The following is a 56736-nucleotide window of genomic DNA, read 5'->3' as shown; positions in this document are numbered from 1 at the left end:
AGGTATACGCCGAGATCGCGAGCGCGGTCTGCCAATCGGTCACGCATGACGATCTCCACCACCTTGCGTCCGACCGCCGCCGGCAGCGGATCGGCAGCGTGAGTCGTGTAGAAGAGGAAGCCCTTATCATGGCAGTCCTGCTCGATCGCCGTCGAGGTAATCGTTGCCGAGAGGGCCAAACCGGCGCCCAGGGTCTTCGAGAGGGTGAGGATATCTGGAACGACGCCTTCGCGTTCGAAGGCGAAACTGTTGCCGGTCCGCCCCATGCCGGTTTGGGCTTCGTCAAGGATCAACAGCATCCCCCGCTCGCGTGCTTTTTCTTGCAGCGCGGTCAAGTAGCCGTCCGGGAGTTCGATGATGCCGCCCGCACTCAGGATCGGCTCGACGATAATCGCCGCCAACTGGCCGGTGCTCTGGCGGTCGATCATGTCCCAGCCGAATTCGAACTCCGTGCGCCAGTCGTAGTCGCCATCGCGATTGAAAGGCGAGCGGTATGCGTGGGGTGTCGGCAGGGTCAAAACCCCCGGAAGGGTTGGGCCATGGCCGCGGCGGCCACCGGAATAGGTCGTGGCTGCCGCACCACCCGTGACGCCGTGCCACGAACGGTCGAAGGCGACGATCTCGAAGCCACCGGTGTAGGTCTTGGCAATCCGGAGCGCCGCCTCGTTGGACTCACCGCCCGTCGAAAGCGGAAGCACCCGGTCGAGCCCTTCGGGAAGCATCTCAGCGAGCGCATCGGCAAACTCGACCACCGGATCGGACAGAAAGCCGCTGTGAAGGTGATCGAGGTTGGCGACCATGTCCTGCACGACGGCGACGATCTCGGGATGGCCATGACCGAGAATTCCGCTCATCTGGCCCGAGGTGAAATCGAGGATCTCGTGGCCATCGCGATCGTAGATGTAGGAGCCCTTGGCCCGCACAATGCACTGATCAGCAAAGTCACCGCCGTACCGGAAGACCCGGCTACGCTCGCTGTTGCTCATCGCACGTTGTCCGTCTTGATCAATCCGCGCCTAGCACTCTCCAGCCGATATTGTCTGGATATCTCCTGGTGCCTGCCACGATGATAGGTGAATGACCAAGACCGGCAACCCATTCGGCCCGGCTCTTGGCATCCAGACGGTCCTTCAGTGCTGATGGACCACGATAACCGGCGCCACCACATCCCGGTGCAAGACAACTAGGGTATCGTCCCCCAGCTTCTTCCGTAGATCAGCCTTTCACCAGGTTTTCCTGAAGGGCCGCTTGTGGCTACACCTTGCCCTCGAAGCTTAGTCCGTGGCAGGTCCGGCTTATCTCCAACTTCAGACAACAGATCCGGGGAGCACCGCATTGGCGCTGATTCCAGATGTTCGTGACCGGACGCAGCGACGAGGAAGTCTATCCATTCGCGATATCCGGAGCTGCTGGACAACCGGGCTGGGCCGTTTGAAAGATATGGGCGATCCCATCCTCGTCGAGTTCGCAAGCGTAATGGATGCGGCTCGGTCCGCCTCAAAAAGCCCAGGATGGAGTGAGATGCCACAACAAGCATGCCCTAGAAGCTCTGCGCATCGTCTATCGCGTCGGAGTCAATCTAGGCGACACCATCATCGAGGGCTAAGGCGTGAACATCGCAACGTCAGCCGGCATAAAAAGGTGCCCAAGAAACGATGCCCAAAGCCATACATTTCTGTCACCTGCACGAGCCACCGTCTTTGCTGCACGTCTTGTCTAGTCGGCGTCCAAAGTCGCAGAGCGCGTCGCATGTCTTGCAGATCGCGCGTTTCGTCTGAAAGTCCAGATAGTTACCGGCAGACTGCGTCCTGGAATTTCGGTCGCGTCGGGCTGACGTTCAAAGCCCATCAAGTGTCCTTGAGCTTCAGGACTCGATGCTCGGGCCGCCTTGATAAGGTTGTCACTGATGGCGACAACGGCATCGAGCTCCCTCGTCAATCGCTCCAAACGGCTCGCAACGTTCACGGTGTCGCCGATCACCGTGTATTCGAGACGCCGTTCGTCGCCAATATTGCCGACGACGACCTCGCCGTAGTGCACCCCGATCCCTATCTCGATTGGACCGTCGCCGCGACTCTGGCGCTTTTCGTTCCAGCGATCGATCTGCGCCACCATCTCAAGCGCGCAAGCGATCGCTCGGCTTGCGTCCGAATCGTCAGCGTGTGGCGTTCCGAACGTGGCCATGACGCTGTCGCCGGAATACTTGTCGATTGTGCCGTTATGGGCGAAGACCGCATTCGCCATGCGCCGATGGAACCCTCGAAGAAACTTAACGACACGCATTGGTGTCAGACCTTCCGAAAGCGTCGTGAACCCTACGATGTCGGCGAACAAGACGGCCACCTTCTGCTGGCGGACGGAGTCGAGATCGAGGCCCCGATTCGATGCCACGATTTCGTCAACCAGGTTAGGTGAGAAATAGCGTGCCAGGTTGGTTCGCGCACGCTCGGCCGTCGCCTGGATCGCGACCAGCTGACGTGACCGCCACACGGCCGCCGCCAGCACAATCGCGACCAGCACCAAGACGACGACCTGCTGCTCCCACTTGTTCACATCGATAAAGGCAGGGTCCAATATTGCCTCCAGACGGGCCGAAACGTCGAAATCGGGCCCGGCTGTGAGCGGGGCGAAGGGCCGTGTGCCGGGCAAAGAGACAAGAAACCAAACGCCAAGGCTCCAGGCGGCTGCGCCGGAGATGCCGCTCAGCAGCACGAGCGACGGTGAATAGCTCAGAGCATAAAATGCCAGAAGGACGAAAAAATAGACGAACCAATCGAAGCGAAGATAGATCGCCAGAGGAAAGTGTTCCTGCACCAGCGGGTTTGGCACAAACAACGCGAGTGCCAGGAAGGCCGAATCCAGGAACACCAGCGCATGGGGCAACCAGGCCCGTTCGAAGCCGGCGCGGCGCAGCAAGAGCGGCAGGAGCCCAAGGAGAATCAGCAGGACCGTCAGGACTAGGGGATAGAGGATTTCGACACTTGGCGCGAACAAGGCAAGCCACAGGGCCAACAGGGACAAGGCCGAGGTTCGAACCTTGAGCGCAAGGAGTTGGCCTTCTCGCTCGGCAGCCTTGATCGCGGTTTGGATTGCCGGGTCGGTCGATCCAGGACGCAACGGCGAATACTTGGATTGCATCCCTTTGAGGACCGAGGCAATCGAGCGCATCGCGACCACTCCCGAATTGTAAGACTTTCACGGATTTGGAGCAGCTATGAGCTACCCGGCGGGCTCGAACCGCGAAGCCTTAGAGGTCTAACGTCCTAGTCGACCATACCTCCTGCTGTCTAGTGCACACTGGACAGTTCGAGCCGGCACAGCTGGCCTGATAGCCCTGACGCCTAGCCATCCGACGTGGCAGCTCGTCTTGTGCGGGTCCAGAAGGGACTGGCGTTCGAGGTTCGATGGCAGCCGGCCCGACCGTGCCGTCCATTCGGATGCTTCGGTCGTAACGGCAGACATCAGGGCCTTGGAGGGCCGCTCTGCCTCGTTTCCGGAAGTCTGTGCTAGCAGTCGGTGCCGGGGGACCGTGCTCAGCGCCCGGGGAGCGCCACCGCTCATCGAACTGTTGACACGAATCCGGGCGGGTCGCTAGGGACGTTGCGTTGCTGGACGCGAAGAATCCTGCCTGACGGGTTGGCCCGGTGCTTTGACGGCGGAAACGCCCAGTGCCGGGCCATACCGCCACCGCAGGACCACAGCTCGATCTTTACCTCCCACAATAAAAGAGACGCCAGTTGCTTGGACGCGAATCCTTGCTCCTGACGTCTCCCGGATCAATCGGCCCGAAGGCTCCTCGATCCACAAATAGTCTAGTGAATCGTTGGCTCAGATCACAAGAATTGACTGCCATGAATCTGCAATATCTTGGGGACAAAATACGGACTTATCCACCGAATCTGGGTGATATCCACAACCTCAGGAAAGGCACGCTCATAAGTCCGCCTGTAGTTGAACAACGACATCCTGCCGAGATCCGCAGCGCAACCGCCATGCCGCCAAAGAACGGACTTCAGAGCGCGGCTGTCCGGAAATCTCTTCGCCTGTCGGGTCTGCTTCCGGGGTCGGATGTGACCTTGGCCGCCGCTTGGTTCAGCCTTAAGGACCGGGGCCTGCTGCGCGCGGGCGCCTTCGCCGACCTGGTGCTCTTCGATCCCGAGACGGTGATCGACAGCGCGACCTTCTAGGAGCCGAAGCGGCCGGCCGCCGGGATCGAGCTGGTGATGGTCAACGGCCGGACGGTCTGGGACGGCAGCGCCCACAGCGGCGTGCGCCCGGGCCGCGCCCTGCGCCGGCAGGACCAGGACCCGCCGCGGGCGGCGGCGGAACAGGACCTCGCCCGCGCGCGATCCGCTCTCGCCGGGCCATGATGGCGGTCGAGGGCGATCCCGGCTCTGACCCAGCGAGGTGCCAAGATAGCGACAGAGCGGCCGCATCGCAGGGCTTTCGCAGCGGTCTCGGTCAAGGCGTCGCGTTGGGCGTGCTGCCAACAAGGCATAAGGCTCTGCTGCAACACGGGTGCCGCCTCTCGACGAAACCTATCGATCACGGTCCTTTCCGCGGCAGGTTCGGCTGACCCCCAGCTCCAGACATCAGAGACAGGGAGGACCGCTCAGCACCCGTTTTCGGACGTGCGCGGCGACAGTCCCTGACGGGAACAAGTGAGCCAAACCAATCCTCGGCATATCAACACAGCTTTGCAGCGAGACACCGAAGAAAGCTCACTTGGCCCCGAGAGTGTCAGCTGCAGTCGCTCTCAAGAATGGCACGAATCCTCGCAAGAAGCTCGCCGCGCCGATAGGGCTTCCTCACCAGATTCACCTCGGTCTGCAACTGCCCTTCATGGACAACCGGGTTCTCGGCGTAGCCCGTGGTATAGAGAACTCGAATGCCTGGCTGTATTCGTTTGGCCTTTTCCGAGATTTCCACACCGTTCATGCCCCCAGGTAGCACAACGTCAGTGAATAAGAGAGCAAAACCTTTGCCATTCCGAAGTCGTCTTATCGCTTCGGTACCGTTTCTTGCCTCCACAACTTCGTAACCGTGACTACGGAGGATGTCTGCTGAAATTCGTCGGACGCTTGGATTGTCTTCGACAACTAGAATACGTTCTGATCCACGTGCAAGCTCCACCGTATCGCGGTCAGCGCTTCCCTGAGTGGCGGCTTCATACGAGCGAGGCAGGTAGAGCCTTACCGTAGTGCCGCGACCAACTCTGCTTTCGATCGTTATATGCCCTCCTGACTGCTTTAGGAGGCCGTAGACAACGCTTAGACCAAGACCGTTGCCTCTTCCCACTTCCTTTGTCGTGAAAAAGGGCTCAAATGCCTTTTCCAGAGTCTCACTCGGTATACCTGTGCCAGTGTCACTCACCACGATCTCCACGTAGTCCCCAGGGGTCACCTCTTCGTGTTTATCAGCATAGGAGTCATCGAGAGTGACGTTGGTGGACTCGATCATCAGCGTCCCGCCATTCGGCATGGCGTCCCGTGCATTCACCGCCAAATTGATGAGAGCGTTTTCCAGCTGGCGCGGATCGATCATCGCCGGCCACAGGTCTGAAGCGCAGGCTATTCTCAGCTCTACGGTCTCGCCAAGCGTACGGCGCAGGATATCACTTAGACTACCGACGAGCCCGGTTACGTCCGTCGACGCCGGTTCCAGCGGCTGTTGGCGCGAGAACGCCAACAGCCGGTTGGTGAGGGACGAGCCCCGGTCTATCGCCCACTTGATCTCTTCTATGTGATACTTCGCTTCCTGGTCCCAGCCGACCTTATCTTCCAGGGCCTCTGCGTTTCCGATCATGACAGCGAGGAGATTGTTGAAGTCATGGGAAACGCCCCCTGTCATTTGCCCGATCGCCTGCATTCGCTGAGAGCGCAGAAGCTGTTCTTCCAGAGATCTGCGTTGGGTAATGTTTTGATGCTGTACGACGAACTTGCGAGGGCCATCCATCTCAAGTGGCTTGATCCACATCATGAACCATCGCTTTTCTTGGGGACTGTGGCAGGGGTATTCGAAATGGAATAGGGGCCGCCGTTTCTCTATAACGTCCCGGATACCAGCATAGGCTTCTTGAGCTTCCGTCTCGCCACTCTCGGCAGACTGACGACAAACTTGCAAGTAATTGACGCCCGGACAGGTCTTCTCCAGTGCGCCGCCATTTTCCTTCGAGAAGGCGATCCAGGCTTCGTTGACCCACTCTATCTTGCCGCCTTCGTCGATAACGGCGATCTGTTCTGTCAAGGAGTCGAGAACGGACCTCAGGAAACTGGAGGAGGTCCCGAGATCATCATTGCCTTTGAAACACATCCTCTATGGCCTTCACCCTCAGCATGCCGTGTACTCGCTTCGCTCCGACTCAGGATCACCCGCCGTCCTCGGCACCTCATCCATCGGTCCAGCAAAATCCACGTCGCCATTGGAAGCTGGAGAACCTCGCTCGCGGCTATCCTCTTCGTTGCCAGCGATTGGCGCCGTCAATTTGCAAAGTCGCTCAAGAAACGAGTTCGAGCAGAGCCCGACAGCTGGTGCAGGAAAGAGACCCCTGCGGGGCCGGCTTTCGACACCCAAAACAAATCCGAATCGGACGTTCAACCTTCAACGTCCGGCTATTGCGTGACCTAGCGCACTCAAGTCGGCTTCGCTGAGCCACCGACGGGCAAGGGGCAAGACGCTGCGGTTTTCCCAGAAGAGGTGACGTCTCCATCTCTCGACGAGCATGAGAGCGTTGATAGCGAAGTCGTTTGGCAGACCCAGTGGCACCTCTGCGCAGATGGCCCCCAGGTCGTCGACGAGCGTTTCCACAAGCCTTCTGTCCTGGTCATGTTCTCGTCGGAGCCGCGACAGGACCAAACCGATTTCGTCGTCCCGGCAGCGCGATTGCAGCAGGGGAAGCAGAACCCTCTCTTCGTCTGTTTCGTGGTCAGGAAGATCTTCCAACAGGTACGCCTTTATGGCTGCTGCCTCTCCGGAGGCGTCGGGCTTCGTGAGGTCGTCCACGAGCTTCTCCAGCCGGGCGCAAATCTCTTCCTGCTCTCGGTGTTCCAAGAGGATAAAGCCCAGAGGATCGGCAATCACCTCGGCTGCGGTAGCGCATTGGCTGAAGGTCGGTGGTTGCAGAAACACTGGTGCGGTCGCAAGCAGGCTTATCGTTGATTTTCAGTTTCGATTAATGCCGAATTCGCGGATGAGACTTTGATCCACATCAAGCTTGCCGATGTCGAGCCAAGCCTGCCCGATGGCAAACGCCGCGTTTGACTGGAACGGAATTATGTCAGCTTGTGGCTTGACGACGACATCCTGCCGAGATCCGCAGGGCGCCCGCTATCCCGCCAAGAACGGACATCAGCGCGCGGCCGGCCGGAATTCCTTCCCCTGTCGGGTCCGCTCCCGGAGTCGGATGTGACGGTGGCCGCCGCTCAGGTCAGCCTCAGGGACCGGGGCCTGCTGCTGATCCTCGATTGACCGCGGTGGCCGGTCAGGCCTCGGCGGCGGTCTCCAAGGTCCAGGCCACGACGTCCTGCATGACGTCGCCCAGGCTCGTATCGAAGCCGGTTACGATGTTGTCGAGGGTGATGTTCTCGATCTCGTAGGCGGAATCGAAGGAGGCGGTGGCCAGGGGGTCCCGGCGGGGCGGCTTCATCAGGCTGGTGTCCAGGCGCACGCGCACGGTGCCCCGCTGCGCAGTCGCTGCCGTCGTCTCGATATGGAACTGGATGAGCTGCAGGTTCAGGACGAAGTCCGGGCGGATCCGACCGCGCCGGTCGACCACCTTCGAGATCCTGTTGGAATTACCGAAGGACTTGACCAGCAGCTCCATGACCATCTCGGGCGCGCGGCTCGCCCACTGGCCGCCGGAGACGTACTTGATGTCGTCCCGCGTGCCGATCGCGATCCGCGCCGTGTTCAGCGACAAGGTGGCGGTCGGCTCGTTGACCTGCAGCGTCCAGGCTGCGGTCCGAGGGCCCGGCGGAAAGTCCTCCAGGGGCGCCAGCCGGATCCGGCGCGGGGCTGCGCCGCTTCCGGGAAGCTGGCATCCGACCAGCCCGAGGCCGGCCAGGCAACTCGCGGAGAGAACGAACCTTCGACGCGGCAGGCGATCGCTTTCGGGCCTGCTGGCGCGGGTCATCGGATTCGCCACCTCGGTCGTTTCAAGACGCCGACCCTGGATCCTCTCGCGTCTCCGCGCTGAACCTTCCGGTCGCGGCGCCCGGCGCCCAGGACGACGTCGCGGCAAGCCTAGCCTCTGAGGCGCGGTCGGGGAAGTCCTCCTGGCGCCGCCGCGCCCCGGCGGCCAAGCCCGGGCGACAGGCTCGATCCTGCGGCTCGTCGGCTTCCGGCCGGAGATGGAAACTCCGGAAAATCCTTGGCGGATCCACCGGCTAGCCCGGCGTATGGCGAAAGCGGTGCCACCGGCCGAGGTCCGGATGGAACGGGCGGCTTGGGTCCGAGGGGCGGGTCTTTCCCTAGGTCATCGTCTTCGTCGGGTTCGAGGCGGTCTCCTCGAGCTCGGCACCCATTTCCCGCCCGAGGCGACGAACTTCTGGGACGGCCTCCTGTCCGTGCTGAGCGTCCTGATCGCGGTCGCAGGCACGGTCTACGCCTATCGCGCGAACCGCGGCGGCGAAGGGCAGGACTTCGCCGCGAAGTACTTCGGCATCGGCTTCGTCGTCGCGGTGCGGTTCCTGGTCTTCGGCATCCCGATCCTGGTGGCCTTGATCCTGTATTGGTCCTACGCCTTCGGCGACCTCGAGACCATGCCGACGACGCCCCTCGAGGTGACGGTGATCGCCGCCTGGTCCGCGGCGATCTATCTGCGCACGGCGAAGCACATGCGGGACACGGCCGAGGCCCAGAGAGCCGCGGCCTGAAGCTCTTCGGCGAAGATCCCGATCTCGGACGGGCGTTACGGCATCAGCTGGCCGCCGTTGACCTCGACGACCTGGCCGGTGACGTAGCCCGACATCGCGTCCGAGGCGAGGTAGAGGTAGGTGCCGACGCAGTCCTCAGGCGTGCCCAGGCGCTTCATCGGGATCGTCGACTTGATCGCCTCCAAGACCTCCGGCGGGGTGTGCACCTGGTGGAACAGGGTGTAGATGGTGCCCGGGGCGACCGCGTTGAAGCGCACGCCCTGCTCGCCGAACTCCCGCGCATAGTTGCGCACCATGTTCTCGACCGCCGCCTTGGCGCCGGCATAGAGGCTGGCGCCGGCGCCGCCGCCCATGCGCGCCGCCAGCGAGCCGGTGACGATGACGTTGCCCTTGGCCGCGATCAAGTGCGGGATGGCGGCGGAACAGCACTCCATCACCGAGCGCACGTTCAGGGTCATGACCTCGTCGTAGAACTCGGTGGTCAGCTCCTGAAGGTTCACGCGGCCGACCAGGCCGCCCGCGTTGCAGACCAGGACGTCCAGGCCGCCGAAGTCCGCGGCCACGGCCTCGACCAGGCCCCGCACCGCCTCGGTCGAGCGCACGTCGGCCTGGAAGACCTTGGCGGTGCCGCCGGCCTCGGCGATCCCGGCCCGGACCGCCTCGGCTTCAGCTCGGCTGGAGCCGTAGTGGACCGCGACCTTGGCGCCGCAGCCCGCAAAACCCTTGGCCACCGCCGCGCCGATTCCCGTGCTTGCACCGGTCACCAGGACCGACTTGCCTGCTAGATCCTGAGTCATTCCTCGCTTTCCACTTCGTTTGCTGACAGCTGGGCACGGCCCGGAGGGACCGCGCGACTCCCCGCGCCGATCACCGGTCGCGCAGGTGGTCGGTGACGCGCTTGCGCGCGCAGTGAATGTGGTAGCGCATCGCCAGGTCGGCCCCGACCGCGTCTCCAGTCGAGATTGCGTCGGCGATCGCCCGGTGCTCGTCGAGGATCTTCCGGATGCGCTCCGGCGAGCCCCGCCTGCTGATCTTGAGGGCGACCCGCATGCCGGCGATCATCGCCGCGTTGAGCGAAGACAGGATGCCGACGAAGACGTCGTTCCCGGTGGCCTTGGCGACCGCCATGTGGAAGGCGAAGTCGGCCTCGTCCGCCAGGTCGTCACCCTTCAGGGCGGCCTGCAGCTTCCCGAAGCTGGCCTCGATGTTCTTGATGTCCTCGGCCGTCGCCCGTTGCGCCGCCAGGCTTGCGGCCGCGCCTTCGAGGGGCAGCCGCGCCTCGAAGCAGCGCAGCAGCCCGGCGACGTCGGACGGCGAGGCGAAGTGAATCAGGCCCTCGGGCGGCCGGGCCTTGACGAAGGTCCCGGCGCCCTGGCGGGTGTAGACCAGGCCGTCGGCCTGCAGGCGCAGCAGGGCTTCGCGGATCACCGGCCGCGAGACCTTGAAGGCGCGCGATATCTGGTTCTCGGAGGGCAGCTTGTCGCCCTCCTTCAGCTCGGCGGAGACGATCTTCTCCAGCAGCTGGCCGTAGAGCTGGTCGGCCAGCCGCTCGCGTTTCTCGATCCTGAGCTTCAGATCGACCATCCCGCTAGCCCGCAAACCAGGTCGGCAGGGCCAGCGAGATCGCCGGCACGAAGGTGGTCAGCATCAGGGCCACCAGGATCGCCGCATAGAAGGGCCAGATGGTCTTGACGGCGCGCTCGATCGGCACCTTTCCGACGGCGCAGCCGACGAAGAGGCAGGCGCCGACCGGCGGCGTGCAGAGCCCCAGGCCCAGGTTCATCATCATGATCATCGCGAACTGCAGGGGGTCCATGCCCAGCGACTGCGCGACCGGCAGGAAGATCGGCGTGCAGATCAGGATCAGCGCCGCCATGTCCATGATCATGCCGAGCACCAGCAGCATCAGGTTGATCATCAGCAGGACCGCCACCGGGTTCTCGGAGATGCCGAACATGAAGCCGGTCATCCGCGAGGGCACCTGGTAGAAGGTCAGCATGTAGGCGAAGGCGGCGGCGCAGGCGACCAGGATCATGACCATCGAGGTGGTCCGCACCGAGTTGACGACCGCGATCTTGAAGTTCTCCCAGGTCAGCGCGCGGTAGACGACGATGGTCGCGAGAAAGGCGTAGATCGTCCCGAAGGCGCCGGACTCGGTGACCGTGAAGATGCCGCTGAGGACGCCGCCGACGATGATGACCGCGGTGAAGAGGCCCGGCAGCGCGGCGATGAAGCTCACCAGGAGCACCGGGACGCCGGGGAAGGCCTCGGCGCGGTAGCCCCGCCGCACGGCGATCAGGTAGGCGGCGGCCGCCAGGCAGACGCACATCACCATGCCGGGCACGACGCCCGAGAGGAACAGGCTGGAGATCGACACGCCGCCGCCGGCGGCCACGGCGAAGAGGATCATGTTGTGGCTCGGCGGGATCAGGATCCCGGCGATCGACGAGGTCACGGTCACGTTGACCGCGTAGTCGTCGTCGTAGCCCTTCTCCTTCATCACCGGGATCAGGATCGAGCCCAGCGCCGAGATGTCGGCGACGGCCGAGCCGGAGATCCCGCCGAAGAGCATCGAGGAGAAGACGTTGACGATGCCGAGGCCGCCCCGCAGGGCGCCGACCGCCGCCGAGGCCAAGCGGACCAGGCGGATGGCGATGCCGCCGTGGAACATCAGCTCGCCGGCGAAGATGAAGAAGGGGATCGCCATCAGCGAGAAGACGTTGATGCCCGAGATGATCCGCTGAAAGGCGATGATCAGAGGCAGGCCCTCGTAGAAGAAGGCCGAGACCGCGGCGATGCCCAGGGCGAAGGCGACCGGTATGCCGACCACGACGCAGGCCGCGAAGATCCCCAGCAGGACGACCAGGCCCATGGTCTAGCCCTCAGCCGTCCGACCCGTCGTCTCCGGCCCCTTTGAAGAGCCGGATCAGATGGCCGATGGAGAACAGCGAGGTGAAGGCCCCGCAGAGCATGATCGGGATGGCCCGGAGCCCCTCCGGGAGGTGGATCAGCGGGATCTCGGTGCCCCACTTGAAGACGGCGAGCTCGTAGCTCTTGACCATCATCACCGCGCCGAAGCCGAGCAGGGCGAGGTGCGAGATCACGACGAAGGCGAGCCGCAGCGGCCGGGGGCTGACCTCGCGGAAGTAGGAGATGCTGAGATGGGTGTTCCTGTGGATGCCGACGGCGGCGCCCAGGAAGCCGATCAGCATCACCAGGAGCAGCGCGGCCTGCTCGACCCAGGTCGGGGTCGAGTTCAGGACGTAACGGCCGAAGACCAGCCAGCCGAACATCGCCGTCAGGGCGACCAACGCGATGCCGCCGATCAGCATGCTGACGGAGCTGATCAGGTCCAGCAGCTGGTCGTAGCGGGATTTCCTATCCGGGTGCGTCCGGTCGGGCATGAGTCGTCACCGCTCCGAGCAATACCGCAGCCGCGCGCCAAGTCGGGCGCGGCCACCGGTTCTCCCGGTGCTCGCCGAGAGCCGGTGGCCTTTGCCGAAGGGACCTACTTCGTGTTCTGGATCAGCTCGACCAGCGGTTTCAGGTCGGGGTTCGCGCTCAGATACTTGTCGTAGACCGGCTGCATGGCCTCCTGGAAGGCGGCCTTGTCCGGGATGTCGTTGAACTTGACCCCGGCCTGGATCACCTTCTCGCGGCTGGACTCGGCGCGCTTGGCCCAGAGCTCGCGCTGCAGGGTCGCGGACTCCCGCGCGGCCTCCTTCACCAGCGCCTTGTCGGCGTCGGACAGGCCGTCGTAGACCGAGGCGTTGATGCAGACGCACTCCGGGATGATCAGGTGCTGGGACAGGGAGTAGTAGCCGGCGACCTCGAAGTGCCCGGTCGACTCGTAGGACGGCCAGTTGTTCTCGGCGCCGTCGACGACGCCGGTCTTGAGCGACTGGTAGACCTCGGAGAAGGCCATCGGCGAGGGGTTGCCGCCGAGCGCGGAAATCATGCCGGAGTAGAGGTCGTTGTTCATGACCCGGACCTTCATGCCGGAGACGTCGGCCGGGGTCTCGATCGGCTTCTTGGAGTTGTAGAAGGAGCGCGCGCCCGAATCGTACCAGGCCAGCGCGATCAGTCCCTTCTTGGCCATGCCGGCGCTGATCTGGTCGCCCGCTTCGCCGTCAAGGGCGCGGTGCATGTGCTCCATGTCCCTGAAGATGAAGGGCAGGGAGACCACGTTCGCTTCCGGCGCCACCGGGCCGATCGGACCCAGGTTGAAGTTGCCGATCTCCAGGCCGCCGATGCGGACCTGCTCGATGGCGTCGGGCTGGGTGCCCAGGGTGCCGGAATGGAACATCTTCAGCGTGATCTTGCCGCCGGACTTCTCCTCGAGAAGCTCGGCGAACTTGTCCATCGCCACGGTGTTGGGATAGTCCGGCTTGTGGATGTTCCAGCCACGCCATTCCGCGGCCTGGGCCGCCGAGGTGACGCCCGCCAGCAAGGCGGTCGCCGCCAGATAGGGGATGGCCTGTCTGAAGCTGATCATGGATAACCTCCCTCGGAACTTCTGAGTTTGCGTTCTTATGGCGCCGGGGGGGACGAGGGGGTGGATCGCCTTCCCCGTCCCGCCCGGGCATCGCTTGTCTGACAAGTTTCCCAGATACGGACGACTTATCAAGTGTCGTTACAAGCACGGCGCCTTGCCGGCGTCGCCGTCCTGGCTCGGGCGCGCGAAAAGCGCACAGCGAGGTGTTCTCGGCCGCACACTTGATCTATAGTTGCGCGGGAATCGGACCGGGGGGCCGACGGCGCGCCGGTTCGCACAGTTGATGGGAGTCGTATATGGAAGATCGGCTGACCAAGTCGGCGGCGCGAAACATCTTCTACGGCGGGTCGCTCATCTTTCTTCTGATCTTCCTGGGCCTCACGGCTCACAGTCACCTCTACATCGTGAACGAATCGACCGACTCGGAAGGCCTGACCGAGGCCGTCGCGCGCGGCAAGCACGTCTGGGAGAAGCACTCCTGCATCAACTGTCACACGCTGCTCGGCGAAGGCGCCTACTTCGCGCCGGAGCTGGGCAACGTCTGGCTGCGCTACGGCGGCGCCGACGACCCGGAGGGCGCGCGGGAGTCCCTGAAGCTCTGGATCGAGTCGCAGCCGACCGGGATCGAGGGCCGCCGCCAGATGCCCAACTTCGGGCTCGACGACCAGGAGCTCGACGACCTGGTCGACTTTTTCGAATGGGTCAGCCGGATCGATACCCAGGGCTGGCCGCCGGAGGAATCGGGCTGACCGCCCGCCAGGTCTGAGGGAGGCCGATGCAGTACCAGTCGCAAAAGGTCGCGCTCGTCTTTTTCGCCGGCGCGATGATCCTCTTCGCCGCGCAGGTCGTCTTCGGCCTGCTCGCCGGCTACGTCTACGTCAACCCGAACTTCCTCGCCGAGCTCCTTCCCTTCAACATCCTGCGGATGATCCACACCAGCGCGCTGATCGTCTGGCTGCTGCTCGGCTTCTTCGGTGCGGCCTACTACCTGATTCCCGAAGAGAGCGAGACCGAGCTCTACAGCACCAAGCTCGCCTACATCCAGTTCGCCATCCTCTTCTTCGCCGCCTTGGCGACCGTGGTCGGCTACCTCTTCCGCATCCACGAAGGGCGCGAGTTCCTCGAGCACCCGCTGTGGGTCAAGGTCGTGATCGTGATCGGGGTCCTGATCTTCCTCTACAACATCACGCTCACCGTGCTGAAGGGCCGCAAGACCGTCGTCACCAACGTCCTGCTGCTCGGCCTCTGGGGCCTCGCGGTCTTCTTCCTCTTCGCCTTCTACAACCCCTCCAACCTGGCCCTGGACAAGATGTACTGGTGGTACGTCGTCCACCTCTGGGTCGAGGCGGTCTGGGAGCTGATCATGGCCGCGATCCTGGCCTTCCTCATGATCAAGCTGACCGGGGTCGACCGCGAGGTGGTCGAGAAGTGGCTCTACGTGATCGTCGCCCTGGCGCTCTTCTCGGGCCTGCTCGGCACCGGGCACCACTACTACTGGATCGGCACGCCGGGGTACTGGCAGTGGATCGGCAACGTCTTCTCGACCCTGGAGGTCGCGCCGCTCTTCGCCATGGTGGTCTTCACCTTCATGATGGTCTGGAAGGGCGGCCGAACCCATCCCAACAAGGCGGCCCTGCTGTGGAGCCTCGGCACCTCGGTCGTGGCCTTCTTCGGCGCCGGCGTCTGGGGCTTCATGCACACGCTCTCGACGGTGAACTACTACACCCACGGGACCCAGATCACCGCGGCCCACGGCCACCTGGCCTTCTTCGGCGCCTACGTCTCCCTCAACCTCGCGATCATCACCTACGCCATGCCCTATCTGCGCGGGCGGCAGCCCTTCAACCAGGTGCTCAACATGTGGAGCTTCTGGCTGATGAACGGCGGCATGGCCTTCATGACCTTCACCCTGACCTTCGCCGGGGTGGTGCAGACCCATCTGCAGCGGGTGCGCGGCGAGTACTACATGGACGTTCAGGACGAGCTGGGGATCTTCTTCCTGATGCGCCTCGGTGCCGGGATCGTCGTGGTGATCGGCGCCCTGCTGTTCATCTGGGCCGTCTTCGTGCCGCGCGGCGAGACGGAGCCCGCGGCCGCCGCGCCGCAGCCAGCCGAGTAGCCGGGCATGGCGCAGCCCGCCGCGCCGGTCGCCGGCGCGCCGCAGCCGGGTTCGCTGCCCTACTACCTGCCGATCGGCGACGAGTGCGAGATCTTCGAGACCGCCTATCGGAACTGCGTGCCGCTGCTCCTCAAGGGGCCGACCGGCTGCGGCAAGAGCCGCCTGGTCGCGCACATGGCGGCGCGCCTGGGGCGCGAGCTCTTCACCGTGGCCTGCCACGACGACCTAGCGGCGGCCGACCTGACCGGCCGCTACCTCCTGCACGGCGGCGAGACCGTGTGGACCGACGGGCCGCTGACCCGCGCCGTGCGCCTCGGCGGCATCTGCTACCTCGACGAGATCGTCGAGGCGCGCAAGGACGTCACCGTCGTGCTCCACCCGCTGAGCGACGACCGGCGGATCCTGCCCCTCGAGCGGACCGGCGAGCTGCTGGAGGCGCCCGCCGAATTCATGCTCGTGCTGTCCTACAACCCCGGCTACCAGAACATCCTGAAGTCCCTGAAGACCAGCACGCGCCAGCGCTTCATCGCCATCGACTTCGATTTCCCGCCGCAGGAGCAGGAGATCGAGATCGTGAGCACCGAGAGCGGGCTGCCGGCGGAGCGCTGCCGCCCCCTGGTCCTGCTGGCGCAGCGCCTGCGCGAGCTCAAGGGCCGGGACCTGGACGAGGGCGTGTCTACGCGCCTGGTGGTGCACTGCGCGACCCTGATCCGCGCCGGCACCAAGCCCATGACCGCGATCCAGGCCGCCATGATCGAGCCCCTGACCGACGACGCCGACGTCAAGCAAGGCCTGGCCGAGGTGGTGCGCGCGGTCCTGGGCTAGAGCACGATGGCATGAGGTCGAAACGACCTCATGTCTGAATCGTGCTCTAAACTTTTGAAAGAGAGCGGGATGACATGAAGCCGGATTGGCTTCATGTCATCCCGCTCTAGGGCGGCGCGTCCATGGCGGGGTTCCTGGAGGCCGAGGAAGGGGTCGGGCGCTGGTGGCACCGCCGCGTCGGCGAGAAGTCCAGCTATCCGAGCTATCCCGAGGCGGCGGTGGCCTTCGAAGACCTTGCCGGGATGCTCGGCGTGGTCTTCCGAGGGCTGGGCGGCGACCCGGGCATCCAGGTGTCGTCCCAGGCGCCGCAGCGCTCCGGGCATCGCCTGACCCTGCGGCAGCGCCTCGGGCGGACCGAGGAGAGCCTCGAGCGGGCCTGCCTGCGCGGCGACAAGCTGCTGCTGCCGCGCGCCATCGCCGCCTTTCCCGATCGCGAGCTGAACCGCGCGCTCTATCTCTGGAACGCCGCCTTCCTGGCCGCCTCGCCGCCGCCGGAGCCGCGCAGGCCGGCGGATCCGCTGCAGGCGGACCTGGCCTTCCTGCGCCGCGCCCTGCAAACCACGGAAGCGCTGCTGTCGTCCTATCCGGGACTGCGGCCGTCGCATGAGCGGCTCTGCCGGGCCCTGCTGAAGGAGCGCCCGCGCCGGCGGCTGCCCGAGACCGAGCGCCGGGTCGAGGACCTGGTCCTGGCCCTGCTCGGCGATCCGGCCGCGCAGGCCGCCGCCGCGTCGTCGGTGGAGGTGCTGCGCGACTCCGAGGACTCCCTGGCCGGGCTGCGCGCGCCCGCCGGCTACCGCCGCTTCCTGCCGCTGCCGCTCTGGGGCGAGGTCGCGGCCGAGACGCTCGACGGGGCCAACTCGGAGGCCTCGGAGGACGGGACGGCCGGCGCCGTCGAGGAGCTCGGCCGCGGCCAGCTCCGCAAAGCCAGGCGGAAGCGCCAGGAGCGGAGCGAGCGCGGCGATCCCCTGATTCTCAACCGCTTCGAGACGATCCTGTCCTGGGCGGAGATGTTGAACCTCAGCCGCAAGGTCGAGGACGACGACAGCGCGGCGGCGAAGAAGGCCCTGGACGACGCCGACGAGGTCACGCTGACGCGGCACCACAAGCGCGCCGCGACGCGGCTGCGCTTCGACCTCGACCTGAGCCCCCTGGACCCCGACGCCGGCCCGATCGAGGAGGGCCTCCTCTATCCGGAATGGGACTTCCGGCGCGGCGCCTACCATCCGGACCATTGCCGCGTCTTCGTCGATGCCAGCCGGCCGGACCCGGCGCCCTGGCAGCCGAGCGAGGAGAGCCGGCGGCAGATCCGCCGGGTCCGGCGCTACTTCGAGGCCCTGCGGCCCAAGCGCGAGGTCTGCAACCGGCAGCTCGACGGCGCCGAGCTCGACATGGACGCGGTGATCCGCGCGCGCTGCGACCTCATGGCCAGCGGCCGGGGCTCGAACCGGGTCTACCTCCAGGCCCGGGACGCGGCCAGGGATCTCGCGGTCGCGGTGCTGATCGACCTGTCGCTCTCGACCGACAGCTGGGTCGACAACCGGCGGGTCCTGGATGTCGAGAAGGAGGCGCTGACCAGCCTGGGCTACGGGCTGCAGGCCTCCGGCGATGCCAACGCCATCTACGGCTTCACCTCGCGCAAGCGTTCCATGGTCCTGGTCACGACCGTCAAGGCCTTCGAGGAGTCCATGGGGCCGCAGGTCGAGCAGCGCATCGGCGCGCTCAAGCCCGGTTACTACACGCGCATCGGGGCGGCGCTGCGCCACGTCTCGAGCCTCTTGGAGGCGCGCCCGAACCGCTACCGGCTGCTGCTGCTCCTGACCGACGGCAAGCCCAACGACCTGGACCACTACGAGGGGCGCTACGGCGTCGAGGACACCCGCCAGGCGGTGCGCGAGGCCGCCCGCAAGGGCCAGACGGTCTTCGCCGTCACCGTCGACCGCAACGCGACGGAATACCTGCCCCACATGTTCGGCCGCGGCCGCTTCGCCGTCGTGCCGCGGCTCTCGAAGCTGGTGACCGCCCTGCCCGCGATCTACCGCTCGGTGACGAGCTAGAGCAACGTGCTTTTGGTCATTTGGGATGGAACCTCGGAATCGGAATTCAGTTCGGAAAGAGCGGCCAGGCGAGTAGATCGGAAGGCGTAGCCTTTGGACGACGCTAGGCGTAGTCCAGATGATTGGGTCCGAAGAAGATGTTTCGCGCCCCTAGAAATCGGTCGCCGTGTTAGCATTGCGCGCCTTCCAAACTGCGCCGGTTAGGTAACTTTGGCGAGCATCCTCGTTCCAATGGTGCGTCACATCTTTGGGGCGATCCTCGGGGGGAGCGAACGCGGTGGATGTGGGGGAATGGCTTCGAAGCCTCGGCCTCGAACGCTACCAGGCAGCGTTCGACGCGAACGAGGTCGACGGCGACGTCCTGCTCACTCTCACGGGCGACGACCTTAAGGACTTGGGCGTCACCTTGGTCGGCCATCGCCGGCGCATGCTTGACGCGATCGCGGCGCTCAACGCGGGCGAGGCGCCACCCCTCGCCCAGGCAGCAGATCGGCAATCCGACGGTCCCGGGCCGACGCAGGTCGGTTCTTCGGGCAACGAAGGAGAGGCCGAACGACGCCAGCTCACCGTCGTTTTCGTCGACCTCGTGGGTTCGACCGAGCTGAGCCACGATCTCGACCCGGAAGAAATGCGCGACATCATCCGGCAGTATCAGAACACGGTCACGGGAGAAATCACGCGCTTCGAAGGACACATCGCGAAGTTCATGGGTGACGGGGTGCTGGCCTACTTCGGTTGGCCCAGGGCGCATGAAGACGCCGCCGAACGCGCCGTCAGAGCCGGTCTCGCCGTGACCGCGGCCGTCGGCGCCCTGACGACGCAGCAAGGCGGGGGGCTCGCCGCGCGCGTGGGTATCGCAACGGGTGTCGTTGTCGTCGGCGACCTCGTTGGCGAGGGCGCGGCGCAAGAGGAAGCGGTGGTCGGCGAGACCCCGAATCTGGCGGCTCGGCTGCAGGCCTTGGCACTGCCGGATCAGGTCGTGATTGCGGAAGGCACGGCCCGTCTCTTGGGGCGCCTGTTCGATCTGCGTGCACTCGAAGCGCGCGCGGTCAAGGGGTTCTCGGAGCCGGTCCTGGCCTATCAAGTCCTGCAGGAGAGCTCGGCCGAGAGCCGCTTCGAAGCGCTCCATTCCAGCGGCCTGCTGCCCCTCGTCGGGAGAGAACAGGAGATCGCTCTCCTGCTCGATCGATGGCGCCTCGCCAAGTCGGGCGAGGGCCAAGTGGTCCAGCTGATGGGGGAGCCCGGGATCGGTAAGTCCCGAATTGTCCAGGCCTTGCGCAACCAGGTCTCGGCCGAACCTCATTTGCGGCTCTCCTATTTCTGCTCGCCGTTTCACAGCAACAGCGCGTTCTATCCGTGTATCACCCAGCTGAGCCGTGCCGCCGGCTTCGAACGAGATGACACGGCCGAACAGAGACTCGAGAAGCTGGAAGCGCTGCTGGCGCAAGCGGCCGACTCGCTCGACGAGGCCGTGCCGGTTGTCGCATCGCTCCTGTCGGTTCCTTTCGATGACCGCTATCCGCCACTCAACCTGTCGCCCCAGCGCCAGAAGACCCGGCTTTTCGAGATCTTGCTGGAGCAGCTGGACGGTCTCACCGCCCGTCAGCCGATCCTCGAGATCGTGGAAGATCTTCATTGGATGGATCCGTCGTCCTTGGAGTTGTTCGACCAGGTGGTCGATCGTGCCCAAGGCCTTCCGGTTCTTCTCGTCTTTACCTCTCGTCCCGATTCCGCGCCACGCTGGCTGGGATGCCCGCACGCGACCTTGCTCACGCTCAAGCGGCTCGGTCGCGACGACGTGGCAGATATCGTCGACCGCATGACCGAAGGCTGCGGCCTGCCCGGCCCGGTCCTGGAACACATCCTCGCCCGTACGGATGGAGTCCCGCTCTTTGTCGAGGAACTGACCAAGTTGGTCCTCGAGTCGGGTCTGCTGCGCTCGGTGGGCAAGAAGTACGCGCTCTGCGGTCCCCTGCCGCCGCTCGCGATTCCGGCGACCTTGCAGGACTCGCTCATGGCCCGACTGGATCGCATGGCGCCCGTCAAGGAGGTGGCGCAGATCGGTGCGGTCATCGGCAGGGACTTCTCCTACGAGCTCCTGGCCGCGGTTGCGAACCGACCGGCGGCGGAACTGCAGTCTGCCCTGGATCAGCTCGTTGCATCCGAGCTCATGGTCCGGCGAGGCGCACTGCCAAACGCCACCTACAGCTTCAAGCACGCACTCGTGCAGGATGCGGCCTACGAGTCCTTGCTGCGGCGGCGCCGGCAGGTTCTCCACCTTCAGGTCGTCGACGCGATCGAGAAGCAGTTCCCGGAGATCGTCCAACGACAACCGGAGCTGCTGGCACGCCATTGCACGGAGGCGGGGACGACAGAAAAGGCAATCGAGTACTGGAAACTCGCCGCGCAGCTCGCGATGGACCGCTCCGCCACAAAGGAGGCGATCGCCCACCTGAACGCCGGTTTGCAGAACGTAAAGACTCTGCCTGAGAGTGACGCGGACCGCCATCGTCGGGAGCTTGAACTTCAGTTGGCAATCGGCAGCGCCTTGGTTGCAGCCCACGGATTCGCCGCCCCGGAAACCGAACAAGCCTATGTGCGCGCCCGCGAGCTCTGCCAGAAACTGAACGATCGTGAGCGACTTTTCCCGGTCCTATACGGGCTTTGCCTTTTCCATCTCTACTCGGCAGACCTAGACGCTGCCCAAGCAGCGTCCGGTCAACTGCTGAAGCTGTCCGAAGCGATCAACGAACCCGGGCCGCTTTTCTTCGCGCAGCGGGCTGCCGGGGTCAGCTCTTATCCCGCGGGCGATTTCACTGCGGCGCGCGGGCATCTCGAGGAAGCCCTGTCTCTCTACGATCCAAAGAAGCATCGTACACCCGCCTTCGTCTATGCCTTCGATCCCCAGGTGGTTTGCCTGGACTACCTGGCGCGCACCCTGCTTCCGCTGGGCTTGCTGGATCAGGCGATCGAGCGGAACGAAGAGGCCGTTGCGGAGGCGAGACGAATCGGACACCGCAACAGCCTCGCTTTGCCGTTGTTCTTCGGAGCGACCCTTCGCCAGCAATGCGGCGACACCCGGCGCGTGCGCACCATGGCCGACGAGCTGGCAAAGCTCGCCGAAGAAGAGGGATTTCGGTTCTGGCTGGCGGGAGGCAACATCCTGCAAGGTTGGGTGGTGGCCAACGAAGGCGACCTGCAGGCAGGCATGAAGACCATGCAGGACGGCATCGGCGAGTGGCAGAAGACCGGTGCCAACTTCATGATGCCCTATTTTCTCGCCTTGCTTGCCGACCTGCACATACGCTACGGCGAGCCGGCCAAGGCGCTTTCGGTTCTGGACGAGGCCGAGAAGCGGATCGAGGGAAGCAAGGAGCGCTGGTTCGAGGCCGAAGTGCATCGGACAATCGGGGAGACGCTGCTGACGCCAGACTTGCGCGACGAGCGACGCGCCGAGGCATGCTTCGAACGGGCACTTCTGGTGGCGCGCGCGCAGGGTGCGCGCCTGTGGGAGCTTCGCACCGTGATGAGCCTCGGCCCGCTACGGTCCGAACAGGGCCGCCCCGACTCCTTCCTCGATCTCCTGGAGTCCGTCTATTCGGAGTTTACCGAAGGCCACGGCACAGCCGACCTTCGAAGAGCGAAAGACGCTTTGACGCTGGCACGGCAATCAGCCGATCACTAGAGCGGGATGACATGAAGCCAATCCAGCTTCATGTCTGAATCCCGCTCTGGAGCGGAGCGCCTAGTTCCAGATATGCAGGCAGCATTTCCAGCCGTCGTCGCCCTGGCGTTCATAGACGTTCACCAGGCTTCCCCCGAAGCTCTGCGGCTCGCCGTCTTCGCCGGGCCCCGTCGCCGCCCACTTGGCGATCTCGTAGGTCAGGTCGCCTTTGACGTGGACGTCCAGGATCTCGATCCTGTGGTCCTTGAAACCGGCGTCGATTACGGATTTCCAAAACCCTTGAATGCTCTCCGCGCCGGTCACTACGTCGTGCGTATGCGGCAAGACCGTTGCCTCGGTGGTATACAGAGTCGCCACCGCGACCGCGTCGCCACTGTTGAATGCGGCGTTCCAACGGTCGTTGTTGGCCTTGACGATGTCACGAATGGACTGAGTGTCGCTTGTCACCACCATCTTTCCCCCCTCGGAAACCGGGCAGCAATGCCTCCATGGCAAGTCGCATCACCGCGCCTTCGCCCATGACCTCGACGATGCGCCTGGGGCACACGTCCCTCTTGGGGGCGATCGACTGCTCGCTGCGCGCCTCCTGCGCGATCGGCCTGCGTGTCCGATCCTCCTCCTGAGGCGGCCATCGGCAGGCACGTCAGCGATCAGCATTCCGACCAGAAGGCCTTCAGTCTTCGATCGCCCTCGAAGAACGATAGCGCAGTGTCGGTGGGGTATCTACGCCTCCGACCTCCGGTCCGGGCGATCCACGGTCTCGCAGGACGCCCCAGGGATCGGCTATCGCGGCGCGTACCTTGGGATGGCGGGGTGTCCGCGGATCGGGTCCGCCCGACCCCAGGAGCGGACCTCCGAGGTCGGGCTGGCCTTGGTTCGAGGATGACACGAAACCGTCGTTCCATTGACGTAGGCTCGACAAATGTTTGAAGCTTCGGGAGCGGCACGCTTGGACGCGCCGCGTGACCACATCTGAGCTCGCGCGACGACGGGGGCAGAAGGTGACGGTAATTGACTTTACGCGCTGGTTTTTGGCGCTGTTCTTCGTCGGCGTCGCCGCGTTTTATACGCTTCGCATCCTTGCGATCATTCGTCGCACCCGGACCTCTCCGGTGTTCGCCGGTCATCCCGGGTCCCGGCACTGGGCAACCCACTTTGCCTTTCGGGTGTTTCGCGTTTTGATTCTCGGGGTTTGCGTTCTCCGCCTCGTGTGGCCCGGGCTCGACCGATACCTGGTCACCTTCGATGCCTTGTGGCATCCCCTCGTCCTCATCCTCGGCCAGGTCCTCTTGATCTCCGGGTTCTCGGCGGTCATCGCCATTCACTGGTACATGGGGCAGGATTGGCGATCCGGCACGCGCGCCGAGGACCAAACTCGACTGATCACCAAGGGTCCTTTCGCCGTCTCGCGCAACCCGATGATGCTGGGTGTGGTCGCGGCTCAGCTCGGCCTTTTCTTGGCCTTGCCATCGCTTTTCACGCTGGCCTGTCTGGTCGCCGGAACCTGGGCCGTGACGGCGCAGGTAGGCGTGGAGGAACGCTTGCTGTTGAAGCGCTTCGGCGCCGAGTACGAGGCCTACAGAGGCCAAACCCCGCGGTGGCTCATTCACCATTAGGTCGCGTGAGAAATCCCCGGTTGCCCTGCCCGGGCCGGAGCCCGTTTGCTGGCTCTCGTAGACGGCAGTCCTGTCCTGGGTTCGCGTCCCGTCCTTCGTTGCCGCCAGGAATAGTCACGCCGAGACGGCAGCCTAGAGAACCAAGTTCTCCTCGAGCGTGATGATCGCGATCTCTCGCGGAACGGCGCACTTCGCCGATCAAGGGCCCTCCGACACCCGCTCTCCGGGCAGCCCGCGTGACCAGGAGGTCCTGCGGGGCGCGACGCAAACGCCTGTCATGCGCGCGGCGCGCGCACTATGTTCTGGCTTGGGCCGTCAGATCCGGCGCTGCGCGAGGGCCCGACGACCCGATGGGGGAGGACAGGCCCATGCGACGAGCCATCAAGACGATCGGCCTCACGCTGGTTGCGGCGGCCGCGGTCCAGGTCGCTCTGCCGGAAGGCGCGGCGGCTTTCGAGCCGAAGGCGCACAATGATCTCCTCAACGCGACCCTCTGGACGCAGTCGTCGGTCGAGTTCAAGGCCAACAGCCTGGCGATTTACAGGCTCGCCGGGATCATGCTGGACGAGGCCCTGGCCGATACATCCCTGACCGCGGCCCCCGCCGAGCAGGGCAGCGGCTTCGGGGACAAGCCGCCGGCGGTCATCCTGGACGTCGATGAGACGGTGCTCGACAATTCGGCCTATCAGGCCTGGCTCGCGAAGACGGGCGAGAGCGCGGCCTTGAAGACCTGGGTTTCCTTCGTCCGCTCCGAGACATCGCGCCCGATTCCGGGTTCGCTCGAGTTCATCGAGCGTGCGGTGAGCAAGGGCGTGAAGGTCTTCTACGTGACCAACCGCAGGGCGCCTCAGGAGCAGGCGACCCGCAACAACCTCAAGGCCTTGGGCTACCCGGTCGACGAGACCGAGGATACCGTGCTGACGCGGGGCGAAAGCGAGGCCTGGAAGTCGTTCGAGAAGAGTCCGCGGCGCGCCCACATCGCCGAGACCTACCGTGTCGTCATGATGATCGGCGACAACTTCGGCGACTTCGTTGACGGCTACAAGGGCTCCCCGGCGGCGCGGCAGGCGCTCTTGACCGAGCACAGGGACATGTGGGGCAGCCTGTGGTTCGTGATCGCCAACCCCATGTACGGCTCCTGGGAGTCCGCGCCCTTCGACCACGACCGGACGCTGCCGGGCGCGCAGCGCCGCCAGGCGAAGTACGACGCCATGACCATCTGGGCGGGGCCCTGAGCGATCCATCAAGCCCGAATGCCGGACCTCACCCTGGGGCCGCAGGGAAGTCCGCGGAGGTTGCGTCCTGACTGCGCCCGCCGGGGGCAAGGCGTCTCCGCACGACCGCGTCTGGCGCGCGTCGGGCCCCTGAAGTGCAGACCTTCGCCGTCAGTCGCGGTCGGGCAGCTCCCGTTCCAACCAGTAGGCCTGGTCGGAGAGCAGCTCGGACAGGGCCTCGGGCCGTTTCAGCGCCTCTGCATGGGGCAGGACCTCGAGGTCGTGACTGGCGAAGTAGCCGTCGAAGGTGACCTTCTCGGCGTCCAGCGGCCAATAGTGACCGTCGAGGTAGACCACGATCTGGCCGATGTCGAAACGCGCGAACTCGCGCGCCATGGCGTCGGCCCAGTCTTCGAGTTCCTGCTCCGAGACCGAGTCGAGCCCACGGCGCCGCACCTCCCTGCGCCCTAGCTCGATGATCGGTACGTCCGTCTCCCGCACGATTCCGTAGGTGAAGGCCTTCGCGCACTTCGCGCAGGAGATCAGCCAGCCGCAGCCACACCAGGGGCAGTCCAACTGCCCGGTCGACATGGCCGGCGCGTCCTGGCATTGGCAGTGGGAAATCACGTCGTCGTTGGCCTTGAACAGGAATTTCGGCATGGGTCACCTGGCGCAATGGGGAACCGGCGAGGCGCTGCCGCCAGGGGCGGCTTTGCCCGCCTGCGTCGTTCTCGACGATAATGCCTGCCTCGGAGCGAATCCGTTAACTCAGGCCTGCTTCGCGCGAATTTCCTCGCAGATGGCATCGAAAAGCTGGAGGTAGCGCTGCTCCAATTCGGCCGGAGGCAGGGCGAAGGCGGCATGGGTGGTCGGCAGCTTCAGGTCACCTGCCAGCTCCGCCGCCTCGGCCTGGAAGTCCGGGTAGAGATCGCCGGCAGCCGAGAGGTCGCCGGCGTTCCGCATGCCGTAGTCGGCGACCCAGAGGCAATAGATCAGCCGCTCGAGGGGCTGCAGCGCGGCCGGCCCCTGCGCCGCGCGCTTTTGGATGACCTCGTCGCCCGCGTCGAGGATCCAGGTCTCGTTGTCGTCTTCCATCACACGGCCAGCGTCTTTCAATACAGCAGATGCGCCCGGCGCTCGTTCAGCCAAGCCTGCGCCTCCGACGCGGCCAAGCATGGCGACGCGAGTGGTTCTTTGCAACGGGCTCTATCCGGTCATCGGAGGCACCGAAAGGAATCAGCCAATCCTCGCGGGGTGCCGGAACCGGAAGAGCTTTCGAATTCGTCAAGCACCCTCCGGCTCCGGGTTCGTTGGCGCTGTGTCAGTCGTCATCGTCGTCGTCGTTCGGGCTCTCGATCACCTCGAAACCCAGCTTCTCCGAGGGAATGCAGAGCAGCTTGGGATCGCCGACCTCCAGAACCTGCTCGCCGAACTGGTTGGAGGCGAGCACAGCGAGCTCGTCGTCGTACTCAGGGCCGGGCACACGAATCCGATAGCAGGTCAAGTGGGACGAGGAATCCAGGATTCCCTCACCGTTCTTATCGACCGGATTACAGAAACGCTTCGGGCGCTTCACGATCACCCCGCGCGCGGTCGAGGACCCATCGGAGAGGTCGACCGTTGCGTTCAAGCCGTCCCCCTTGGCCTCGTAGCACTTGAAATGGTCGAGGACCAAGTCCGAGGGCTCCTCATTCTTCCTGGAGGGAACGCAGAGTGATTTCGACCTGCCCGTGGTCAGCACTTGCTCCCCGAACTGATTTTCGATCGTGACCTCGCGCAGAACCGAAGCGCTATCGTCGTCATCGTCATCGTCATCGTTGCCACTGACCTCGATCTCGTAGCAGGCCAGGTGCGCGCTGGGGTCGGGGATTCCCCCGCCGTCCTTATCGACCGGACTGCAGAAGCGCGTCGGCTCGTCGACCAGCGCTTCCATCGCTTCGAACTGATCCTCGAGCGAGACGACGATGTCGATGTCGGCGCCCTCGGCCTCGTTGCAGCGGAAATCCGCGACCGGAAGCTCTTCGGCGAAGATCTTGATCACGCGGCCGCGTCGCAGGTCGGTCACGTACAAGCTATTCTGCCCGTCGAAGGCGAGACCGTTAGGTATCATGAACCCGGTGGCGAACTCGGTTTCGGTGCCGCTGACCTCGTCGATGGTCACGAGCCGGCCGGCATTGGTGACATTCTCGTCGGTGACGTAGATCTCCTCTCCAAAACGCCCGCCGGGGCCAAAGGCGATGCGCCTTGCCCCCGACAAGTTCGCGACCTTGACCGTGTCGGCCGGCGTGCACTGGTCGATCCGAAAGAGCCCGGCTCCCGCGGCGAAACGGGTGGCGAAGAGCCGATCGCTTTCGTCGAAGGCGACGCCCACGCCGATCGAGCCCAGGGTAACGCAGAGCGTCGTGCTCTCGCCGCAGACGACATCGTAGATGTTGCCGTTGAAGTCCATGACGACGATCCGGCCCTGGCTGTCCACGTCGACGTCCTGCAGATTGCCGGGCACGGGCTGGCAGACCTCGTCGATCCCGCCGTCGAGGGAGTTGACGATGGTGATCTGCGGGCTGTCCGTGACCAGGATCCGCCCCGTCGTGTCGACGGTGACGCCGTCCGGATCCGCAAAGGGATCGCTGGTGGCCAGCAGCTCGCCGGCAGGGGAAAATCTCTTGACCGGGTTCTGACCTGTGGTGAAACCGGTTTCGGTGACCAAGACGTTCCCATTCGCTTCGACGGCGAGGGCGGTCGGCTGGAAGAGGCCCGCGACGAAGACCTCGCAGTCGAAACCCTCCTGCACCATAATCTCTGCGGCATCCGGAGACGAGCAAGGCAGGAGCGGCTCAGCCTCAGATCGTCCTCCGTAGAGAAAGCAAAGGGCGGTGATCACCAGGCCGCCAGCGATCATCCTGTTGGTGTTCGTGCATTGTGTGAACAGCATTTCCAGGCCTCCCGAACGTCATTGTCATCGTCGTCGTCGGCCAAGACCGCGCCCGCAGTGGAAACGGGTGACTACGTTGCGGCAATGCGGGACTTTGGAGCTGGGGCGTCTGCTGACATGACCGCCTCTCCATTGGGTCAAGTCGAGACAACGGCATAACTATACCACTTTTAGCATATAAAATATATGTCATATTGCGGAGAGTGGCCTGAGCGATTTCTGCCGGAAAACCCGGCTTCCGACGTGTGGGACCAAGCGGTTCCAGCCGAGACGGCTCGTCCGGGGTGGCAAGGGCGTCGAGGTTCGGCAGCGTTAGTCCGTTGTCGACACCAGTCGCTCTTAGGTGTCCGGGTTCAGTCCACCCGGTCCCTGAGGCTCAGAATGTAGGTGACGATGTCGTCGGTCTGCTGCGGGGTCAGGATGAGGTCGGGCATCTTCTCGTGCGGCGTCCTCAGGAAGACGCGCAGGCCGACCTCGCTCGCCGAAGGGTCGTTGGCGACCCGCTGGAAGGGCGGCGCGCCCTCGAAGGAGACCAGGGTGTCGCCCTTCTCGACCGCGTGACAGGCGGCGCAGACCTCGCGCGCCAGGCGCTCGCCCGCAACGATGTCGCCCACCGCTTGGCCGCTGGCCGGTGCGGGGGCGAGGAGCGGGCCGGGAGCCAGGAGGCCGACCAGGAGCAGGATCGCGATCCAGGTTCTCATTGGAACTTCGCTTTCGGGCTTGTGTTGTGCCTTGCCAGGGTCCGCGCCTTCGGTCGCACTCAATAGAGGAGATGGGCCCGGCGTTCGCTCAGCCAGGCCTGCTCGTCCGGGTTGGCCAGCGCGTCGAGGTCCCGGGGCGTCGCGGCCGGGTCGTCGACCCAGTCGCGCAGCTGCGGCCCGCCGCAGATGACGTCGATCGGCAGCTTGCCCTCCTCGTACTCGTAGGGGAAGTCGCGCCAGATCTCGTAGTCCGGATGGAGCCGGCGGAGCGCCTTGAAGGCCAGGGCCTGGAGGCGCCAAGGGCGGAAGGCCCCGTGGTCGTAGCCGGGGGCCTCGGCGTGGATCTGCAGGCCGTGGCAGAGCTTGCCCTGGTGCTTGTGGAAGGTCGGCTCGAACCAGCAGTCGCGCAGGCGGCAGCCGGCCAGCCATTCGGGCGCCAGGGCCTGCATCTCAGCGAGGAGCCGGCGCGCGTCGAGGTCGGGGGCGCCGAAGAGCTCGAGCGGCCGGGTCGTGCCGCGGCCCTCGGAGAGGGTCGTGCCTTCGAGCATCACCGTGCCCGGGAAGGCCCGCGCCATCCAGAGGTTGGGCGCGTTGGGGCTGGGGTTGACCCAGACCCGCGCGCCCAGTGGCCAGCCGAAGCCCGGCCCGGCCTCGGGCTGCCAGCCCTGCATCTCGATGACCCCGTAGTCCACGTCGAGGCCGAGGCTGGCGACGAACCACTGGCCGAGCTCGCCCAGGGTGAGGCCGTGGCGGATCGGCAGGGGGCCGGCGCCGACGAAGCTCTCCCAGCCGGGGCGCAGGCGCAGGCCCTCGACCGGCCGGCCGGCGGGATTGGGCCGGTCGAGCACCCGGACCGCCTTGCCGCGGTCGGCGGCCGCCTCAAGGACGTAGCGCAGAGTCGTGACGTAGGTGTAGATCCGGCAGCCCAGGTCCTGGAGGTCGACCATCAGGACGTCGAAGCTTTCCATCATCGCGTCCGTCGGCCGGCGAACCTCGCCGTAGAGGCTGAAGACCGGGATGCCGTGCACCGGATCGTCGTAGTCCGCCGTCTCGATCATGTTGTCCTGCTTGTCGCCGCGCAGGCCATGCTGCGGGCCGAAGGCGGCGCTGAGCCGGAGATCGCCGCAGGCGGCGAGCGCATCGAGGGCGTGGGTGAGGTCCGCGGTGAGCGAGGCCGGGTGGGCGAGGAGGGCGACGCGCTTGCCCTGGAGCGGGGCGCGCAGGGCGGGGTCGGCGATGAGCCGGTCGATGCCGAAGTTCATGGCCGCAAAGCTGCGGGAAGTTCCAGGGCAAAGCAATGGGAATGATGAAAGTCCGGCCGCCCCGGCGGATGCGCCAGGGCCCAGTAGGAGAGGCGGCCGCTTGCCTCCTCGATCACCGCCGAGAGGCCGAGCCGCCAGGGCGCGTCGGCCGACAGGTCGGGCAGACGGTCCAGCGCCAGATTGGCCCGCAGCTCGAAGGCCCCGTCCCGGGTCTCGACCGCGAGCCGCGGCGCCTCCACTTCGTGGGCAACCCGCATGCCCTCCCGGTAGCCCTCGAAGCTGTAGGCCGCCCAGCGCGTCGAGGGCGCGAAGTTAAATTCGTGGTAGGCGCCGCCCGGCCCGGTCCGCAGGAAGACCTCGAAGCAGCTGTGCTGCCAGAGACCTTCGGCGCGTGCGGGCGCGGACACGGGCGGCAGGCTGAGGCCGCCGATCTCGCCGGTCACCCGGTAGCGCAGCCGCAGGGCGCCGGGGCCCGTCCGCGCGGCCTCGACGGCGATCTGGATCACCGCGCCGCAGGGCGTCTCCGGGTGAGGCGTCAGGGGCTGGCGCATGGCGGCAGTGTAGCGGCGGCGGCAAGCGAGCGGACGGGATTTCCAGCCCTCGCCGCGACGCGCCTCAAGCGCCCCAGGATCGGGCGACCTTGCGGGCCAGCTCCTGGTTGAAGAGGCGTTCCATGGTCAGGCCCAGGGAGGGGGTGCGGCCGATCAGGCGGCGCAGGGGGCCGGCCGGCCAGGCGATGTAGCGGGCGCCCGGGGCCAGGGTCACCGTGGCGGAGGCCGGCGTGTCCAGGAGGAAGGCGACCTCGCCGATGAAGACGCCGGGGCGGACCGGGAAGGACTTGCCGGCCTTGTCGATCACGATCCCGCCGTCGAGCACGTAGTAGAGCTCGCGGACCGGCCGGCCCTCCCGGGTCAGGGTCGTCGTCGCCCCGGCCTCGCGCCACTGGGCGAGGCGCATCAGCCGGCGCAGCTCGCCCGGGCTCAGGACCCGCAGGGTCTCGAGGAAACGGCGCTCCTCCTCGCTCTGGCGGAAGTGCAGGCGCTCCAGGACCAGGCGCGCGATGCCGATCGCGTTGGCCGTGCCGAGCACCGCGCTCCAGAAGACCGGGGCCCACATCGGTTCGACCGCGTGGGCGTAGAAGTAGGCGACGTAAGCGAGGCTGCCGGCGAGGAGGAAGAGTCGCAGCAGCAGCTGGCGCCGCAGCAGCAGGCCCAGCACCTGCAGCAGCGCGGCGACGTGGATCAGCCAGCCGCTGTCGACGGTCAGCTCCTGCACGGCCACTTCCCCTCGTACAAAGGCGGCCGCCGCCGGCCGATCCGGCGCGCCGCGATGGGGCGGATCCTGCCACCGCCTCCGGGCCGGGCGTGTGGGCTTGGTCACAGGGCGGCCTGCATCGTCCTCGGCCCCGAGAAAGGTCCCGAGCGCGGGGCGAGGGCTTCCTGCGCCGCCGGGGTGTGACTTTCGCCACGTTTTGCCCTTCGGCCCCATGCTCTACTCGCGCGCGCTTCGGGGCCCGAAGGGCAGGACGCCGAGGGCCCGGTGGCGCGAGGTCGTTTCAACGAGATAATCGAGGGGGGTGTGATGCGCCGGACAGCCTTGGCTGCTTGTCTTGCGGTGGCCCTGGGCGCCTGCGCCCCGGACTTGTCGAAGGTGGCGGGCGACTACGCGGAGGCCGTGACCGGCGCCGACGAGGCCCTGACCAAGGTCGTCGATGCCAACACCTCGGTGCGCAAGCGGCGCAACTACAGCCTGATCGCCGACGAGCGGCCCACGCTGCGGACGACGGCCGCCTGCGGGCAGATCTTCGACCTGGCCGGCGGCAGCGGCGGCGCGGCGCCGTCGAGCCCGGGCGCCGCGGACGAAGAGGGGCGCGCCACCGCGCTTAAGGAGCGGCAGAAGTTGCTCGAGAAGGCGGCCGAGGACTGCGCCGTCGAGACCGCCGAAGGAGCGGCGGCGGCCGCCGCCCCGGCCGCGGAGCGCAGGCTCAGGGATCCGCTCTATCTCTGCGGAATCGACCCGGCCCACCTCACGGGCCTCGCAGAGGGCGGGGGCCTGGGCAACGGCAAGTCGGGCCAGATCCCGCCGCCGCCGCCGCGGGTCGAGGCCCAGGCCCGGGTGATGCCGGCCCTGGCGGCCTACGCGAGCGCTCTCAAGGAGGCGGCGGAAGCGAAGGACATCGAGGCGCTGGAGGAGGCCGCGCAGAAGGTCGCGGACGCCTTCGGCAAGCTGGCCGCGGCGGCGGGTCCCTACGGGGTGGCGGCCGCGCCGGTGGTGACGGCCGTCGGCAACGCGGCGGTCACACTCACCGGCGCCATCCTGCGGGAGAAGCGCTTCCGCTTCATCAAGAAGGTGGTGGTCGAGACCGATCCGGCGGTCAGGGACAGCGCGGCCATCGCCTGCCACGCGGCCCTGGTCTTGAGCTTCGAGATCGTGCGCGACGCGCGCTTCCGCCTCGGCGAGGCGGTCGAGGACTACAACCTGGCCAAGGACGCGAAGCGGAGCCTCGAAGAGGACCGCAAGATCTTCGCGCTGCTCGAGACCATGGATTCGGCCGTGGTCGTGCTGCGGGAGGTTGGGTCGGCGAACTACGTGGAGCCCCTGCTCGGCGTCTCGGCCGCGCATGCGTCGCTGAAGTCCGCCCTGGAGGATCCCGATCATGACTTCGCCGCGACGATCAAGCTTCTGAAGAAGCTGGCCGGTCAGCTCGAAGAGATCAAGAAGGCGACAGAAGCGCTGGCCGAAAGCTAGGACGGGGAGCGAGAGATGAGCGATACAGGACTCGATAGCAACGCTGCGGAACCCGTGCCGGGGACGGAGGCGCTGGCCGCAAACCGCGCGGGGCAGGCCGCCGAGATGGCCACGATCACGCGCTGCCTGGCGGAAGCCGAGGCGGTCTCGGGGGACCAGAGCCTGGACCTGGAGACGCGCAAGACCAAGGTCCGCGACCTGAGACGGTTGCGGAACCGGGCCAACGAGGCGCTGCGCGAGCTCGAGGACGACGAGCGAAGCCTCGTCGAGGACAGCCGCTACGCGAAGCAGGCCGTCGCGCAACTGGTCGCCGCGGCCAAGGCTCTGGCCGACGAGGTGGAGGGCGGCGAAGCCGTCGCCGAGCGCGTCACCCAGGTCGCCAAGCTGATCGACGGCGTCGCCGGCGCCTCCGACACCGTGCTCAAGGCGGTCGAGAACCAGGGCTGAGCGCGCGCCGCCCGCGCGGAGCCGAAAGAGCAGGGACGGCTTGATCTATTTCATGGTGGCGGCGCAGAATTTCTGCGTCCATGGCGATGCCCTCCGCTCGGGCGCGGAACGCACGGCCGAAGCCGGCGCCCGAGCGCAACGCTCGCCGCAGTCCCTCCGGAGTCGCGCCATGTCCTTCGCCCGCTATCCCAGCCTGAACCAAGCGGTGGTCTTCGTCACCGGCGGTGCCTCGGGCATTGGCGAGGAGATCGTGCGCGCCTTCGCCGCGCAGGGCTCCCAGGTCGGCTTCCTCGACATCGATGAAGCGCGCGGCGCGGCCCTGGCCGAGACCCTGGCGGAGCAGGGCGGGGCGGTCCGCTTCGAGGCCTGCGACCTGCGCGACATCGAGGCCCTGAAGCGCGGCTTCGCGGCGCTGCAGGACGCGCTGGGCCCGGCGACGGTGCTGGTCAACAACGCGGCGCGGGACGACCGCCACGCCTGGGAGGAGGTTAGCGCCGACTACTACGACGAGCGGATCGCCGCCAACCTGCGGCACATGTTCTTCGCCATCCAGGCGGTGGCGCCGGGCATGATCGCCGCCGGCAAGGGCTCGATCATCAACTTCGGCTCCAACTCCTGGTGGGAAGCGGCCGGCGGCATGCCGGTCTACACCTCGGCCAAGGCGGCGGTCCACGGCATGACCCGCGCCTTCGCCCGGGACCTGGGGCCGCACCGCATCCGGGTCAACACCGTGGTGCCCGGCTGGGTGATGACCGAGCGCCAGAAGGAACTCTGGGCGACGCCGGAGTCGCTCGAGCGCCACCGCCAGAGGCAGTGCCTGCCGGACCTGATCGAGCCGGTCTATCTGGCGCGCATGGTGCTGTTCCTGGCCTCGGACGACGCCGCCATGTGCACGGCCAACAACTACATGGTCGAGGCCGGCTCGATCTGAGGCCGGCCCGGCGGTCCTCCGGTGCCGCGGCTCCGGGCCATGCGCGGCGAAGCGCCGACCGGCTTCAGCGTCGGCCACATGCTGCAATCCGGGCCGCGGCCGCGCTGACTTCAGCCAGGCTTTCGGGCCGGGAAACGGACCGGGAAAGGAGCCGGCATCATGCCTATCACCGTCTTCTTCGACATCGGCGACACCCTGGTGGGGGGCTCGTCCTGGATGCCCGGCGCGCGGGACTGCCTGGGCGCGCTCAGCACGGCGGGGCTGCCACTGGGCCTGATCTCGAACACGGGGAACCTGACCCGGCCGCAGCTCGCCGCCGGCCTGCCGGGCGACTTCAGCTTCGACGACTTCCGGCCCGCCCTGGTGCTGCTCTCTTCCGAAGTGAACGTGGAGAAGCCGGACCCGGCGATCTTTCGCCTCGCGGTCGGCCGCGCGGCCGTCCCGCCGGAGGACTGCGTCTTCGTCGGGGAGAACCTGGTGGAGACCTGGGCGGCCCAGGCGGTCGGCCTGCGCGCGCTGCGGGTCGCGCGCTTCCCGCAGGACCTGCAAGGCCTGGCGCGGATGCTGGCCGGCTGACCCGACCGCCCCGGCCGCCCGTGCCGGCTCAGCCCTTCTTCAGCGCCCGCGCGATCGACTTCTCGACGGCGCCGCTGTGTTCGGCGCTTTGCAGCGTGCCGCAACAGCCCTTGAACTCGACGGCCTGGGGCTTGACCTTGGCAAGGCCGACCGGGCCGCCGAAGACCTCCCGGCGCGCGAACTGCGCGTGGATGAACTCCTTCCACTTCGCCTCGGGCTCGATCTCGATCATCTTCTCGGCGATGTCCTTGTAGGTCGCGTTTACCTCGGGGCCCTCCAGCAGCGCCAGGATGATCAGCGCGGTCATGTGCTTGCCGACCCGGAACAGGGTCTCCGCCTGATCGTACTGATCGGGCTTGTGGTAGTCCTCGAAGATGTCGGCGAGGATGTCGTAGAAGGCGCCGGTGAAGACCTGGGAGATCTGGTGGACCTGGGTCGAGACCTCGCTGAGCTTCAGGTCGTTGTCGGCGTTGCGCAGCCCCGTCCTGCGGCCGTGCAGCGCCTCGCCGAACTGCTCGGCGACCGCGGGGAAGAAGCCCTTGGCGTGCAGGTCGCCCTTGGAATGGGCGATGATCGCCTCGCACTGGTCCATCTGCGCGAGCATGGTGAGGATCGCCGTGATGTCGCCGAAGGACTCGTGCAGGCCGCCGGTCTGCGGATGCCAGCTGTCCCAATAGCCCGGCCGCAGGGAATCCAGCACGGCGTGTCCGACCTCGTGGGCGACGATGTCGAAGGACCGGCAGGTGTAGACCAGCGGCCTGGTCTCGTTGCCGCCGGGGTGGAAGTAGAAGAAGCGCAGCGACTTGAGGTCCCGGCTGTAATAGGCGTTGGCGTCGATGCCGGCGCGGGGGTAGACGTCGATCGGCGCGTTGCCGCCCCATTGCCAGTCGAAGTTCTGGGTGATGCCGTTCCGGTTCAGGGCGCGCCGGTACATGGTCAGGACCTGGCGGACCACGGCGAAGGTGTGGACGGCGTCGAACTCTATGGGGTTCTCCGCCGGATCGAAGAGGAAGTCGTCGTCCGAGTTGGCGATGACGTGCGGCATGCCGCGGATTGCGACGTCGGCGTCCTGTGGGCCGTGCTCGACGTCGGTCGAGATGTAGGCGGTCCGGACTCCGGCGCTGACGACGCTGGGATCCTGCTTCCAAATCCTGACTCTGCTGCCAGTCATGATGCACCTCCTCGGGCGGCTGGGCGGCCCGACCGCTCACCCGCTTTGCGATGATGAAGTTGTTGCGCGATCTTGCATTTCCGGTCGGCGTGACCCCGCTCGGCGCGGCGCGCCGCCGCCGAGGGGCGATTCCCCCCGTGCCGGCGGGCCGAGGGCGAAGCCTGGCAGACCCGCCGACGCTCCAGCGTGGGTTTCGTCACACTAGGGGATTTCCCTGAGCTGGCGCATAATCGTCGGGGACCGAAAAGCCGACACGGTCCAGGGGGACGAGGTGACACAGGAACCCGAGGCCTGGCCGCAAAAGGCCAGGGAACTGCACAACCATCATTTCGATTCGACGGTCTGGAACGACTTCCGCTTTCGCGACGACGACATCGTCATCGCCAGCTACGCGAAGGCCGGCACCACCTGGCTGCAGCAGATCGTCAGCCAGCTCATCTTCAAGGGCGAGGAAGGCCTGCCGGTGGCGGAGATGTCGCCCTGGCTGGACCTGCGGGTGCCGCCCAAGAAGGTCAAGCTGGCCGAGGTCGAGAAGCAGAGCCACCGGCGCTTCGTGAAGACCCATCTGCCGGTCGACGCTCTGGTCTTCTCACCCGAGGCCAAGTACCTCTACATCGGCCGCGACGGGCGCGACGTGGTCTGGAGCCTCTACAACCACCACGCCAAGGCCAACGCGCTGTGGTACGAGGCGCTGAACGACAGCCCGGGGCGGGTCGGCCCGCCGATCGAGCCGCCGCCGGACTCGGTCCGGCAGTACTACCGGGACTGGTTCGAGAAGGACGGCTTTCCTTTCTGGTCGTTCTGGGAAAACGTCGCCTCCTGGTGGGAGATCCGGCATCTGCCGAACCTGCTGCTGGTGCACTTCGGCCGGCTGAAGGCGGACCTGCCCGGCGAGATCCGGCGCATCGCGGCCTTTCTCGAGATCCCGGTCGACGAGGCCAGGTGGGAGGCCATCGTCGCGCACTGCGGCTTCGACTACATGAAGGCCAACGCCGAGGTCAGCGTGCCCCTGGGCGGCGCCTTCTGGGAGGGCGGTGCGGAGACCTTCCTGCACAAGGGCAGCAACGGCCGCTGGCGCGACGTCTTGACCGCGGAGGAGGCCGCTGCCTACGAGCGCAGGGCGCGCGACGAGCTTGGGGCGGACTGCGCCGCTTGGCTGCTGAGCGGCGAGCTGCCATGAGTCAGCGGGCGCGTGCCTCCCCCAGGGCCCGGCGGAGCCGTGCGTCGTGGCCGGTCGCCTCGGGCCGGCCCGGCGGCAGTGTGAGGCGCAGCTCGACCCTGTCGACCACGCAGAAGGCCTCGCAGACGGCGTAGTCCAGGGCCAGGCGGAGGTCCAAGGCCTCGCCGGAGCGTTCCGCGACCAGGGCGAGCGGCAGCAGGAAGGAGTCCTTGTAGCCCAGGGTGCTGACCGTCGGATCGCTGCCGTAGATGTAGGCCTTGGGCGCGGGCCAATGGATCTCGGCCTCGGCTAGGTTGCGCGAGGCGCTCCAGTCGAGGCGCGGCGCGACGCCGTAGTCTCCGGGGTTTTCGGAATAGAACTGCCATCCGGGCGCCAGCTCGACCTCCAGGCCGACCAGAAGATCGCGCGCGGCCTCGACCGCGGTGACGCCCGGCAGGAGCCGGAACCTGGCGAACTCCCTTTCGGTCCAGTCCGCGGCGAGGGCGGCCTCCGGCCGCTGGAGCAGGACCGAGCACAGCAGAGACAGGCACAGGACAGCGCGTGCCAGCGGGCCGCGCACCCGCGGACTCGAGAGCTTGCCTTCGGCGAGGGCCGTCATCCCGCGCGCTTCCGGGCGACCAGCCGCCGGATCAGCGGGAAGGCCCGGCGCCGCCAATCCAACTCGTTGGCGACCACGCGGCCGTCCACGGCAAGGATCCAGCGCGGCGCGCCCTGTCGGGCATAGGCGGCGTCGCGCACCCATCTCAGGTCCTCGGGCCAGTAGCGGTCCTCGTCGGTGCGCTGGAACAGCGGGAAGCGCAGTTCCCGGTAGCGGACGTGCGCGTATTCCTGGCTGCGGGCCCAGACCGGGTAGTCCCTGGCCTTGTAGGTGTAGCAGGGCGGGCAGTTGGCTGCGCCGATGTAGACGACGAGGATCTCCGAGGCCCCGGTGACCGCGTAGCTCGCTTCGTCGGCGCGGTAGCGCTGCGGGAACTTGCCGGTAAAGGCCTGGCAGGCGGCGAGGACCAGAAGGAGCAGAGCGGCGATCGCAAGCTTCATGTCGGCCCTCCCCCAGGGCGACGCGAACCCGGACCCAGGGAGCGGCGACCGTCCTCGGCGCCGGCGTCCTGGCGCGAAGGGCACGGCCCCTCACAGGATCGACCCTACACCTCCAGACGGAGGGAGTCAGGTCCAGCGCGCCTGCGCCGACGGCGTCGTGGCGTTTCAGCGGTGGGTGCGCGACGCCGCAACGCGCCGCCAGCTCGCGGCTCCTCGTCGTTTCGAGGTCCTCGCGGAGCTTGCCGGCCGCCAGCGAGAGCTTGCAGGCATGGTCGAACCTGCGTGCCGGGATGCCCGGATCGAGGCCGCGGACGTAGCAGCTGATCGCCACCATGTTCAGCTCGCCCTTGCCCAGGACCAGAACTGCGCGTCCAGGGCGGCGGGTCAGACCAGCGTCGCTCCGAGGGCGCGGCCCGGGCGCGCCAGGGAATCGATCCGCTCCAGGGTCTCAGGGGTCAGGCGGAGCTTCGCCGCTTGCGCGTTCTCATCGATCCGTTCCCGGCGGCGCGTACCCGGGATCGGCACGATGTCCTCGCCTTGGTGCAGCAGCCACGCCAGCGCGAGCTGCGCCGGAGAGATGCCAAGCTCCTCGGCCAGGTCCATGAGGGGCGCGAAACGGTCGCGGTTGGCGGCCAAGTTGTCCCCGGCGAAACGCGGGTTATTCTGACGAAAGTCGCCTTCGTCGAGCGCCGCGGGCGGTCCGGCCAGAAAGCCCGCGCCGAGCGGCGACCAGGCGACGAGGGCGATGCCGAGGTCGCGCAAGGTGGGCAGGAGCTCGGTCTCGGCCTCACGGCGCCAGAGCGAGTATTCGTACTGGACGGCCGCGATCGGATGCACCCGGTGGGCGCGCGTCACCTGGGCCGCGGTGACGTTGCTGAGGCCGAGATATCGGACCTTGCCGGCACGGACCGCTTCGGCCATCGCGCTCACGGTCTCTTCGATCGGCGTCTTCGGATCGAGGTAGTGGGCGTACCAGAGGTCGATCGCGTCGACGCCCAGGCGCTGAAGGCTGGTGTCGAGAGCCCGCAGGACGTAGTCCCGCCTGCCGTTGATCCGGAGCGAGAAGCCCCATCCCGTCGGCAGGTCGCTGGCCGTTTCCGCCTCGTCGAAGACGATGCCGAATTTCGTGGCGATGAAGGCCCGGTCGCGCCGCGGCGCCAAGGCGCGGGCCACGAGCTGCTCGTTGTGCCCGTTTCCGTAGGCATCGGCGGTATCGATCATCATCCCGAGATCGATCGCATGCCGCAAGGTCTCGACGGCCGCGTCGTCATCCGACCCGCCGTAGTAGCCTTCGAGAACCATAGCGCCGTAACCGAGACAGCCAACGGACGGCCCCTCTCTTCCAAGCAAACGCTGATCGATCATGATGGCCACCGCCGTAAAGTCCTCCGCTACCGACCCAAGGCGAGAATGCCTCCGGCGAAGCGCTCCGGATCGCATCTTGCCAGATCCTGATGATAGCGGGCCGGCGCAGCGGACGGAACCGCCGGGCTCTCCGCCGCGGTCCTTGCCGACGAATCGAGGCCTCGGCAAGGAGACGGGGGAGCCAAGACCCGGATCGCCTTGCAGCGCGAGATCGCAGCAACACCGCCCGAAAAGAGATTCCTGGGGGATCGCTCGCTCCGTTGTTCTACTATGGCTTGAGGTGGGCTAGGGTCGTAGCAGGATCGGATGAGACAGGGAGGGCATCATGGTCCGTTACGGCATCATCGCGCTGGCCTTCGTGCTGGTCGCTGCGCGGCCGGGCGCCGCGGCGGCAGAGGGCAAGGTCCCCACGATCGACGAGGTGATGCAGGCGATCGGGTTCACGGCCGAGGACGAGAAGGCGCTGCTCGCCGGCGAGATCGTTTCCCATGACCTCGATCGCGTCGGGGAAAAGGAGATCATCGCCGCGGTCGCCATGCGCCTGCCGGTCCCCCTGGCCAAGTTCGAGGCGGCCTACCCGGCGGGGAGCGACATCGAGCTCGACGCCAACAACCTCAGCTTCAGCCTGCTCGGCGCGCCGCCGAAGGACGGCGAATGGGCGAAGCTGGCCTTCGACGGCGGCGACAAGGACGAGCTCGGCAAGATCCTCAGGGCGAAGCCGGGCGATGACCTCAATCTTTCGGCCGAGGAGTTCGCGCAGCTGGGCGAGCGCCTCTCCGCCGTCTCCGCGGACCAGGACGGGGCCGCCGCGGCGGTCTCCGAGGCCTACCGCGACCTGATGAAGGCGCGCTTCGCCGCCTACCTGGAGCGCGGTCTGGACGGCGTCGCCGCCTACGATCGGGGCGGCGGCAAGGCGGTCTCCCCGGCCGAGGAGATCCGCATGACATGGCGTGCGGACGACGACTTCTTCGAGACCTATTTCCCCGCCCTCAACCGGGCTTTCCTGTCCTTTCCGCAGGACCAGCCGGCGGAGGTCGAGAACGAGTTCGCCTGGCGCAAGCAGAAGGTCGAGGGACGCCCGGCCTTCATCCTCCAGCACAACCAGATGCAACGGGGCGAGGACTATATTGTCTGGGCCAGCAAGCAGTTCTTCGTGGGCCACACCTACAATTCGCAGGTGACGGGCGGGCTGGTCCTGCCGGTGGAAGAGGGCTCGATCGTCTTCTACTTCAACAGCACCTCGACGGATAAGATCGCCGGCTTCTTCAGCGGGGTCGCCTCCTCGGTCGGGCAGTCGCGGATGAACGACTCGATCAAGTCCTACTTCGACTCGGCGCGCAAGAGGTCGTCGAACTGATCCTGGGGACCTGGAAAGTGCGCTCACTTCGGCTGATTCTCAACGGCAAGAAAGCGGGCGATCCCCGCCTTCGTCCCGCCGTCGAGAACCTCCGTCGGGAGGGAGTCGGCATCGAGGTCGAGGTGACCTGGGAGGCCGGCGATGCGGCGCGCCACGCGGCCAGGGCCTTGCGGGAGCGGGTCGACGTGATCGTCGCCGGCGGCGGCGACGGCACGGTGAACGAGATCGTCAACGGCATCATGGCGGAGACCGACTCCCCCGAGGCGGCCATGGCGGTGCTCCCCCTCGGCTCGGCCAACGACTTCGCGCGCGGTTGCGGCATCGGCGTCAACAATCCGCTGGCCGCGCTTCGCCTGGCGGCCAGGGGCAAGGTGACGCCCATAGACGTGGGCCGGATCGACGATTCCTGTTTCCTGAACGCCCTGGTCGCCGGCTTCGGCGCGAATGTCACCTTCCAGACCTCGGAACGCCTGAAGACGGCGTTCAAGGGCGCCGCCTACGGATTGACCGGCTTTCTCATGGCCCTGAAAGGCGAGGTTCTCTACCGATCGGACGCACGTTCGGACGACGGCCGCGAATGGAAGGACGACGTCATGATCATGGCGGCCGCCTGCAACGGCGTGCAGGCCGGCGGGGTGCGGCTGGCCCCGAGGGCAAAGTTGAACGACGGCCTGCTGGACGTGGTGACCCTGAAGGACTTCCCCTTGCAAAGACTGTCCACGGTCATCCAGGACATAGAACTGATCCAGGAGGGGAAGGAAAAGCTGCAGTACATCGAATATGACCGACACAAGTGGCTGGAAGTCGAGTCCGAGCACGAGATTCCCCTGAGCCCCGACGGCGAAAGACTGCACCGGCAGAGCTTCCGGGTCGAGGTCCTGGAACGGCGTCTGCCCTTCGTCCTGCCGGCGGGGGCGCCGCTGGTCGCGGCGTGACGGGGCGACGGCCGAGCTGCGTCCTTGGCGGTCATCTGTGAAGAAGGCGTCATCTTGGCGCGCCTCGGTATTGGCATAAGGTCGGATAGCCCCTTGGGAGGTGTGGCATGAGAAGGCCTGCGATGGCGGCCGCGGCCGCTCTGGCGACCCTGGTTGCCCTGTCTCACGGTTCCGCCCTGCCGCAGACGCAGTTCTCGCCCGCCGAATTGCAGGAGATGCTGCCGCCGTCGCCCGCCTGGGACGGCGAGAGCGCGACCTTCGCGCTCGGCCCCGGCGATCCATGGGCGACGCCGGCCGAGGCCAGCGGCTTCGCCGAGACCGCGACCTACGCGCAGGTGACGGCTTACGCCCGCCGGCTCGCCGAGGCGAGCGACGCGGTCGAGCTCACCTCGATCGCGACCCTGGCGAACGGCGAGCAGGTCTGGATGCTGATCGTCTCCAGCGCCGCGGACAAGTCGCCGGCCGGGCTCGAGGCCAGCGGCAAGCCGACCGTCTTCATCGAGGCCGGCATCCACCCCGGCGAATCCATGGGCGTCAATGCCGGCCTCATGCTGGTCCGCGACCTCGCCGTCACCGGCGGCCGGCGGGCGCTGCTCGACAAGGCGAACCTCCTGTTCGTTCCGGTGCTAAACGTCCAGGGCTACCTGCGCCAGTCCGAGACCGGGCGCATCAACCAGCACGGGCCGAACACCTCGGGCCGCCGCGCCAACGGCCGCTGGCTGAACCTCAACCGCGACTTCGGCAAGCTCGACAGCCCGGAGATCCGGGCGGTCGTGAAGGTGATGACCGACTACGACCCGGCGTTCTTCATCGACGCCCATTCGACCGACGGCCAGAACTACCAGTACGACGTGACCTGGTGCGACAACGGCGACTCCGGGCTGAGTCCCGCCATCTTCGCCTGGCTGCGGCGCGAGCTGGCCGGCCCGCTGACGGCCCGTCTCGCGGGCCTCGGCCACATCCCCGGTCCCTGCATCGACGGCAACGACAAGATGGCGCCGGAGAAGGGCTACTACCCCTATTTCAGCGACGGCGCGGCCTACTCGTCGAACTACGCCGACCATCGCCAGATCCCGGCCTATCTGCTCGAGATCCACGCGCTCAAGCCCTACCGCCAGCGTGTGCTCGGCGCCTACGCCTTCTTCCTCGGGGTCATCGAGGTGGTGGCCGAGAAGGCCGAGAGCCTGCGCGCGGCGATCGCCGCGGACCGGGCCGCGCGGATCGACCCGGTGCCGGTCGCCTGGGGCTACGACGACCCGGCGCCGCGGGTCGATTTCCAGAGCTTCGCCTACGAGATCCGCCGCAGCGAGGCGCTCGGCATCGATCAGATCGTCTGGAGCGCCGACCCCGTGACCCTGGAGGTCGAGCAATCCGTCCGCTCGACCCCCGACGATCCGGTCCCGCGGCCGCGCGCCTATTACCTGCCCGCCGTCTGGTCCGAGGTGATCGAGCGGCTTACGGCCCACGGCATCGAGATGGAGGTCCTGGAGACGGAGCGCAGCCTCGAGGTCGAGCGCTATCGCATGACGGCGTTCAAGATCGACGATCCCAACCGCGAGGGCCGCGCCACGGCCTCGGCCACCCCGGTCGCCGAGCGCCACCGCGTGGTCTACCGGCCCGGCGACGTCCGGGTGCCGACCGATCAGCCGCTCGGCACCCTGGCGGTGGCGCTGCTGGAGCCGAGCGGCGAGTCGAGCTTCTTCTACTGGGGGTTCTTCAACGCCCAGATGACCAGCCACGAATACGGCGAGAACTACATCGTCACCCGCATGGCCGAGAAGATGCTCGCCGACGACCCCGAGACCGCCAAGGCCTGGGCCGCCTTCCGCGCCGAGAACCCCGAGGCGGCCAAGGACCGCGATACGGTGGTGGACTGGTTCTTCGCGCGCACCGCCTACTATGACGCCGAGGCCTTCCTGCTGCCCATCGGCATCGAGCGCTGAACGGACGGTGCGGTTCAAAGCGAGATGATTCGAAGCTGATTGGCTTCGAACCTGAATCCCACTCTCCTTCAACAGTCAGAGCGCGATTCAGATGCGAGGTCGGTACGACCTCATTTCATCGTGCTCTATCTATATGGAATTGATCAAGTTATCTGCGCTCAATCGATTCCAATTGAGCGCAGATTGATCTAGGGAAAAGAGAAGATTCCGAGGAACCCGTCCACGGTGCAGGACAGGCGCCAGAAGTCGCGGTCGGTCACCTCCGTGGTGCCCTCCTCGCCCTCGATGCGCACCGCCGTCTCCGCCGGCGGCGGTCGCGACGGGCTGCTGTCCGAATAGCGCCGGCCATGAGCGAGGCCCAGGTCGAGCACGAAGCGCTGACCCTCTAGGTCGCTCGGGAGCCGTCCGATCAGCCGCTCGACGACGTCCGAAGCCAGGACGTCGTCGCCCGCCCGGACGAAGTTCACGGCCCGGAACAGCCCGGGGATGCGCTGCATGACGGCGCCGCGCTTCAGCCCCAGGGCGTCGATGACCTTGCCGACGGTGCCGACGCCGAGGCCGCCGAGCAGCTCTAGCGCGAAGTCGAGGGTGCTGAAAAACAGCTCCGTGCGCTGCAGGCGGGAGCGGCGGACGCTGAGCTCCTCGGTCGCCGCCTCCAGCGCGGCGCGCATCTCGGCGTCGAAGCCGCCCAGCTCCCTCAGGGCCAGCTCGCCGGCCCTGGAGGACAGATCCGCGCGTTCCACCAGCGCCGCCCGTTCGGTCCGGAGCCGGCAAATCGAGTCCCGCAGCTTTGAGAACCTCTTGCGGGAGTCGCGGAGGACCCTGGGGACGTCGTCCATGGCCTTGGCTTCGGCGAGGGCGATGACGCCCAGCGGCGGCATGTTCCAATGCTCGAAGAACTCGGCACGGCCCGGCACCTTCATCGCCGCGCCGCCCAGGAGCTCCCGGAGCTGCCGGGTCTCGGCGGGCGAGTCCGACTCGGCGAACTCCAGGGCGTGGTCGACGATCCGGGTGCCGGCGAAGGGCTGCTCCAGCACCGACAGCACCGTGTCCATGCCCCAGCGCTGGTGCAGCGCGTTCATGGACACGGCATGGGCGTTGTACAGGTCAATGGACTCCGAAAGCCGGCCTTCCAGGGACTGGCGCGCCTCCTCGCTGTCGTAGGCGAGGAGGCCGCGGTCGGCCTGCAGGGCCAGCATCAAGATGGGAAAGCGCGCGATGGCCTCCTCCGAGGAGAAGGCCTCGCCCTCGAAGCCGCCCGGATTCGCCAGCGAACCGAATAGAGGGTCGCTCCTCAGGTTCACGCTGTGAAGCGTCGCCAGGAGGAGCTCGCCCACCGGGTGGGAGCTCTTGAGGTAGCCCTCTTCGTTGACGTCGATGAGGATCCCGCCCTTGTCTTCCGTTTCGCCGTTCTCGGGGTCGGGACCCGTGTCTTCCTCGGCTTCCGTGACCTCGACCTCGGGCGCGAAGGGCTTCACGAAGTCCAGGTCCGAGAGCGCCCGGGCGTTCTCGTAAGCGCCCGCGGTCACGACGAGCTCCTCGTTGAAGATGGCCGCCTGCGCCAGCTCCACCAAGTCGGCCAAGGCCGCGAGGCTGTGGCGACCGGGCGAGAAGAGCCTTTCGACCTGATTGAAGGCGATGTCCGATACGAAGGCCGACGAGCCTTCCAGTTCCGCGCTCTTGGTCATTTCACGCCCCCGACTTCCCCGAGTTTCCGATGGTCTGCAGGCGATGGACATCCTCCGCGCGAGGGACCGGACGTCGCTCGCCGGCCTCATCGCCTTTGGCCCTCCGGTTCCCAAGTCACCGCCCGTCCTGCTAGGCTTCGGAAAGCAGATGGTTTGGTCTCCGGACGGCCGCCCATGGACATTCTAATCCGGGCCCTCGCATTTTCCACGATCGGTCTCGTTCTCCTGACCGCGAACCTCTGGTTCCTGCGCGCGGTCTACCGCCAGTTCTTGGACAGCGAGTACGTCATCAGCCCCTTCAACATCGTGGACCCCAAGGGCAAGACACCCGAGGGTGCGGGCCTGGCCATGGCCCAGATGATGGCCGGGCGGCTGGTCAGCATCCAAACCCAGCTCGAGGCCGCCCGGGAGACGCCGGCCCCGGGACCTTCGGACCCTTCCGATACCGCCGATCCGTTGGGCGCGACCGCCCTCTTCATCACCCGGCCCGTCGAGATCCCGACAGACCTCTTCGAGCCCGTCGAGATCCGCGCCAGCGTCGGCGGGGTCGAGGTCGGCGGGCTGCTCTCCTATCTCCAGCGCCAGCTCGCCGTGGAGCGTGCGATCCACTTCTCCCTCCACCAGCAGGCGGACAACGCGGTGCTCACTGCCGATTTCGGCGCCTTCGCCCCGGACTACGGCGCGCTCTGGTTCGAGACCGGCAGCGATCCCGGCGAGATCGCAGCCTATGCGGCCTACGCGCTGCTCCACGCAAGGCTGTCGGAAAGCCGGCAAAGCCGTATCCGCCAGCTCGATCTCGCCGCTTTCCGAGGGCTGATCGAGACCGTGATCGCCATCGACGCCGCCAACCGCAAGGCGCTGCAGGGCTATGTCGTCGACGACCAGTTGGCCCAGCATCTGCGTTCGCTCGAGGGCCAGCTCCGTGCCGCGCCCGGCTGGCCCGAGCTGATCTACATGGTCGCCAGCACCGCGGAGGGTATCGGCAACACAGGCAAGGCCGTCTCGCATTACCGCAAGCTCGTCGCCATGCCAAAGGCTGAGCGCGAAGGCGCAAACCTGCAGATCTTCGACCTGGCCGAAGCCCGCCTCGCCGCCCTCGGCACGACGGCGGCCAGCGTGACCGCCGAGGCCGAGACCCGCTTCGTCGCGGCCGCCGCCGAATTCGCCCGGCGGATGAACCTGCCCGGCGCCGATCCCGCCATTGCCTTCGTGGCCCACGAGGTGCAGGGCGTGCAGGCGATCTGGAACCGCGAGAAGCGCCGCTACGAGGTCAATCCGCCCTTCGTCGACACCGCCGGTCTGCCGCAGTACGTCGCCCTGATGGGCCGCTTCCTCGACCGGCACATCGAGCGCTGCTTTGCCCAGGGCGCGGCGCAGCCGGACGTGCAGTTCTGGAACCAGTTCCGCTATGCCGTCGTCGACTATCTCATCCAGTCGAACGCGGAATTCTCCAAGGTCGCCTTCGTCGGCTCGACCTACCCGCTCTTCGCGGCGCTCAAGGCCATCGAGGGCATCGCCGGCGCCAAGGCGACCCAGCGCCTCGGCCTCGCCCTGCTGGACCGCTTCGACTGCGACTGGAGCTACGACCGCCTCGAGGCCGAGATGCTCGCCATCAACGCAGACCTCGCGCTGATGGACGCCGCCGCGATCCGCCAGGGCGTGGCCACGGCCGGCCTGGGCGCCGCCGACGAGGGGCGATGATGCCGGGGTATCAGTCTGCGTCGCGCCGGGTCAGGGTCGCCAGGAGCTGCCCCCGATCGTCGAAGAGCGCGAGCACCAGGTGGGTCGCGACGACCTCGCGGGTGGCATCGAGCGCCTGGAAGAAGTCGATCTCGACCTTGGATTTCGGGTCGGGACAGGCCATCCGAGTCGCGGCGATGGGGCCGAAGCGCAAGGACCCGGCGTCCTCGCTGTAGCCGCCGTTGAAGTTGTTGCAGCCGCCGAGCCCCGAGGCCGTGCCGTCGGCCTTGAAGGCGATCCAGGCCTCGGCCTGCGCCGGCGCGCCGGCGAAATCGCGCAGCAGCCATTCGGACCCGGCGAGACCGGCGAGCGCGTCGCCGCCGCGAAAGCCGTCCTTCTCTCCGCCTTCGGCGAGATGCCACCCGGCGGCCCAGCCGATCTTGCGGTCGTAGCCGACCTTGCACCAGCGGGTCTTGCGTGCCGCCGCGCGCTCGGCGGCGTCGGCGGCCTCGTACTCGGCCAGGCTGAGCCCGCCGATGCAGCCGAAGTTGGCGATCCCGTCGGCATCTGCGGGAAGGCTCCCGATCACGGCGCCGCCGGTATCGGGGCTGGCCCGCAGGTTCAGCGCGCTCGTCGCCGAGACCTCGACGACCCGGTAGCGGTCCGGCCCGTCGGCGGTCGCGAGAGCACCGCCCGCTGCCAGGCACAGCAGCGCCGAGAGACAGGCGGCGGGCAGACGGGCCGAGCGGCGCAGCGAGAGGTCCATCATCGTCGCTCCGAAGTGAGGTGATCCGGGCTCACTTGATCTTGTAGAGCCCCATCGGCTGGCCGTCGACCCGCGGGAAATCGTCATCCAGATGCAGCCAGTCGAGCTCCCGCTCGGCGAAGACATGCTCTACGTTCCCGTCGATCTCGATGAGCGACGGGTCGTCGAAGGCCCCCAGCATCAGACAATCCTTCTCCGGCGCGTCCGCCTGCCGGAAGGCCAGGCTGCCGCCGCAGGTCGGACAGAAGGTGCGCGACACGCCCGCCGAGCTTTCGTAGCTGCGGGTTTCGCCGGTCCAGCGAAGGTCTTCGGCGCGGTACATCAATCCGGTCACGAAGGCCGCGCCGGTCTGCTTGCGGCATTGAACGCAATGACAATGCCTGATCCATTGCGGCTGCGTGTCGGTCTCGAACCGCACCGCGCCGCAGAGGCATCCACCCTTTAGCTTCATTTCGCCACCTGTAGCCGGACCGCAAGAGAGACGTCCGAGCCCCGCCTAGCCTAGCGGCTCACTTCATCCTAGACAGGCGAGAAATCCTCCGGCGTCCCGTTCTCGACGAAGCTTCGAGCACAAGCGACGGGTCCTTGGCAGGCCTCGTCGCTCTCTCCCCAGCTTTGGCTGGCACGACCCGCATTTCGAAGAGATGCCGAGGCCCGAGACCGCAACACCCGTCTGATCGGGACGGGCCCTAGCCGAGGGAGGCGATGATCTCCCGGTAGGCCGCCTCGGGAAAGGCCTTCAAGGTCCGGGTCCGGATGTTCCCGAGGCGCGCGACCTGCAAGGTGAAGCGCGCCGCCACGGCGTCGTCCGGCGCCTCGTAGACGGCGATCAGGTCGTAGTCGCCCATGGTCATGAAGACCGACTTGAACTCGCCGCCCATGTCCCGAAGCGCCGTCTTGGCGACGTCGAGACGGCGGGGCGAGTCCTTGATGGCGCGAACGCCCTGCTCGGTCCAGTTGGCCAGCATGATGTAGATGGTCACGGCAGACCTCCTTCCGGATGGCCGAGCGTGCCGCCGGTGCCATCAGACGAAACCGCGACGCCGGGTCCCCGAGGGCCGGTCACCGACCGGCGCTCGACGGGACCGGCCATCGGGCCGGAGAGCCTGCACGGGACGATAGCCGGTGCAGGCGCCGCAACAGGCTCGCGCGCGGCACGGTCGGTCCATCATCCAACGAACGTCGATGTTGGAGAGTGTATCAGATCTCGGCCCCTGCTGCCGCCGCTGCGCCGGACTAGATCAAACTGCGCTCAATTGGACTCAATTGAGCGCAGATAATTCGATCTATTCCATATAGATAGAGCAGCTCATCTGCGTTCGAATGAACGCAGGCTGCTCTAGGGCGGTCGCCGCGCTCAGTAGTCGTCGTACTCGGGGCTCCAGTTCCGCAGCTGGAGCTCGCCGGCGTTGCAGGGCGGGCGCGGCCGGTCCTGGGCGGGCCGCAGGAGGCGGGCCGGCGGCGACCGGCCGGCGATCTCCAGCAGCATCTTGCGCAGGATGGCGCGGCCGAAGTCGCCGAAGCCCTCCGCCACCACGACGAAGGCGTTCTGCCCGCCGATGACGCAGTCCTCGTAGTAGAGGTCCAGGTTGGGCAGCGGCGGATAGCCGTAGCGGCCGGGCCGGCCGTTGATGATGGCCAGGCCGTTGATGACGATGTCCTCGGCCAGGGCCCGGTCGCGCGCCACGACCACGTGGTCGCCCCGGTTGTTGGGACCGTCGCCGGAGATGTCGATCACGCGCCGCCGGCCGCGAAAGCCGTTGTCCGCGAAGCTCAGGGCCGCGAAGTCGATCGCGGTGCTGATCGAGGTCCAGAGCTCGGTCGTAACGGGCCGGCGCTCCAGCGTCTCGGCGAAGGCGGCGGCGCTGCGCGCGTCGGAGATCTCGCGCCAGTCGACCACGATGTTCTGGAAGTGGTTCCCGGCCCACTCCACGTAGGTGACCGCGATGCGCCCGAGCCGGCCGTGCTCGATCGCCTCGACGACGGAGGGGTGCCGCAGGGCCTGGACATAGCCCTGGCGCTGCAGGACGGCCTCCTCGATGTCGATGCTGCCGGAGACGTCGACCGCCAGCACTAGCTCCAGGTCGACCGGGCGCTCGACCGCCGCGCCGCTTGCCGGCAGCCAGAGACCGGCGCAGAGGGCGATGGCGGCGTGGATGAGAAACTGCAAACGCCGCCCTCTGCCTGGCTCGGAGGACGGAGGCATGGCTGGACCGAAGTGCCGCCGTGAGACCCGACGCCGCATTCCTCGACCTCCTCCGTTGGCGGCAAAAAGCGCGTAGGGAGATGATAGGTCAGCGGCGGAAGTTCGGTAAAGCGCGTGCCGGTGGCAGCCACCGGCCTCGGCCAGGCTCGGCGGCTCTCACGTGCTTTGCGGAGGGTCGGGCTTGCACCCAAAGGTGGACAACGGCGCGGCATCGCCGGTCCGGCCTTCAGACCGCACTTTAGGCCGCTCGCGACCGAACTCGAAGTCGCGGCCGGCGTCGGCGCCGAAGAAGGCGCGCGGGTCGTCCAGCATCGACCGCGCTTGCGCCTGGACCGAGGCGTCAAGGGCCGCGACGGCCTGGTCGGTGATCAGCCCCATCTATCCTTATCTGGCGCCGCCTTCTTGAGCCGATCAGCTTTCGGCAGTTTCGCCTCAATCAGAGCGTTTATGTCAAGGATCCCCGTTTTCTCCCTTGGCTGTTCGCCATTGACCTTGTTTGCCGTCGACTTGAGCAGCCAACGAAATGCTTCGACGCGCTGCCAGGGTTCATCATAGGCTTGGCCGATATCGGTATCCCGCGCCCGAAGCCACATTGCGGCAGCGGCGGCGACGTGAACGGTTGCGTAGGAGGTGCCTGCCCCAGAGCCGAACTTGCCGCTACCCATGCTTGAGCTCAGGAACGACGATCCAGGATCGTCGCCTTCAGTACGCAGAATCTTGGCCATTTCGATATCGTCGTCTTTTTGCGCATCGGCGCGAAGAACATCCTTGGCCGGGGCCCAGACGTCAATCTGTTTGGTCCTTTCATATCGGAACCAAATTCGGCGCTGTCTTGTCACGCCACCGACCGCAATCGTTCGTTCGAATTTTCCAGGGTAGGTGATTCGGTCGATGATCTGTCCGCCCGCTGCCACCATAATAATGCCGGCTTCATAAGCTCTGTCGACGGCCTTTCCCATGCCGCCCTTGGCCCAAGGCGGAAAGGTGGGGGTGCCGAGGCTCATGCTCACCACTTGATGCTTTTTCGTTCTGGCATCGTTAATGGCCGCTGCGACACGCTCCCGCTGTGACTCCGGAGTGAGAACAACGCTGTTGATGATTCGGTAGGAGGCAATCGGTAGTCTCGGCGCTACACCGACCTCGCTGCCCACGGTCGGTTCCGTTGCGACGCCGCAGAGAACGCTGCATGTCCGCGTGCCGTGGCCGGGATTCCCTTCATAATCTAGCGGGTCGACCGAAGGCTGGTCGGCTTCAAGGAGATTTAGGCCGTCGAACACCCAATTGTCGCCACCTTCCCAGTCGCCGAACACCTCGTGCCTTGTGTAGCCGGAATCCAGATGAGCGGCAGATATCTTTCCCCAGTCGATACGCTCCGGGGATGTGCCCAATCTCGGTAGATGGCGGCGCGCACGGCGAGCGCCGACCATGACCAGATTCCAATCCTGACGCTGTGTCATGGCAAATCCGATCTCTCGGTGAAAAACCAAATCAAAAAGTCGACAAGGTGTTGCTCTGCAAAAATTGCCGCGGAGGACCTTTGCGCCTCACAAGAAGCTCCACGGCAGACAGGAATGATGGCCGGCAACTGCGGGGCCGTCAAACTTACTCTCTCCATTCTTTTCCACTGTCGACTCGGCAATGATTTGCGGCGACCAAGGCAGCCTGACAGGTTCAAGCGCGGCGAACTCTGATGCAGCATAGCACGTGGTTGGTTTGATCTCCGGGCGGAAGCTCTCTGTAGACGGAAATTTTCATCTGCGTTCAAAGGAAAGCGCGCTGCTTTAAAGCCTGAATCAAATTAGGCGCAAAGCACCGATTTGATTCGAGATAGCCAGGACGCGCTGGAGCGCATAGTTACACATCCACGGCGCGTTGGATTTGGTTGAGCGCGGACTTCAGGCCCTTAAGTTGGGCCGGATTCACCCGATTGGGCAGGACCATGGCGTTGTCCCGTCCAATCGAGACCCGCTCTCACCGCGGCCGAACGGGATCGTCCGCCTAAGCCGCCGCGAACTGGCCGAACTCGAAGCCGCGGCCGGGGGCGGCGATGGTTTCCCGAACCCTGGACGGGGGTGATCGCTGGCGCCTCAAGGGAATCCGAAACCTCACCACCCTGCGAAACGCCCCTACGGCGTTTGCCGCGCGCTGGACACCGATGTTAGAAATGAGTCTGATCCTTCGAGCCTGCGCGATGCGTCTGAAGACCTACCCTGCCGCACAACAAGGTGCTCTCGCGCTCGGCGAGCGCCTGCATGATTTGGTGTTCACCCTCCCCGAGGGCCGGGTTATCTCGCTGTATCACAGCCATTTGTTCGGCTGGCCGGTGGTCCTGCATCTCGCGGCCACGCCGGATGCGGCGGCGGCCGGCTGTGCCAGACTGAGCGCTTTGTCCGATGCCCTGCTCGGCTTGGAGGCTCGAATCTACGCCGTGACTGGCGGGCCGGACCACGAGAACGCTGCCTTGGGCCAGCGGCTGGGACTGTCGTTTCCGGTGGTCTGCGATGCCGAGGGTGCATTGACCCGGGCCCTCAGCCTGGGCCAGGGATCGGCCATCTCGCAGGGGCCCTGCACCCTGGTCTTCGATCCGTTGTTGCGACTCGAAGCCGTGTTCGCCGAACCAGACGTGGCGCGTCAATGCGACCGGGCGCTGACTTGGCTGCAAGCACGCAAGGAGGTGCTGCGGCCGGCCGTGTTGACAGCCCAGCCGCCTGTGTTGGTCTTGCCTCGCGTCCTGACCCAGGCGCATTGTCGGACGCTGATCCGCCTATGGGAAACCGGCGATCGGATTGAGGGAACGGTCGCTTCGGAGGCATCCGGGGGGAACATTGTCAAGCGCTCCAAGGTGCGTAGCGACGTCATGATTCCCGAAGACTCGATGGAATGCCGCGACCTGCTCGAGGCGCTCAGCCATCAGCTTCTGCCGGAAGTGCTCAAGGGCTTCGGATTTCGCGTCACTCGAGTCGAGACGCCGCGCGTCGGTTGTTATGATGCGGCCCAAGGCGGCTATTTCGCCGCGCACCGCGACAACACGAACAGGCTCACCGAACACCGGCGCTTCGCCATGACGATCAACCTCAACACCAACGAGTACGAGGGCGGCTATTTGCGCTTTCCGGAGTTCGGGCCGCAACTCTACGCTCCCGACGTGGGTGGCGCCGTCGTGTTTTGTTGCTCGCTTCTGCACTTGGCCACGCCGGTCACCAAGGGGCGGCGCTTTGTCCTGGTCGCCTTCTTCCACGGCGAGGAAGAAGAGGAACTGCGCCAACGCATCAACTCGGACCTCGGGACAGCGGAAGGCTGATCCATCGAAGCGAGACCCCTGCGCCCTAAGCGCGAAAATCAATTCAAGTCTGTCAGGCGGCCAACGACAGCGCTCCTTGGTGTTAGGCCGCCGCGAAGCGAACCGCCCGAACTCGAAGTCGCGGCCGGGGGCGGCGACGCGTAGGTCACGGGTGATCAAGAGGCCAACCAGGTCGAAGCGGGCACGAACGTCGTCCAGTAGCGCGAGCACCGGACCGAGACGTCGAGGGCCGAGACCGCCTCGTCGGCGATCTGCACCTCGGGCTCCATGGCGAGCGCTCGGGCGATGCAGATCCGCTGGCGCCGGCGCCAGGAAAAAGTTGAGGGAACTGACAGCAACATCAGGAGATGAACATGCTGTATCATGAACGCTGGTTTGTTTCAGGGCGCCGTCGTCTCGTTTTGGCTACACAGCGGACATGCGCGACGGAGCGATCGCACTTCCGGGCGTGACCCTTTGCGGAAATGACGCGTGCGCGCAGGGCGCCACGACAGGGTCGCTACTTCTAAGTGATTGATGCACGAGGAATTGCGATCGTGAGCAACAACGCGTAGCCTTTTGGCCTGCATCGTCCAAAGGGGATGAGCCCAGTTGCGGTGGCAAGCAGCGTTTGAACGCTCACTTCGTCCTCGGCTGAAAAGAAACAAATCTCAAAGGCGGCTGGCCATCCCGGGTCAAGAGGGACCCGGGGCCATTTGCCTCTCCGGACTTTGGTCGAAGGGTCGGTCTGGATCTGGTCGATCGTGCTCGGTCACAACGCTCGATCATTTGCAGGGAGGTTCACCATGAAAAGACGACATTTTTGCCAGTCCGCCTTTGCGACGGGCATGGTGGTGGGCCTTCCCTTCAGGTCTATCTTGGCGGGGACCCGGCCTTCAGCCGACCTTCCAGCGGCTACCCTTTCCGGCGAGGAGACCGTGCTCGAGAAAGCGGCGATCAAGGAATTCGCCGAAGCCTTGAAAGGTGAACTGCTGGTCAAGGGCGGCCCGGGCTACGACGATGTACGGAAAGTCTGGAACGGCAGGCACGACCGCCACCCGGCGCTGATTGTCCGTTGCGCGGACACTCATGACGTCAGCAAGGCTGTCGACTTTGCGCGCGAGCGAAGCTTGCTGTCGGCGGTTCGGGGCGGCGGCCACAGCTTCTTTGGCAGATCAGCCTGCGAAGACGGACTGATGATAGACCTGTCAGGCATCAACGGTGTCGAAGTGGACCCGCAAAGGCGTCGTGCCCGTGTGGGCGGCGGCGCCCTGCTTCATGACTTGGACGGGGCGAGCCAAGCGCACGGGCTGGCCACGACGACTGGCGTGGTCTCCCACATCGGCGTTGGCGGCCTGACCTTGAGTGGCGGCTTCGGCCGGCTAAATCGCAAGTTTGGCATGACCATCGACAACCTGCTCTCCGCCGACATGGTGACAGCAGACGGAAAGATTCGACGGGTGAGCGCGGAGGAAAATGCTGACCTGTTCTGGGGTATTCGCGGCGGTGGCGGCAACTTCGGAGTCGTAACCGCTTTCGAGTTCGCGCTGCATCCCGCAGGCCCGGAGTTGCTCGCCGGCAGCGTCATCTGGCCGATCTCTCAGGCACGTGACGTGCTGGAGTTCTGGGCTGAGTATGCGACGGGTTTGTCGGACGACCTCTACGCGGCGCCCTTCATGGTTTCCGGGGGCGATGACGAGAGGGGTATCGTCGGCATGGACATTCTCTATGTCGGTGATCCGGTGGCCGGCGAGGAGGAGTTGGCGCCGCTGCGCCAGTTCGGCAAACCGGCCGAGGACGCTGTTGGCATGGTCGACTACATCGCCACGCAGACGGCAATCGACGCAGCCTCCGCGCACGGAAACCGCTACGACGCCAAGTCCGGCATGGTGGCGACCTTTACACAGGACCTGGTCGACGCGTTGGTCGAGAGCTTCCGCCCGCTGCCCGGTTACGAGCTGTATTTCAACACTTGCGGCGGCGCCGTGTCCCGGGTCGCCGAGGATGCGACGGCTTGGCCGCATCGGCGCGCCGAGACCATGATCGGAATCACGGTGAGCTGGAGCGATGCCGCGGAGGACGAGGCCAGGACCGGTACGCTCGAGGACTGGTGGACGGCCTTCGAGCCTCTTACGAACGGCTTTTACAACAATCTGCGCGAGGAGTCGGAGAGCAAGACGGTTGCGAACTTCGGGCCGGCTTATCCCCGGCTGGTGCAGTTGAAGAACACCTACGACCCGGGCAATTTGTTCCGGCTGAACGCCAACATCAAGCCGACGGTCTAGCGCGACTGGGATTCAATAGCGCTGCGCCCGAGTGGCTGGCGCCGAACACGAATTCAATGCGGGCGGGGTCTGAACCGCTCTCAGACGGGCCGGCCGTCTCGGTCACCGAGTAGCATATCTGACGTTGACGGACCCGGTACGATGTCCGCCAATCAGCGAACCACAGCAGCTTCACCCCCACTTGAGCGGAACTGCCAGACAGACAGCACGATGGGCTGCTCGTGACCCAAAGCTACCAACCCGCGGCGACGCATCCGCTGCAGCGTATCATCGGCGATGTCCAAAACGGCGTTGTACAGCCTATACTCATCGTCGCGCGCTCACGTCCATATTCGGGTGCTTTGGTAGTCTTTCCGCGGCAGGAATGGGAGCAACTATGAAACTCGCATGTGGTGGTTTTGCGCTTCGACTTGGGACGATATGTCTCGCCCTGTTGTTCCTCTTTCCGCCATACGGGCACGCGCAATCCGTCATGGTGGGAGACATCCAGATCGATCCACAGGATTTCTCGCCACATCGAGATCCGCAGACAAGAGTAGCCAAGTGCCTGGCGTGCCATGGAGAACATGCGGGGGGTGACATTGATTTTGGCCCCGATGTGCAGTTCGGCACGCCCGCCCTCCGGGGCATGCGGCAGGGCTATCTCAAGCAGTCGCTCATCGACTACAAGTCCGGACGCCGGCCTCACGAGGAAATGGGCGTGATTGCGTCAATGCTGGACGAGGAAACCATCGATTTCATGGCCCGCACCTTCGCCGCGTATCCCGCCCCGCCTGTGAAAACCGCCGATGAGCTCGCCAAGCTGGCGGAGAAGGACCTCCGTTTTCGGAAGGGACAGGCCATCGCTCAAGAGGGTGTGCCCGAGAAAGAGGTTCCCGCCTGTATGAGTTGTCATGGCGCTTCGGGCGAAGGCGATGCCGAGTTGGGGCCCCGTCTGGCGGGTCAGAACAGCATCTATATTCAACAACAATTCGCGGCCTATGCGGATAAATCACGGAGAACAGATCAGGCCGAGATCATGCAGCCGGTCGCCGCCGGATTGTCTCGTGATGAAATCAAGGCGATTGCTTACTATTACCAGCAGCTCATTCATGTAAATAAACCATAGAATTGTCTGTCATTCATGGCGCAAGGTGCCGAGAGCTTCGGGGACCCGGATCCAGCCTTCGAGCTTCGGCAGGTATCAGGGTGCGCCCTTTGCCGAGCAAAGGCCCACATGCACCCTCACAGAATGACCGCTCATAGCTAGTGTGGTGGTTCCTAAGTTCGTCATATCTAGGATCGCTTTTGCCGTCCTCTGGGCAGGAAGCGTCGCGCGGCCGATGCTGGCGCATCGGCGAGCGGCGCTGACGCCCCCAGAGGAC

At 66.0% G+C, this 56736-nt stretch carries 50 protein-coding genes and 1 pseudogene (1 of these 51 only partly in view); 21 read left to right on the top strand and 30 right to left on the bottom strand.

The features are described from left to right. Positions 1 to 986: the 5' portion of an aspartate aminotransferase family protein gene (locus tag QNJ30_19305; GenBank protein MDJ0945621.1), read on the bottom strand. The gene continues 295 nt to the left of window position 1, outside the view; 986 of the gene's 1281 nt are visible here — the first part of the coding sequence; it begins with the start codon at positions 984 to 986; its stop codon lies off the left edge, out of view. Between the two features lie 730 nt (positions 987 to 1716). Continuing rightward, positions 1717 to 3168, bottom strand: coding sequence for an adenylate/guanylate cyclase domain-containing protein (locus tag QNJ30_19300; GenBank protein MDJ0945620.1), 1452 nt, complete (start codon positions 3166 to 3168; stop codon positions 1717 to 1719). 1055 nt (positions 3169 to 4223) lie between these two features. On the opposite strand from QNJ30_19300, the gene QNJ30_19295 reads away from it, so the two are divergent. Beyond that, on the top strand, positions 4224 to 4370 hold the full coding sequence (locus tag QNJ30_19295; GenBank protein MDJ0945619.1) for a hypothetical protein: 147 nt from the start codon (positions 4224 to 4226) through the stop codon (positions 4368 to 4370). 370 nt (positions 4371 to 4740) lie between these two features. Here QNJ30_19295 and QNJ30_19290 read toward each other — a convergent pair whose 3' ends face one another. The 3 genes from QNJ30_19290 to QNJ30_19280 form a co-directional block, all read right to left on the bottom strand. Continuing rightward, positions 4741 to 6312 (bottom strand): ATP-binding protein, encoded by a 1572-nt coding sequence (locus tag QNJ30_19290; GenBank protein ID MDJ0945618.1) that lies wholly within the window; start codon positions 6310 to 6312, stop codon positions 4741 to 4743. 288 nt (positions 6313 to 6600) lie between these two features. Continuing rightward, a complete protein-coding gene (locus tag QNJ30_19285; protein ID MDJ0945617.1) occupies positions 6601 to 7080 on the bottom strand; it encodes a hemerythrin domain-containing protein in 480 nt (159 codons plus the stop codon). Positions 7081 to 7480: 400 nt separating this feature from the next. Beyond that, positions 7481 to 8131 (bottom strand): ABC-type transport auxiliary lipoprotein family protein, encoded by a 651-nt coding sequence (locus tag QNJ30_19280; GenBank protein MDJ0945616.1) that lies wholly within the window; start codon positions 8129 to 8131, stop codon positions 7481 to 7483. Positions 8132 to 8429: 298 nt separating this feature from the next. Between QNJ30_19280 and QNJ30_19275 the strand changes: the two genes are divergently transcribed. After that, positions 8430 to 8873, top strand: a complete 444-nt coding sequence (locus tag QNJ30_19275) for a hypothetical protein (protein ID MDJ0945615.1) — start codon at positions 8430 to 8432, stop codon at positions 8871 to 8873. 35 nt (positions 8874 to 8908) lie between these two features. On the opposite strand, the gene QNJ30_19270 is transcribed toward QNJ30_19275, so the two are convergent. The 5 genes from QNJ30_19270 to QNJ30_19250 all read right to left on the bottom strand — a co-directional run bounded on the left by QNJ30_19270 (position 8909) and on the right by QNJ30_19250 (position 13368). After that, positions 8909 to 9670: an SDR family oxidoreductase gene (locus QNJ30_19270; GenBank protein MDJ0945614.1), complete on the bottom strand. Its 762-nt coding sequence runs from the start codon at positions 9668 to 9670 to the stop codon at positions 8909 to 8911. A 70-nt stretch (positions 9671 to 9740) separates the two neighbouring features. Beyond that, positions 9741 to 10457, bottom strand: coding sequence for a FadR/GntR family transcriptional regulator (locus QNJ30_19265; GenBank protein MDJ0945613.1), 717 nt, complete (start codon positions 10455 to 10457; stop codon positions 9741 to 9743). A 4-nt stretch (positions 10458 to 10461) separates the two neighbouring features. Continuing rightward, complete coding sequence (locus QNJ30_19260) at positions 10462 to 11745, bottom strand: TRAP transporter large permease (protein ID MDJ0945612.1); 1284 nt, start codon at positions 11743 to 11745, stop codon at positions 10462 to 10464. Between the two features lie 10 nt (positions 11746 to 11755). Continuing rightward, entirely contained in the window at positions 11756 to 12277 is a 522-nt protein-coding gene (locus tag QNJ30_19255; protein MDJ0945611.1) for a TRAP transporter small permease, read from the bottom strand. Between the two features lie 104 nt (positions 12278 to 12381). Continuing rightward, positions 12382 to 13368, bottom strand: a complete 987-nt coding sequence (locus QNJ30_19250) for a TRAP transporter substrate-binding protein (protein MDJ0945610.1) — start codon at positions 13366 to 13368, stop codon at positions 12382 to 12384. Between the two features lie 296 nt (positions 13369 to 13664). On the opposite strand from QNJ30_19250, the gene QNJ30_19245 reads away from it, so the two are divergent. The 5 genes from QNJ30_19245 to QNJ30_19225 all read left to right on the top strand — a co-directional run bounded on the left by QNJ30_19245 (position 13665) and on the right by QNJ30_19225 (position 22051). Next, positions 13665 to 14117, top strand: a complete 453-nt coding sequence (locus tag QNJ30_19245; protein ID MDJ0945609.1) for a cytochrome c — start codon at positions 13665 to 13667, stop codon at positions 14115 to 14117. A 26-nt stretch (positions 14118 to 14143) separates the two neighbouring features. Next, positions 14144 to 15487 (top strand): cbb3-type cytochrome c oxidase subunit I, encoded by a 1344-nt coding sequence (locus QNJ30_19240; protein ID MDJ0945608.1) that lies wholly within the window; start codon positions 14144 to 14146, stop codon positions 15485 to 15487. A 6-nt stretch (positions 15488 to 15493) separates the two neighbouring features. Further along, positions 15494 to 16312, top strand: coding sequence for a CbbQ/NirQ/NorQ/GpvN family protein (locus QNJ30_19235; GenBank protein MDJ0945607.1), 819 nt, complete (start codon positions 15494 to 15496; stop codon positions 16310 to 16312). A 122-nt stretch (positions 16313 to 16434) separates the two neighbouring features. Then, complete coding sequence (locus QNJ30_19230; protein ID MDJ0945606.1) at positions 16435 to 18366, top strand: VWA domain-containing protein; 1932 nt, start codon at positions 16435 to 16437, stop codon at positions 18364 to 18366. Positions 18367 to 18643: 277 nt separating this feature from the next. Continuing rightward, complete coding sequence (locus QNJ30_19225) at positions 18644 to 22051, top strand: adenylate/guanylate cyclase domain-containing protein (GenBank protein ID MDJ0945605.1); 3408 nt, start codon at positions 18644 to 18646, stop codon at positions 22049 to 22051. 60 nt (positions 22052 to 22111) lie between these two features. On the opposite strand, the gene QNJ30_19220 is transcribed toward QNJ30_19225, so the two are convergent. Next, complete coding sequence (locus QNJ30_19220) at positions 22112 to 22504, bottom strand: DUF4440 domain-containing protein (GenBank protein MDJ0945604.1); 393 nt, start codon at positions 22502 to 22504, stop codon at positions 22112 to 22114. A 509-nt stretch (positions 22505 to 23013) separates the two neighbouring features. Here QNJ30_19220 and QNJ30_19215 point away from each other — a divergent pair. Beyond that, the gene (locus QNJ30_19215; GenBank protein MDJ0945603.1) at positions 23014 to 23667 is read left to right on the top strand and encodes an isoprenylcysteine carboxylmethyltransferase family protein; all 654 of its coding nucleotides are present in this window, start codon (positions 23014 to 23016) and stop codon (positions 23665 to 23667) included. 368 nt (positions 23668 to 24035) lie between these two features. Then, positions 24036 to 24902, top strand: a complete 867-nt coding sequence (locus tag QNJ30_19210; GenBank protein MDJ0945602.1) for an HAD family acid phosphatase — start codon at positions 24036 to 24038, stop codon at positions 24900 to 24902. A gap of 150 nt (positions 24903 to 25052) precedes the next feature. Here the strand turns inward: QNJ30_19210 and QNJ30_19205 are convergent, their stop codons facing one another. From QNJ30_19205 to QNJ30_19175, 7 genes are all read right to left on the bottom strand, one after another. Further along, positions 25053 to 25541 carry a hypothetical protein gene (locus QNJ30_19205; protein ID MDJ0945601.1) on the bottom strand — a complete coding sequence of 163 codons (489 nt, stop codon included), beginning with the start codon at positions 25539 to 25541 and terminating at the stop codon, positions 25053 to 25055. A gap of 108 nt (positions 25542 to 25649) precedes the next feature. Beyond that, positions 25650 to 25976 (bottom strand): hypothetical protein, encoded by a 327-nt coding sequence (locus QNJ30_19200; protein ID MDJ0945600.1) that lies wholly within the window; start codon positions 25974 to 25976, stop codon positions 25650 to 25652. Positions 25977 to 26202: 226 nt separating this feature from the next. After that, complete coding sequence (locus QNJ30_19195; GenBank protein ID MDJ0945599.1) at positions 26203 to 27813, bottom strand: hypothetical protein; 1611 nt, start codon at positions 27811 to 27813, stop codon at positions 26203 to 26205. Positions 27814 to 28166: 353 nt separating this feature from the next. Continuing rightward, the gene (locus tag QNJ30_19190; protein ID MDJ0945598.1) at positions 28167 to 28514 is read right to left on the bottom strand and encodes a c-type cytochrome; all 348 of its coding nucleotides are present in this window, start codon (positions 28512 to 28514) and stop codon (positions 28167 to 28169) included. A 59-nt stretch (positions 28515 to 28573) separates the two neighbouring features. After that, a complete protein-coding gene (locus QNJ30_19185; protein ID MDJ0945597.1) occupies positions 28574 to 29776 on the bottom strand; it encodes a DUF1343 domain-containing protein in 1203 nt (400 codons plus the stop codon). Next, complete coding sequence (locus QNJ30_19180; protein ID MDJ0945596.1) at positions 29773 to 30327, bottom strand: DOMON-like domain-containing protein; 555 nt, start codon at positions 30325 to 30327, stop codon at positions 29773 to 29775. The genes QNJ30_19185 and QNJ30_19180 overlap by 4 nt, the downstream gene beginning before the upstream one ends. A gap of 64 nt (positions 30328 to 30391) precedes the next feature. Then, positions 30392 to 31051, bottom strand: a complete 660-nt coding sequence (locus QNJ30_19175) for a cyclic nucleotide-binding domain-containing protein (GenBank protein MDJ0945595.1) — start codon at positions 31049 to 31051, stop codon at positions 30392 to 30394. Positions 31052 to 31357: 306 nt separating this feature from the next. On the opposite strand from QNJ30_19175, the gene QNJ30_19170 reads away from it, so the two are divergent. The 4 genes from QNJ30_19170 (at position 31358) to QNJ30_19155 (ending at position 34478) form a co-directional block, all read left to right on the top strand. After that, the gene (locus QNJ30_19170; GenBank protein ID MDJ0945594.1) at positions 31358 to 32524 is read left to right on the top strand and encodes a hypothetical protein; all 1167 of its coding nucleotides are present in this window, start codon (positions 31358 to 31360) and stop codon (positions 32522 to 32524) included. Positions 32525 to 32539: 15 nt separating this feature from the next. Beyond that, a complete protein-coding gene (locus tag QNJ30_19165) occupies positions 32540 to 32971 on the top strand; it encodes a hypothetical protein (protein MDJ0945593.1) in 432 nt (143 codons plus the stop codon). A 169-nt stretch (positions 32972 to 33140) separates the two neighbouring features. Further along, complete coding sequence (locus tag QNJ30_19160; GenBank protein ID MDJ0945592.1) at positions 33141 to 33902, top strand: SDR family oxidoreductase; 762 nt, start codon at positions 33141 to 33143, stop codon at positions 33900 to 33902. A 159-nt stretch (positions 33903 to 34061) separates the two neighbouring features. Beyond that, entirely contained in the window at positions 34062 to 34478 is a 417-nt protein-coding gene (locus tag QNJ30_19155; protein MDJ0945591.1) for an HAD family hydrolase, read from the top strand. 28 nt (positions 34479 to 34506) lie between these two features. Here the strand turns inward: QNJ30_19155 and QNJ30_19150 are convergent, their stop codons facing one another. Continuing rightward, positions 34507 to 35649, bottom strand: a complete 1143-nt coding sequence (locus tag QNJ30_19150) for a hypothetical protein (protein ID MDJ0945590.1) — start codon at positions 35647 to 35649, stop codon at positions 34507 to 34509. A gap of 271 nt (positions 35650 to 35920) precedes the next feature. On the opposite strand from QNJ30_19150, the gene QNJ30_19145 reads away from it, so the two are divergent. After that, on the top strand, positions 35921 to 36829 hold the full coding sequence (locus QNJ30_19145; GenBank protein MDJ0945589.1) for a sulfotransferase domain-containing protein: 909 nt from the start codon (positions 35921 to 35923) through the stop codon (positions 36827 to 36829). Position 36830: 1 nt separating this feature from the next. Here QNJ30_19145 and QNJ30_19140 read toward each other — a convergent pair whose 3' ends face one another. The 3 genes from QNJ30_19140 to QNJ30_19130 form a co-directional block, all read right to left on the bottom strand. Then, complete coding sequence (locus tag QNJ30_19140) at positions 36831 to 37427, bottom strand: protein-disulfide reductase DsbD family protein (GenBank protein MDJ0945588.1); 597 nt, start codon at positions 37425 to 37427, stop codon at positions 36831 to 36833. Continuing rightward, the gene (locus QNJ30_19135) at positions 37424 to 37867 is read right to left on the bottom strand and encodes a hypothetical protein (GenBank protein MDJ0945587.1); all 444 of its coding nucleotides are present in this window, start codon (positions 37865 to 37867) and stop codon (positions 37424 to 37426) included. Before QNJ30_19135 ends, QNJ30_19140 begins: the two co-directional genes overlap by 4 nt. Before the next feature lie 384 nt (positions 37868 to 38251). After that, complete coding sequence (locus tag QNJ30_19130) at positions 38252 to 39232, bottom strand: aldo/keto reductase (GenBank protein ID MDJ0945586.1); 981 nt, start codon at positions 39230 to 39232, stop codon at positions 38252 to 38254. Positions 39233 to 39557: 325 nt separating this feature from the next. Here QNJ30_19130 and QNJ30_19125 point away from each other — a divergent pair, with 325 nt between their 5' ends. From QNJ30_19125 to QNJ30_19115, 3 genes are all read left to right on the top strand, one after another. Further along, entirely contained in the window at positions 39558 to 40589 is a 1032-nt protein-coding gene (locus tag QNJ30_19125; protein ID MDJ0945585.1) for a hypothetical protein, read from the top strand. Positions 40590 to 40606: 17 nt separating this feature from the next. Then, positions 40607 to 41524 (top strand): YegS/Rv2252/BmrU family lipid kinase, encoded by a 918-nt coding sequence (locus tag QNJ30_19120; protein MDJ0945584.1) that lies wholly within the window; start codon positions 40607 to 40609, stop codon positions 41522 to 41524. A 107-nt stretch (positions 41525 to 41631) separates the two neighbouring features. Next, on the top strand, positions 41632 to 43467 hold the full coding sequence (locus QNJ30_19115) for a M14 family metallopeptidase (GenBank protein MDJ0945583.1): 1836 nt from the start codon (positions 41632 to 41634) through the stop codon (positions 43465 to 43467). 188 nt (positions 43468 to 43655) lie between these two features. Here the strand turns inward: QNJ30_19115 and QNJ30_19110 are convergent, their stop codons facing one another. Then, the gene (locus QNJ30_19110) at positions 43656 to 45155 is read right to left on the bottom strand and encodes a hypothetical protein (GenBank protein ID MDJ0945582.1); all 1500 of its coding nucleotides are present in this window, start codon (positions 45153 to 45155) and stop codon (positions 43656 to 43658) included. A gap of 174 nt (positions 45156 to 45329) precedes the next feature. Between QNJ30_19110 and QNJ30_19105 the strand changes: the two genes are divergently transcribed. Then, positions 45330 to 46856 carry a hypothetical protein gene (locus tag QNJ30_19105; protein ID MDJ0945581.1) on the top strand — a complete coding sequence of 509 codons (1527 nt, stop codon included), beginning with the start codon at positions 45330 to 45332 and terminating at the stop codon, positions 46854 to 46856. Positions 46857 to 46866: 10 nt separating this feature from the next. On the opposite strand, the gene QNJ30_19100 is transcribed toward QNJ30_19105, so the two are convergent. The 6 genes from QNJ30_19100 to QNJ30_19075 all read right to left on the bottom strand — a co-directional run bounded on the left by QNJ30_19100 (position 46867) and on the right by QNJ30_19075 (position 51264). Further along, entirely contained in the window at positions 46867 to 47604 is a 738-nt protein-coding gene (locus tag QNJ30_19100) for an META domain-containing protein (GenBank protein ID MDJ0945580.1), read from the bottom strand. Positions 47605 to 47632: 28 nt separating this feature from the next. Beyond that, positions 47633 to 48052: a GFA family protein gene (locus tag QNJ30_19095; protein MDJ0945579.1), complete on the bottom strand. Its 420-nt coding sequence runs from the start codon at positions 48050 to 48052 to the stop codon at positions 47633 to 47635. Between the two features lie 238 nt (positions 48053 to 48290). Then, positions 48291 to 48584, bottom strand: a complete 294-nt coding sequence (locus tag QNJ30_19090) for a GYD domain-containing protein (protein ID MDJ0945578.1) — start codon at positions 48582 to 48584, stop codon at positions 48291 to 48293. A gap of 374 nt (positions 48585 to 48958) precedes the next feature. Further along, on the bottom strand, positions 48959 to 49771 hold the full coding sequence (locus QNJ30_19085) for a DUF1194 domain-containing protein (protein MDJ0945577.1): 813 nt from the start codon (positions 49769 to 49771) through the stop codon (positions 48959 to 48961). Positions 49772 to 49963: 192 nt separating this feature from the next. After that, positions 49964 to 50185: a hypothetical protein gene (locus tag QNJ30_19080; protein MDJ0945576.1), complete on the bottom strand. Its 222-nt coding sequence runs from the start codon at positions 50183 to 50185 to the stop codon at positions 49964 to 49966. Then, entirely contained in the window at positions 50176 to 51264 is a 1089-nt protein-coding gene (locus QNJ30_19075; GenBank protein MDJ0945575.1) for a S8/S53 family peptidase, read from the bottom strand. The genes QNJ30_19080 and QNJ30_19075 overlap by 10 nt, the downstream gene beginning before the upstream one ends. Before the next feature lie 734 nt (positions 51265 to 51998). Between QNJ30_19075 and QNJ30_19070 the strand changes: the two genes are divergently transcribed. Further along, the gene (locus QNJ30_19070) at positions 51999 to 53108 is read left to right on the top strand and encodes a 2OG-Fe(II) oxygenase (protein ID MDJ0945574.1); all 1110 of its coding nucleotides are present in this window, start codon (positions 51999 to 52001) and stop codon (positions 53106 to 53108) included. Positions 53109 to 53243: 135 nt separating this feature from the next. Here QNJ30_19070 and QNJ30_19065 read toward each other — a convergent pair. Continuing rightward, a pseudogene (locus tag QNJ30_19065) lies at positions 53244 to 53425 on the bottom strand (microcin ABC transporter ATP-binding protein). A 468-nt stretch (positions 53426 to 53893) separates the two neighbouring features. Here QNJ30_19065 and QNJ30_19060 point away from each other — a divergent pair. Together QNJ30_19060 and QNJ30_19055 are read left to right on the top strand one after the other, a co-directional pair. Next, positions 53894 to 55372 (top strand): FAD-binding oxidoreductase, encoded by a 1479-nt coding sequence (locus QNJ30_19060; protein ID MDJ0945573.1) that lies wholly within the window; start codon positions 53894 to 53896, stop codon positions 55370 to 55372. Between the two features lie 376 nt (positions 55373 to 55748). Further along, complete coding sequence (locus QNJ30_19055; GenBank protein ID MDJ0945572.1) at positions 55749 to 56480, top strand: c-type cytochrome; 732 nt, start codon at positions 55749 to 55751, stop codon at positions 56478 to 56480. Positions 56481 to 56736 lie beyond the last annotated feature (256 nt).

The sequence above is a fragment of the Kiloniellales bacterium genome, from assembly GCA_030066685.1.
Classification (GTDB): Bacteria; Pseudomonadota; Alphaproteobacteria; order Kiloniellales; family JAKSBE01; genus JAKSBE01.
Note: the sequence above shows the minus strand (reverse complement) of the source record. Positions and strands in the feature narration are given on the sequence as shown.

What these genes read in the sequence shown, in the direction of transcription:
- QNJ30_19300 (MDJ0945620.1), bottom strand. Translation starts at nt 3,168, where the DNA reads ATGCGCTCGATTGCCTCGGTCCTCAAAGGGATGCAATCCAAGTATTCG.
- QNJ30_19295 (MDJ0945619.1), top strand. Translation starts at nt 4,224, where the DNA reads ATGGTCAACGGCCGGACGGTCTGGGACGGCAGCGCCCACAGCGGCGTG.
- QNJ30_19290 (MDJ0945618.1), bottom strand. Translation starts at nt 6,312, where the DNA reads ATGTGTTTCAAAGGCAATGATGATCTCGGGACCTCCTCCAGTTTCCTG.
- QNJ30_19280 (MDJ0945616.1), bottom strand. Translation starts at nt 8,131, where the DNA reads ATGACCCGCGCCAGCAGGCCCGAAAGCGATCGCCTGCCGCGTCGAAGG.
- QNJ30_19275 (MDJ0945615.1), top strand. Translation starts at nt 8,430, where the DNA reads ATGGAACGGGCGGCTTGGGTCCGAGGGGCGGGTCTTTCCCTAGGTCAT.
- QNJ30_19270 (MDJ0945614.1), bottom strand. Translation starts at nt 9,670, where the DNA reads ATGACTCAGGATCTAGCAGGCAAGTCGGTCCTGGTGACCGGTGCAAGC.
- QNJ30_19265 (MDJ0945613.1), bottom strand. Translation starts at nt 10,457, where the DNA reads ATGGTCGATCTGAAGCTCAGGATCGAGAAACGCGAGCGGCTGGCCGAC.
- QNJ30_19260 (MDJ0945612.1), bottom strand. Translation starts at nt 11,745, where the DNA reads ATGGGCCTGGTCGTCCTGCTGGGGATCTTCGCGGCCTGCGTCGTGGTC.
- QNJ30_19255 (MDJ0945611.1), bottom strand. Translation starts at nt 12,277, where the DNA reads ATGCCCGACCGGACGCACCCGGATAGGAAATCCCGCTACGACCAGCTG.
- QNJ30_19250 (MDJ0945610.1), bottom strand. Translation starts at nt 13,368, where the DNA reads ATGATCAGCTTCAGACAGGCCATCCCCTATCTGGCGGCGACCGCCTTG.
- QNJ30_19245 (MDJ0945609.1), top strand. Translation starts at nt 13,665, where the DNA reads ATGGAAGATCGGCTGACCAAGTCGGCGGCGCGAAACATCTTCTACGGC.
- QNJ30_19240 (MDJ0945608.1), top strand. Translation starts at nt 14,144, where the DNA reads ATGCAGTACCAGTCGCAAAAGGTCGCGCTCGTCTTTTTCGCCGGCGCG.
- QNJ30_19235 (MDJ0945607.1), top strand. Translation starts at nt 15,494, where the DNA reads ATGGCGCAGCCCGCCGCGCCGGTCGCCGGCGCGCCGCAGCCGGGTTCG.
- QNJ30_19230 (MDJ0945606.1), top strand. Translation starts at nt 16,435, where the DNA reads ATGGCGGGGTTCCTGGAGGCCGAGGAAGGGGTCGGGCGCTGGTGGCAC.
- QNJ30_19220 (MDJ0945604.1), bottom strand. Translation starts at nt 22,504, where the DNA reads ATGGTGGTGACAAGCGACACTCAGTCCATTCGTGACATCGTCAAGGCC.
- QNJ30_19210 (MDJ0945602.1), top strand. Translation starts at nt 24,036, where the DNA reads ATGCGACGAGCCATCAAGACGATCGGCCTCACGCTGGTTGCGGCGGCC.
- QNJ30_19205 (MDJ0945601.1), bottom strand. Translation starts at nt 25,541, where the DNA reads ATGCCGAAATTCCTGTTCAAGGCCAACGACGACGTGATTTCCCACTGC.
- QNJ30_19200 (MDJ0945600.1), bottom strand. Translation starts at nt 25,976, where the DNA reads ATGGAAGACGACAACGAGACCTGGATCCTCGACGCGGGCGACGAGGTC.
- QNJ30_19195 (MDJ0945599.1), bottom strand. Translation starts at nt 27,813, where the DNA reads ATGCTGTTCACACAATGCACGAACACCAACAGGATGATCGCTGGCGGC.
- QNJ30_19190 (MDJ0945598.1), bottom strand. Translation starts at nt 28,514, where the DNA reads ATGAGAACCTGGATCGCGATCCTGCTCCTGGTCGGCCTCCTGGCTCCC.
- QNJ30_19185 (MDJ0945597.1), bottom strand. Translation starts at nt 29,776, where the DNA reads ATGAACTTCGGCATCGACCGGCTCATCGCCGACCCCGCCCTGCGCGCC.
- QNJ30_19180 (MDJ0945596.1), bottom strand. Translation starts at nt 30,327, where the DNA reads ATGCGCCAGCCCCTGACGCCTCACCCGGAGACGCCCTGCGGCGCGGTG.
- QNJ30_19170 (MDJ0945594.1), top strand. Translation starts at nt 31,358, where the DNA reads ATGCGCCGGACAGCCTTGGCTGCTTGTCTTGCGGTGGCCCTGGGCGCC.
- QNJ30_19165 (MDJ0945593.1), top strand. Translation starts at nt 32,540, where the DNA reads ATGAGCGATACAGGACTCGATAGCAACGCTGCGGAACCCGTGCCGGGG.
- QNJ30_19160 (MDJ0945592.1), top strand. Translation starts at nt 33,141, where the DNA reads ATGTCCTTCGCCCGCTATCCCAGCCTGAACCAAGCGGTGGTCTTCGTC.
- QNJ30_19155 (MDJ0945591.1), top strand. Translation starts at nt 34,062, where the DNA reads ATGCCTATCACCGTCTTCTTCGACATCGGCGACACCCTGGTGGGGGGC.
- QNJ30_19150 (MDJ0945590.1), bottom strand. Translation starts at nt 35,649, where the DNA reads ATGACTGGCAGCAGAGTCAGGATTTGGAAGCAGGATCCCAGCGTCGTC.
- QNJ30_19140 (MDJ0945588.1), bottom strand. Translation starts at nt 37,427, where the DNA reads ATGACGGCCCTCGCCGAAGGCAAGCTCTCGAGTCCGCGGGTGCGCGGC.
- QNJ30_19135 (MDJ0945587.1), bottom strand. Translation starts at nt 37,867, where the DNA reads ATGAAGCTTGCGATCGCCGCTCTGCTCCTTCTGGTCCTCGCCGCCTGC.
- QNJ30_19130 (MDJ0945586.1), bottom strand. Translation starts at nt 39,232, where the DNA reads ATGATCGATCAGCGTTTGCTTGGAAGAGAGGGGCCGTCCGTTGGCTGT.
- QNJ30_19125 (MDJ0945585.1), top strand. Translation starts at nt 39,558, where the DNA reads ATGGTCCGTTACGGCATCATCGCGCTGGCCTTCGTGCTGGTCGCTGCG.
- QNJ30_19115 (MDJ0945583.1), top strand. Translation starts at nt 41,632, where the DNA reads ATGAGAAGGCCTGCGATGGCGGCCGCGGCCGCTCTGGCGACCCTGGTT.
- QNJ30_19110 (MDJ0945582.1), bottom strand. Translation starts at nt 45,155, where the DNA reads ATGACCAAGAGCGCGGAACTGGAAGGCTCGTCGGCCTTCGTATCGGAC.
- QNJ30_19105 (MDJ0945581.1), top strand. Translation starts at nt 45,330, where the DNA reads ATGGACATTCTAATCCGGGCCCTCGCATTTTCCACGATCGGTCTCGTT.
- QNJ30_19100 (MDJ0945580.1), bottom strand. Translation starts at nt 47,604, where the DNA reads ATGATGGACCTCTCGCTGCGCCGCTCGGCCCGTCTGCCCGCCGCCTGT.
- QNJ30_19095 (MDJ0945579.1), bottom strand. Translation starts at nt 48,052, where the DNA reads ATGAAGCTAAAGGGTGGATGCCTCTGCGGCGCGGTGCGGTTCGAGACC.
- QNJ30_19080 (MDJ0945576.1), bottom strand. Translation starts at nt 50,185, where the DNA reads ATGGGGCTGATCACCGACCAGGCCGTCGCGGCCCTTGACGCCTCGGTC.
- QNJ30_19075 (MDJ0945575.1), bottom strand. Translation starts at nt 51,264, where the DNA reads ATGACACAGCGTCAGGATTGGAATCTGGTCATGGTCGGCGCTCGCCGT.
- QNJ30_19070 (MDJ0945574.1), top strand. Translation starts at nt 51,999, where the DNA reads ATGCGTCTGAAGACCTACCCTGCCGCACAACAAGGTGCTCTCGCGCTC.
- QNJ30_19060 (MDJ0945573.1), top strand. Translation starts at nt 53,894, where the DNA reads ATGAAAAGACGACATTTTTGCCAGTCCGCCTTTGCGACGGGCATGGTG.
- QNJ30_19055 (MDJ0945572.1), top strand. Translation starts at nt 55,749, where the DNA reads ATGAAACTCGCATGTGGTGGTTTTGCGCTTCGACTTGGGACGATATGT.